General features: G+C 35.0%; 50 protein-coding genes, 1 other RNA gene, 1 pseudogene and 1 CRISPR repeat array (2 of these 53 running past the window's edge). Of the genes and pseudogenes, 10 read left to right on the top strand and 42 right to left on the bottom strand.

Annotated elements, in window-relative coordinates; all coding sequences use genetic code 11:
* On the bottom strand, nt 1-396 hold the 5' end (the start) of the coding sequence (gene gyrA / locus QOR44_RS04475) for a DNA gyrase subunit A (RefSeq protein ID WP_001152981.1). Its footprint begins 2,064 nt before the window's first position; the window shows 396 of its 2,460 coding nt (coding positions 1-396); the start codon lies at nt 394-396; the stop codon falls past the left edge of the window.
* Nucleotides 397-634: 238 nt separating this feature from the next.
* Between gyrA and QOR44_RS04470 the strand changes: the two genes are divergently transcribed.
* Nucleotides 635-1,624, top strand: a complete 990-nt coding sequence (locus tag QOR44_RS04470; protein WP_000127487.1) for an L-lactate dehydrogenase — start codon at nt 635-637, stop codon at nt 1,622-1,624.
* 120 nt (nt 1,625-1,744) lie between these two features.
* On the opposite strand, the gene nox is transcribed toward QOR44_RS04470, so the two are convergent.
* The 7 genes from nox to QOR44_RS04435 all read right to left on the bottom strand — a co-directional run bounded on the left by nox (nt 1,745) and on the right by QOR44_RS04435 (nt 9,431).
* The gene (gene nox, locus QOR44_RS04465; RefSeq protein ID WP_000036813.1) at nt 1,745-3,115 is read right to left on the bottom strand and encodes a H2O-forming NADH oxidase; all 1,371 of its coding nucleotides are present in this window, start codon (nt 3,113-3,115) and stop codon (nt 1,745-1,747) included.
* A 204-nt stretch (nt 3,116-3,319) separates the two neighbouring features.
* Complete coding sequence (locus QOR44_RS04460) at nt 3,320-4,276, bottom strand: ABC transporter permease (protein ID WP_000060304.1); 957 nt, start codon at nt 4,274-4,276, stop codon at nt 3,320-3,322.
* A 1-nt stretch (nt 4,277) separates the two neighbouring features.
* Nucleotides 4,278-5,339 carry an ABC transporter permease gene (locus QOR44_RS04455; RefSeq protein ID WP_000036988.1) on the bottom strand — a complete coding sequence of 354 codons (1,062 nt, stop codon included), beginning with the start codon at nt 5,337-5,339 and terminating at the stop codon, nt 4,278-4,280.
* On the bottom strand, nt 5,332-6,867 hold the full coding sequence (locus QOR44_RS04450; protein WP_000193235.1) for an ABC transporter ATP-binding protein: 1,536 nt from the start codon (nt 6,865-6,867) through the stop codon (nt 5,332-5,334). Before QOR44_RS04450 ends, QOR44_RS04455 begins: the two co-directional genes overlap by 8 nt.
* Before the next feature lie 144 nt (nt 6,868-7,011).
* Entirely contained in the window at nt 7,012-8,061 is a 1,050-nt protein-coding gene (locus tag QOR44_RS04445) for a BMP family lipoprotein (RefSeq protein ID WP_001034779.1), read from the bottom strand.
* Nucleotides 8,062-8,125: 64 nt separating this feature from the next.
* The gene (locus tag QOR44_RS04440; protein WP_001883519.1) at nt 8,126-8,515 is read right to left on the bottom strand and encodes a cytidine deaminase; all 390 of its coding nucleotides are present in this window, start codon (nt 8,513-8,515) and stop codon (nt 8,126-8,128) included.
* Between the two features lie 325 nt (nt 8,516-8,840).
* Complete coding sequence (locus QOR44_RS04435; RefSeq protein ID WP_000002665.1) at nt 8,841-9,431, bottom strand: class I SAM-dependent methyltransferase; 591 nt, start codon at nt 9,429-9,431, stop codon at nt 8,841-8,843.
* A 105-nt stretch (nt 9,432-9,536) separates the two neighbouring features.
* Here QOR44_RS04435 and coaA point away from each other — a divergent pair, with 105 nt between their 5' ends.
* Together coaA and rpsT are read left to right on the top strand one after the other, a co-directional pair.
* On the top strand, nt 9,537-10,457 hold the full coding sequence (coaA, locus tag QOR44_RS04430; protein ID WP_001058331.1) for a type I pantothenate kinase: 921 nt from the start codon (nt 9,537-9,539) through the stop codon (nt 10,455-10,457).
* A gap of 53 nt (nt 10,458-10,510) precedes the next feature.
* A complete protein-coding gene (rpsT, locus tag QOR44_RS04425) occupies nt 10,511-10,759 on the top strand; it encodes a 30S ribosomal protein S20 (RefSeq protein WP_001872296.1) in 249 nt (82 codons plus the stop codon).
* Between the two features lie 84 nt (nt 10,760-10,843).
* Here the strand turns inward: rpsT and QOR44_RS04420 are convergent, their stop codons facing one another.
* The 9 genes from QOR44_RS04420 to QOR44_RS04380 form a co-directional block, all read right to left on the bottom strand.
* On the bottom strand, nt 10,844-11,677 hold the full coding sequence (locus QOR44_RS04420) for an amino acid ABC transporter substrate-binding protein (RefSeq protein ID WP_000955379.1): 834 nt from the start codon (nt 11,675-11,677) through the stop codon (nt 10,844-10,846).
* A 13-nt stretch (nt 11,678-11,690) separates the two neighbouring features.
* Nucleotides 11,691-12,320 carry an amino acid ABC transporter ATP-binding protein gene (locus QOR44_RS04415; protein ID WP_000891276.1) on the bottom strand — a complete coding sequence of 210 codons (630 nt, stop codon included), beginning with the start codon at nt 12,318-12,320 and terminating at the stop codon, nt 11,691-11,693.
* Nucleotides 12,321-12,329: 9 nt separating this feature from the next.
* On the bottom strand, nt 12,330-12,971 hold the full coding sequence (locus QOR44_RS04410; protein ID WP_000120401.1) for an amino acid ABC transporter permease: 642 nt from the start codon (nt 12,969-12,971) through the stop codon (nt 12,330-12,332).
* Nucleotides 12,972-13,105: 134 nt separating this feature from the next.
* A complete protein-coding gene (locus tag QOR44_RS04405) occupies nt 13,106-13,435 on the bottom strand; it encodes a zinc ribbon domain-containing protein YjdM (RefSeq protein WP_000056779.1) in 330 nt (109 codons plus the stop codon).
* Between the two features lie 161 nt (nt 13,436-13,596).
* The gene (gene glmS, locus QOR44_RS04400; protein ID WP_000334317.1) at nt 13,597-15,411 is read right to left on the bottom strand and encodes a glutamine--fructose-6-phosphate transaminase (isomerizing); all 1,815 of its coding nucleotides are present in this window, start codon (nt 15,409-15,411) and stop codon (nt 13,597-13,599) included.
* 268 nt (nt 15,412-15,679) lie between these two features.
* Nucleotides 15,680-16,237, bottom strand: a complete 558-nt coding sequence (gene lepB, locus QOR44_RS04395) for a signal peptidase I (protein ID WP_000240773.1) — start codon at nt 16,235-16,237, stop codon at nt 15,680-15,682.
* A gap of 170 nt (nt 16,238-16,407) precedes the next feature.
* Nucleotides 16,408-17,910, bottom strand: coding sequence for a pyruvate kinase (pyk, locus tag QOR44_RS04390; RefSeq protein ID WP_001042782.1), 1,503 nt, complete (start codon nt 17,908-17,910; stop codon nt 16,408-16,410).
* Between the two features lie 48 nt (nt 17,911-17,958).
* Nucleotides 17,959-18,981, bottom strand: a complete 1,023-nt coding sequence (gene pfkA / locus QOR44_RS04385) for a 6-phosphofructokinase (RefSeq protein ID WP_000820831.1) — start codon at nt 18,979-18,981, stop codon at nt 17,959-17,961.
* Between the two features lie 80 nt (nt 18,982-19,061).
* Complete coding sequence (locus tag QOR44_RS04380; RefSeq protein ID WP_000457945.1) at nt 19,062-22,166, bottom strand: DNA polymerase III subunit alpha; 3,105 nt, start codon at nt 22,164-22,166, stop codon at nt 19,062-19,064.
* Between the two features lie 144 nt (nt 22,167-22,310).
* Between QOR44_RS04380 and QOR44_RS04375 the strand changes: the two genes are divergently transcribed.
* From QOR44_RS04375 to QOR44_RS04365, 3 genes are read left to right on the top strand one after another with little or no spacing between them, the layout of a single operon-like run.
* Nucleotides 22,311-22,679, top strand: a complete 369-nt coding sequence (locus tag QOR44_RS04375; RefSeq protein WP_000312256.1) for a GntR family transcriptional regulator — start codon at nt 22,311-22,313, stop codon at nt 22,677-22,679.
* Nucleotides 22,680-23,378 carry an ABC transporter ATP-binding protein gene (locus QOR44_RS04370; RefSeq protein WP_283572667.1) on the top strand — a complete coding sequence of 233 codons (699 nt, stop codon included), beginning with the start codon at nt 22,680-22,682 and terminating at the stop codon, nt 23,376-23,378.
* Nucleotides 23,379-23,389: 11 nt separating this feature from the next.
* Nucleotides 23,390-24,172: a hypothetical protein gene (locus QOR44_RS04365; protein ID WP_000467141.1), complete on the top strand. Its 783-nt coding sequence runs from the start codon at nt 23,390-23,392 to the stop codon at nt 24,170-24,172.
* Nucleotides 24,173-24,208: 36 nt separating this feature from the next.
* Here QOR44_RS04365 and QOR44_RS04360 read toward each other — a convergent pair whose 3' ends face one another.
* Nucleotides 24,209-24,820 carry a TVP38/TMEM64 family protein gene (locus QOR44_RS04360; protein ID WP_001056394.1) on the bottom strand — a complete coding sequence of 204 codons (612 nt, stop codon included), beginning with the start codon at nt 24,818-24,820 and terminating at the stop codon, nt 24,209-24,211.
* A 92-nt stretch (nt 24,821-24,912) separates the two neighbouring features.
* On the opposite strand from QOR44_RS04360, the gene ssrA reads away from it, so the two are divergent.
* Both ssrA and QOR44_RS04350 read left to right on the top strand, forming a co-directional pair.
* Nucleotides 24,913-25,262, top strand: a transfer-messenger RNA (tmRNA) gene (gene ssrA / locus QOR44_RS04355).
* A gap of 243 nt (nt 25,263-25,505) precedes the next feature.
* Nucleotides 25,506-26,144, top strand: a complete 639-nt coding sequence (locus QOR44_RS04350) for a CatB-related O-acetyltransferase (RefSeq protein WP_141444580.1) — start codon at nt 25,506-25,508, stop codon at nt 26,142-26,144.
* A 118-nt stretch (nt 26,145-26,262) separates the two neighbouring features.
* On the opposite strand, the gene QOR44_RS04345 is transcribed toward QOR44_RS04350, so the two are convergent.
* From QOR44_RS04345 to cdaA, 22 genes and pseudogenes are all read right to left on the bottom strand, one after another.
* Entirely contained in the window at nt 26,263-27,366 is a 1,104-nt protein-coding gene (locus QOR44_RS04345; RefSeq protein ID WP_000065324.1) for a DUF2974 domain-containing protein, read from the bottom strand.
* Complete coding sequence (locus tag QOR44_RS04340) at nt 27,366-30,128, bottom strand: cation-translocating P-type ATPase (protein WP_000168909.1); 2,763 nt, start codon at nt 30,126-30,128, stop codon at nt 27,366-27,368. Before QOR44_RS04340 ends, QOR44_RS04345 begins: the two co-directional genes overlap by 1 nt.
* A gap of 152 nt (nt 30,129-30,280) precedes the next feature.
* Entirely contained in the window at nt 30,281-30,715 is a 435-nt protein-coding gene (gene msrB, locus QOR44_RS04335; protein WP_000665410.1) for a peptide-methionine (R)-S-oxide reductase MsrB, read from the bottom strand.
* Nucleotides 30,715-31,179, bottom strand: a complete 465-nt coding sequence (locus tag QOR44_RS04330) for a GNAT family N-acetyltransferase (protein ID WP_000621138.1) — start codon at nt 31,177-31,179, stop codon at nt 30,715-30,717. The genes msrB and QOR44_RS04330 overlap by 1 nt, the downstream gene beginning before the upstream one ends.
* An 8-nt stretch (nt 31,180-31,187) precedes the next feature.
* Nucleotides 31,188-31,847, bottom strand: coding sequence for an HD domain-containing protein (locus QOR44_RS04325; RefSeq protein ID WP_141444583.1), 660 nt, complete (start codon nt 31,845-31,847; stop codon nt 31,188-31,190).
* Nucleotides 31,848-31,946: 99 nt separating this feature from the next.
* Nucleotides 31,947-34,580 (bottom strand): pneumococcal-type histidine triad protein, encoded by a 2,634-nt coding sequence (locus QOR44_RS04320; RefSeq protein ID WP_000678290.1) that lies wholly within the window; start codon nt 34,578-34,580, stop codon nt 31,947-31,949.
* Nucleotides 34,581-34,825: 245 nt separating this feature from the next.
* Complete coding sequence (gene lepA, locus QOR44_RS04315) at nt 34,826-36,658, bottom strand: translation elongation factor 4 (protein WP_001019133.1); 1,833 nt, start codon at nt 36,656-36,658, stop codon at nt 34,826-34,828.
* A 135-nt stretch (nt 36,659-36,793) separates the two neighbouring features.
* Complete coding sequence (gene ndk, locus QOR44_RS04310) at nt 36,794-37,210, bottom strand: nucleoside-diphosphate kinase (RefSeq protein WP_000438313.1); 417 nt, start codon at nt 37,208-37,210, stop codon at nt 36,794-36,796.
* 289 nt (nt 37,211-37,499) lie between these two features.
* Nucleotides 37,500-37,759: pseudogene (locus QOR44_RS10300) on the bottom strand (hypothetical protein).
* A gap of 57 nt (nt 37,760-37,816) precedes the next feature.
* A CRISPR array of direct repeats spans nt 37,817-38,975; the repeat unit is 36 nt; unit sequence GTTTTGGAACCATTCGAAACAGCACAGCTCTAAAAC.
* A gap of 100 nt (nt 38,976-39,075) precedes the next feature.
* Nucleotides 39,076-39,741, bottom strand: a complete 666-nt coding sequence (gene csn2 / locus QOR44_RS04305) for a type II-A CRISPR-associated protein Csn2 (protein WP_283572666.1) — start codon at nt 39,739-39,741, stop codon at nt 39,076-39,078.
* Nucleotides 39,728-40,069: a CRISPR-associated endonuclease Cas2 gene (gene cas2 / locus QOR44_RS04300; RefSeq protein ID WP_000122194.1), complete on the bottom strand. Its 342-nt coding sequence runs from the start codon at nt 40,067-40,069 to the stop codon at nt 39,728-39,730. The genes csn2 and cas2 overlap by 14 nt, the downstream gene beginning before the upstream one ends.
* Nucleotides 40,066-40,935: a type II CRISPR-associated endonuclease Cas1 gene (cas1, locus tag QOR44_RS04295; RefSeq protein WP_000929493.1), complete on the bottom strand. Its 870-nt coding sequence runs from the start codon at nt 40,933-40,935 to the stop codon at nt 40,066-40,068. Before cas1 ends, cas2 begins: the two co-directional genes overlap by 4 nt.
* Nucleotide 40,936: 1 nt before the next feature.
* Nucleotides 40,937-45,049 carry a type II CRISPR RNA-guided endonuclease Cas9 gene (cas9, locus tag QOR44_RS04290; RefSeq protein WP_017648376.1) on the bottom strand — a complete coding sequence of 1,371 codons (4,113 nt, stop codon included), beginning with the start codon at nt 45,047-45,049 and terminating at the stop codon, nt 40,937-40,939.
* Between the two features lie 279 nt (nt 45,050-45,328).
* Entirely contained in the window at nt 45,329-45,985 is a 657-nt protein-coding gene (locus QOR44_RS04285; protein WP_000653357.1) for a TIGR01906 family membrane protein, read from the bottom strand.
* On the bottom strand, nt 45,975-46,745 hold the full coding sequence (locus tag QOR44_RS04280; RefSeq protein ID WP_000323544.1) for a TIGR01457 family HAD-type hydrolase: 771 nt from the start codon (nt 46,743-46,745) through the stop codon (nt 45,975-45,977). Before QOR44_RS04280 ends, QOR44_RS04285 begins: the two co-directional genes overlap by 11 nt.
* Nucleotides 46,746-47,483, bottom strand: a complete 738-nt coding sequence (locus QOR44_RS04275) for an acyl-ACP thioesterase domain-containing protein (RefSeq protein WP_000523796.1) — start codon at nt 47,481-47,483, stop codon at nt 46,746-46,748.
* 3 nt (nt 47,484-47,486) lie between these two features.
* Entirely contained in the window at nt 47,487-48,617 is a 1,131-nt protein-coding gene (gene hemW / locus QOR44_RS04270) for a radical SAM family heme chaperone HemW (protein WP_000914667.1), read from the bottom strand.
* Between the two features lie 92 nt (nt 48,618-48,709).
* Complete coding sequence (locus QOR44_RS04265) at nt 48,710-49,090, bottom strand: TIGR02328 family protein (RefSeq protein WP_001241816.1); 381 nt, start codon at nt 49,088-49,090, stop codon at nt 48,710-48,712.
* Between the two features lie 24 nt (nt 49,091-49,114).
* On the bottom strand, nt 49,115-49,486 hold the full coding sequence (locus QOR44_RS04260) for a YbgA family protein (RefSeq protein WP_000159230.1): 372 nt from the start codon (nt 49,484-49,486) through the stop codon (nt 49,115-49,117).
* Nucleotides 49,487-49,608: 122 nt separating this feature from the next.
* Nucleotides 49,609-50,961 (bottom strand): phosphoglucosamine mutase, encoded by a 1,353-nt coding sequence (glmM, locus tag QOR44_RS04255; protein WP_000521427.1) that lies wholly within the window; start codon nt 50,959-50,961, stop codon nt 49,609-49,611.
* Nucleotides 50,962-51,014: 53 nt separating this feature from the next.
* Nucleotides 51,015-51,974 (bottom strand): CdaR family protein, encoded by a 960-nt coding sequence (locus QOR44_RS04250; RefSeq protein ID WP_000713234.1) that lies wholly within the window; start codon nt 51,972-51,974, stop codon nt 51,015-51,017.
* Nucleotides 51,975-51,976: 2 nt separating this feature from the next.
* Nucleotides 51,977-52,828, bottom strand: coding sequence for a diadenylate cyclase CdaA (cdaA, locus tag QOR44_RS04245; protein WP_000350949.1), 852 nt, complete (start codon nt 52,826-52,828; stop codon nt 51,977-51,979).
* Between the two features lie 139 nt (nt 52,829-52,967).
* On the opposite strand from cdaA, the gene murT reads away from it, so the two are divergent.
* Both murT and gatD read left to right on the top strand, forming a co-directional pair.
* On the top strand, nt 52,968-54,311 hold the full coding sequence (gene murT / locus QOR44_RS04240; protein WP_000700878.1) for a lipid II isoglutaminyl synthase subunit MurT: 1,344 nt from the start codon (nt 52,968-52,970) through the stop codon (nt 54,309-54,311).
* Nucleotides 54,311-55,096 carry a lipid II isoglutaminyl synthase subunit GatD gene (gatD, locus tag QOR44_RS04235; protein WP_000222744.1) on the top strand — a complete coding sequence of 262 codons (786 nt, stop codon included), beginning with the start codon at nt 54,311-54,313 and terminating at the stop codon, nt 55,094-55,096. The genes murT and gatD overlap by 1 nt, the downstream gene beginning before the upstream one ends.
* 107 nt (nt 55,097-55,203) lie before the next feature.
* On the opposite strand, the gene lplA is transcribed toward gatD, so the two are convergent.
* Entirely contained in the window at nt 55,204-56,193 is a 990-nt protein-coding gene (gene lplA / locus QOR44_RS04230) for a lipoate--protein ligase (protein ID WP_000875296.1), read from the bottom strand.
* Between the two features lie 97 nt (nt 56,194-56,290).
* Nucleotides 56,291-57,671, bottom strand: partial view of a dihydrolipoyl dehydrogenase gene (gene lpdA, locus QOR44_RS04225; RefSeq protein ID WP_000863368.1) — the 3' portion only. It continues 377 nt past the right edge of the window; only the last 1,381 of its 1,758 coding nucleotides appear in the window; its start codon lies beyond the right edge, outside the window; its stop codon occupies nt 56,291-56,293.

Genomic DNA, 57,671 nt, shown 5'->3' with positions numbered 1-57,671 from the left:
CATCTCAAGAGCAATTTTACTCATACGTGCTTCTGTATAACGCTGTGCGGCAGCACCATCCCCATCCATTGAACCAAAGTTTCCATGACCATCAACGAGCATATGACGATATGACCACCATTGTGCCATACGCACCATTGCTTCGTAAATAGATGAATCACCATGTGGATGGTATTTACCCATAACATCACCAGTAATACGTGCTGATTTCTTATGAGGTTTATCAGGTGTCACACCTAGTTCATTCATACCATATAAAATACGACGATGAACAGGTTTTAAACCATCTCTAACATCTGGAAGTGCACGAGCAACAATGACACTCATGGCGTAATCGATAAAACTCGTTTTCATTTCACTAGTTAGATTAACATCTACTAAATTTTTATCTTGCATTAAAAAATGCCCCTTTTCTTCACTGTAAGTCTCTTACATTGTACCATAATTTAGGTAAAATTGCGATGATAAATCGGTATCAAAAATATCAAGACACTCAGCGTTTTCAATAGTTTTCTATGATATTTCAATTTGTTTGCAAATTTTTTCACATTTTATTAGTGACTTCTTTCATTGAAAATGATAGAATATAGGTGTATGGGAAACTTCCCAAAAATATTTAAGGAGATGTTTAGAAATGACTGCAACTAAACAACATAAAAAAGTTATTCTCGTTGGTGATGGTGCCGTAGGTTCTTCTTACGCTTTTGCACTTGTTAACCAAGGTATTGCGCAAGAGTTAGGTATCATTGAAATCCCAGCTTTATTTGATAAAGCTGTTGGTGATGCTGAAGATCTTTCACATGCCCTTGCATTTACATCACCTAAAAAAATCTACGCAGCTACTTATGCAGACTGCGCAGATGCTGACCTTGTTGTCATTACTGCTGGCGCACCTCAAAAACCAGGTGAAACTCGACTTGACCTTGTTGGTAAAAACTTAGCAATTAACAAATCAATCGTAACTCAAGTTGTTGAATCAGGTTTCAACGGTATCTTCTTAGTAGCGGCTAACCCTGTAGATGTACTTACATATTCAACTTGGAAATTCTCAGGTTTCCCTAAGGAACGCGTTATTGGTTCAGGTACTTCACTTGACTCTGCACGTTTCCGTCAAGCTTTAGCAGATAAAATTGGTGTTGATGCTCGTTCAGTTCACGCATACATCATGGGTGAACACGGTGACTCAGAATTTGCCGTTTGGTCACATGCTAACGTTGCTGGTGTCCAACTTGAACAATGGTTACAAGAAAATCGCGATATTGATGAACAAGGACTTGTTGATTTGTTTATTTCAGTTCGTGACGCTGCATACTCAATCATCAACAAAAAAGGCGCTACATATTACGGTATTGCTGTCGCACTTGCTCGTATTACTAAAGCTATCCTTGATGATGAAAATGCAGTTCTTCCATTATCTGTATATCAAGAAGGCCAATACGGTGATGTTAAAGATGTCTTTATCGGTCAGCCTGCAATCGTAGGTGCACATGGTATCGTTCGTCCAGTTAATATCCCATTAAATGATGCTGAACTTCAAAAAATGCAAGCCTCAGCTGAACAATTAAAAGATATTATTGACGAAGCTTGGAAAAACCCAGAATTCCAAGAAGCATCAAAAAACTAACATAGTTGAAAAAAAGCTAGGATAGGAATATCTTAGCTTTTTCTTTGCCGTTACATTTTTGACCTTGTTAAAGGATGAAATAAAAGGCTAAGCATTTCGCTTAACCTTTTTAATTTTAAATTAATCTTTAGCGCCTAATGCAGCCATTGTAATATAGTTATATGGCTTATTAAAATGTGGTAAGAAGAAGATATCGGTCAAAGCAAGCTTTTCAATAGTAACTTTTTCTTGAATAGCAAGTGAGAACATATGAATTCCCATAGATACATCTTCGTGTGAGACCATTTGGCAACCAAGGATAACTCGGCTATCTTTATCATAGACAATCTTAATAGCTACTTCATGATTATTGTGTTTGATAAATTCTGGTTTTTGAAGGTCATTAAAGCCTGTTTCAACTGCATTGTACCCAGCTTGTTTTGCTTTTTCTAAAGTCAAACCAGTTGACACCATGTTAAGGCCATAGATTGAGATACCATTTGACCCTTGGACACCAGCACCTTCAAGCTCTGTACCACATGCATTGTGAGCTGCTACAATACCAGTACGAACGGCGTTTGAAGCAAGAGCAATATAATTGATATCATCACGAGAATTATCCCAAATTGTCGCACAATCACCTATAGCATAAACATCTTTCACGCTTGTTTCTTGCTTCTTATCAACTACCCAAGCGCCATTACGGAATGTATCTAATTTACCTGCACCGAGTTCTGTATTTGGACGGAATCCAACAGCTAAGATCACCATATCAACATCAAATGTTTCTTTATCAGTAACAAGACGTTCTACTTTACCATCACCTTCAACTGCTTGAACAGCTTGTCCGAAAGCAAGACGAATACCATGGTCTTCAAGGTTTTTACTCATCATATCAGTAAAGTCACGATCATAGTAACCACCCATACAAGTATCAGCAACATCAACAAGTGTTACTTCTTTTCCAATACGTTGGAAAGCTTCTGCTAATTCTACACCAATATACCCAGCCCCAACAACAGCAACACGATTGATACCAGGTTTAGCTAACTTCTCAATAACTTCTTCTGAATTTTGATAAAGTTTCACAAATTGAAGGTTTTCAAGAGTAGCTTTAAATTCACGAGATCCTTCTTGAATTTCAACACCTTTAATTGGTGGAATGATAGGTTGTGAACCAGTTGCTAAAATAAGTTTTTCATAACTTTCAACATGTTCTTTTCCATCTACTAAAGCTGTAACTTCTTTTTTATCGTAGTCAATATTAAGTACTGGAGAGTTCATGTAAACCTTAGCTCCCATACTTTCCAACTGCTCTTTATCAGAGTAGAACAATCCTTCTGGACCATCAATCTGTTCACCAATCCAAAGAGCCATACCACATCCTAAGAAAGAGATATTGGAATTTTGATCAAATGTTACAATTTCATTGGCTTCACCATAATTACTAAGCATTGTTTTAATTGCTGCTGTACCAGCGTGGTTTGTCCCTACGACAACGATTTTACTCATATTAAGAGTTCTCCTTTATAAATAATTAATCACAAAACACATTATAACATTATTCACAAACTCTTACTAGAATAATGACTCAATTTTCTATTTTTTTATATTTTATTGTTATTGTATTATAATTTATGTGAAATTTTCACAAAGTGTTTTTTTCACAAATTCACAAACAAAAAAAGAAACTAGCTTATACTAGTTTCTTTTTATTTATTTCGTTTTAATATAATTAATACCATCCGCCTTAGGAGCTACTGCTTGTCCAAAGAAAGCTGCTAATACAATGATAGTGAGAACATATGGAGCAATTTGTAGATAAACTGTTGGAATATTGCTCAAAAGTGGTAAATGGCTACCGATAACTGCTAAACTTTGCGATAAACCAAAGAATAGACTAGCAAGCATTGCACCAATTGGATTCCACTTACCAAAAATCATCGCCGCTAAGGAGATAAAGCCCGGTCCTAATATAGTTGTCGCTGCAAAGTTAACAGAAATAGATTGAGCATATACAGCTCCTCCTATTCCACCAAGGAAACCTGAAATCAAGACACCAGAGTAACGCATAAGATAAACATTAATACCTAAGGTATCTGCTGCTTGAGGATGTTCTCCAACTGAGCGTAATCTTAATCCAAAGCGAGTTTTATATAGAATAAACCAAGCAAGGAATGAGAAAAGAATAGCAATATAACCGACTAAGCTTGTTCCTTTAAAGAAGATATCACCAATAAAAGGAATATCTGATAGTATAGGGAAATTAAATTTTCCAAATGATTCTTGAATATTATCAGTTTGACCTTTATTATAAAGAACCTTAATCAAGAAAACAGCTAATGAAGGTGCCATTAAATTAAGAACGGTTCCGCTGATAATATGATCTGCACGGAAATTAACTGTCGCAACTGCATGGATAACAGAAAAAATTAAACCAACTAAACCACCAACTAGTACAGAAATCCATGGAGTCGCATCACCAAAAACAGAAGCAAACTCTAAATTAAATACAACGCCTGAGAAAGCTCCAATTACCATAATTCCTTCTAAACCAACGTTGACGATACCACCACGTTCAGAGAAGGTTCCCCCAATACTTGTAAAGATAAGAGGTGTTGCGTAAATTAGCATTGATGAAAATAGCAATGCAAAAATCGTTGTTAAACTCAATTTACTTACCACCTTTCATTTGTTTTTTAGGTTTAATAACATACTCAATAATGTAATGGACACCTACGAAGAAGATGATTGAAGCTGTTACAACTTTAATTAACTCAGGTGGAATACCTGCAATGTTCATACCAGGCGCACCAACACTTAGAACACCAAATAGAAATGCTGCAAATAAAATACCTATTGGACTATTCGCTGCGAGTAGGCTTACTGCCATACCGTCAAAGCCAATAGCTAACGAGGATGGCTGTACAAATACATTCTCAAATGTACCTAATCCTTCAACAACACCACCAAGTCCTGCAAAAGCTCCAGAAATAATCATTGATAGAATAATTGTACGCTTTGCAGACATACCAGCGTACTCACTAGCATTTGGATTTAAGCCAACTGAACGAATTTCAAATCCAAGCGTTGTTTTATTTAATAGGAACCAAACTAACACAACTGCAATAATAGCAATGAAGATACCAATATTGATACGTGAATTATTCGTTAAACTAGATAACCAATCTGTCTGGTATGATGCATTGGCAGAAACATATACACTCGAGTCACTTGTACGCATAATGCTTTTTGGGAAAACACGTTGTACAATAGCATTTCCTGAATAAAGAACAATATAGTTCATCATAATAGTTACAATAACTTCACTTGTTCCAAGATATGCTCTGAGAATACCTGGAATAGCTCCAGTGATTCCCCCAGCAACGATACCAATAATAATAGTACAAAGAATCATTGCTGGACGTGGCATATCTGGGTGTGAAAGAGCGAACCAACCTGCGGCAATCCATCCTGATAAAGCTTGCCCTGGAAGTCCAATATTAAAGAAACCTGCACGACTGGCAACTGAGAAACCTAGAGCAATTAAAATTAATGGTCCCATTGCACGGAAAATTTCACCAATATTTTTTATACTACCGAATGCTGTTTGGAACAATCCCTCATAACCCCAAAGTGGATCATAACCAAATATCAGCATAATAATAGCTCCTAGAATGATTCCTAGTACAACTGAAATCAGAGGAACTGCAATTTTTTGCGCCTTCTTAGACATCTCTCTCCTCCTTTTCAATTTTTCCACCAGCCATCAAAATACCCAATTCTTGCTTGTTGGTTTGGTCGGGTTTAACAATTCCTTGAATTTTACCATCATGAATAACTGCAATACGATCTGATAAGTTTAAGATTTCATCTAACTCAAAGCTAACTACTAAGACCGCTTTCCCTTTATCGCGCTCTTCAATCAAACGTTTATGAATATACTCGATAGCACCAACATCTAGACCACGAGTCGGTTGGCTAACAATGAGTAGGTCTGGATCGCGATCCACTTCACGAGCAATAATAGCTTTTTGTTGGTTACCACCAGAAAATCCTCTTGCTAAAACATGTTCACCAGCACCACGCACATCAAATTCTGTCATTAATTGACGAGCATACTCTTTAATTTTAGCAAAATTAAGAATACCTTTATGACTCAATGGCTCTTTATAATAAGTTTGTAAAGCTAAATTTTCTGCCATCGTCATATCTAAAACCAAACCATCTCTATGACGGTCTTCTGGGACATGACCTACACTTAATTCTGTAATTTGTCGACTTGAAAATTTTGTGACATCTTTACCTTTAATTACAATTTGACCAGAAGTTACCTTTCTTAAGCCTGTAATAGCTTGAATTAATTCACTTTGTCCATTACCATCAATACCAGCTATACCTACAATTTCACCTGCCCGAACATCTAACGACAGATTTTTAACAGCTAGAACGCCGCCTCTATTTTCTTCTACAACTAAATCCTTTACAGAAAGGATTATGTCAGTCGGATTAGCTTCCTTTTTTTCAGTTCTGAAGGAAACAGATCGTCCAACCATCATTTCCGCCAGTTGTTGAGAACTTGCGCCTGCAACGGGGACTGTTTCAATACTTTTACCACGGCGAATCACAGTAACTTTATCAGCAACTGCCCGAATTTCATCCAATTTATGGGTAATTAATATAATGGATTTGCCTTCTTTAACAAGGCTCTTCATAATTGTCATCAATTCTTTTATTTCTGATGGTGTAAGCACCGCCGTCGGCTCATCAAAAATTAAAATATCTGCACCGCGATAAAGTGTCTTCAAAATTTCAACACGCTGCTGTGCTCCTACAGAAATATCAGATATTTTAGCATTTGGATTTACTGACAAACCATATTTCTCTGATAGTTCCTTTATTTCTTTAGCTGCTGTCTTAATGTCTAAAACACCATTTTGGGTGGTTTCATTTCCTAGAACAATATTTTCAGCTACAGTAAATGCTTCAACAAGCATGAAATGCTGATGTACCATACCAATCCCCAATTGTGACGATTTGGAAGGTGAATCAATAGTTACAGGCTGACCATTAATAAAAATTTGACCGTCTGTTGGTTCTAGTAAACCTGCTAACATGTTCATTAAAGTTGATTTTCCTGCACCGTTTTCGCCAAGCAGAGCATGTATCTCACCTTTTTCAACCGTCAAATTGATATGATCATTTGCCACAAAATCACCGAATTTCTTAGTGATTTCTTTCATTTCAATGACATTCTGTGTCATGTGGTTCTCCCTTTCAGAAAAATTCATTTATAGTTCAGTAAAATCCACCAACCTTTAACGATTGATGGATTTTACTGAGATATAAGTTTATCTCAGCTTCAAAAAAGCGATTTCTAATCGCTTTTTTGAAAGTTCTTAAAGATATTATTTGCTAGGAACTTTGATATCTCCTGAAATAATTTTAGCTTTAGCCTCTTTAATCGCTTTAACGGCGTCATCTGAAAGGTTTGTAGTTGCTATATCAACTCCACCATCCTTCAAACCATAAGTTGTTACATTACCACCTGGGAATTTACCTTTACTTGTTTTAGTAGCAATCAATTCAACTGATTTTCCAACTTCTTTAATTGATGAAGCCAAAACAAAGTTAGAAGCCTTACCATCTTTAGAAGTATACTTACCTTCTGCTGCTTGGTCACGGTCTACACCTAATACCCAAACTTTGTCAGCTTCTTTTAAAGATTCATTGCGTGATTTTGCTTCACTGAATACACCTGCACCAGTTCCACCAGCTACTTGATAAACAATATCTGCGCCAGAAGCATATTGTGCGGCTGCAATTGTCTTACCCTTAGCAGCATCACCGAATGAACCAGCATAGTCAACTTTAATTTTAATTGATTTATCAACTGATTTGACACCTGCTTCAAAACCTTTTTCAAAACGGGTAATAACCTCAGATTCCATACCACCTACAAAGCCAACTGTTTTTGTTTTGGTAGTTTTAGCGGCTGCAATACCTGCTAAGTAAGCTGATTCATTATCCGCAAAGACAACACTTGCAACATTATCTTTCCCTTTAATAACATCATCAACGATGACGTAATTAACATCTTTGTTATTGTCTGCTGCTTTATCAATAGCATCATGAAGAGAAAATCCAATACCGAAAATCAATTTATAACCACTAGACACAGCTGTATCTAAGTTAGTTGCATAATCAGATTCACTTGCCGATTGGAAATAGTCAAAACCAGCTCCTTTTTTAAGGCCATTCTTCTTGCCCCAAGCTTGCATACCTTCCCAACCAGATTGGTTAAATGATTTATCATCAACACCACCGGTATCTGTTACCATTGCAACCTTCAAGCTATCTGATTTACCACCAGATTTAGAAGCACCACGATGTCCACATGCAGCTAAACTAAGTACTGCAATCGAAGCCAAGCCGATCCCGGCAATTTTTTTGTTCATGAAATGAACCCTCCTAAAAAACTTAATATTTAAGCTAAATGCTTAAAAGAGCAACTGATTTAAATTATTTTAAATCAACAAACGAGTATGGTAACAACTCACCGACCGTCGTCTCGACCGTCTTACCATTTTTAGCAATCAATGTAACTTTAGCATTCTTATTAAAAAATTCCACCATCACTTGACGGCATGCACCGCAAGGAGAAATTGGCTCTTCAGTATTTCCATAAATAGCAATTTCCGAAAAATCTTTATAACCTTCTGAAACAGCTTTAAAAATTGCAGTACGCTCAGCACAGTTTGCTAATCCATAACTGATATTTTCAACGTTACATCCTGTAAATATTTTTCCTTCTGCTGTACGCAATGCTGCGCCTACTGGAAATTTCGAGTAAGGAACGTATGCATTTTCACTCGCTTTTATAGCCAATTTTTTCAACTCTATATTTTCCATTTTTAGTAGCTGCACCTTTCGCTTCATAATGTTTACTGGCAAAATTTTTAGAACACGTTTATTATCTTCTTATCAAACACAGAAGTATTTATTATTGAGTAACCAAGTCTTGTGGTTTCATTAGTCTTGGTATTTTAGCTGAATCTATTTTACCATTTTTTTTAGATAATGTAAGTAGTTTTTTATAATTTTCAGAATAAAAAGCAGAATTCTTTTTATCTTATACGGAATTTAAAGAAAACATTTTTAGAGAAAACCTTTCCAAAAAATAATACGATAGTTATTATCCGAACTATTTATTGTTTTTACGCTTTAGGGATATCATTTAGACTTTTTCACTTCTCAATATATAATATCCCTTATCTTTTTTTAAAATATCGCAATTACCAAAAGTATCTAGCATTTTAGCTTTTGCACTTGGAGCGCCTTGTTTCTTTTGAATGACAATGGTAAGGCTACCGCCTGTATTAAGGTAACAGATACTTTCTTCGATAATAGAATGAACAACTTGCTTTCCAGCACGAATAGGTGGGTTGCTTATAATATAGTCGAAAGTTTTAGAAATATTTTCATAAATGTTTGACTGAAAGACTTCAACTACTACTCCATTGCGTGTTGCATTTTTCTTAGCTAATTCCAATGCTCTCGTATTAATGTCAACCATAGTCGCTTTAACTCCTTGCACTTTGGCTAGGGAAATTCCCAGCGGACCGTATCCACACCCAAGATCTAACAAGGATTTATTTTTTTCAAAATGTAAACTACTTAGAAGGACTTGACTACCATAATCTATCATTCTTTTAGAGAAAACTCCTGCATCAGTTAAAAAACTGAATGATTCTCCTAATAATTTGACATTTAGCTCATGAATATCATGTTCAACATTAGGATTCTCTGTATAATACATATTAGCCATAAATAATTCTAACCCTCCAATTTCGCCATATTATTTTACCATATTTTGAAACGGTTTTCAATCACTCAATAAAATGTTATAATAGCTTTCATATAGGAGTTTGACATGAATAATGAATTTATTAATTTCGACCGTATTTCCAGAGAAAATTGGAAGGACTTACATCAGCAATCCCAAGCTTTACTAACTGAAAAAGAGCTTGAATCTATCAAAAGCTTAAACGATAATATTAATATTCAAGATGTTATTGACATCTACCTTCCTTTAATTAACCTTATTCAAATCTATAAACGTAGTCAAGAAAATTTATCTTTTTCTAAAGCAATATTTCTTAAAAAGGAAAATTATCAACGTCCTTTTATTATCGGCATATCAGGGTCAGTTGCTGTTGGAAAATCAACTACCAGTCGCTTACTACAATTACTAATTTCACGAACTTTTAAAGATAGTCACGTCGAATTAGTCACTACTGATGGCTTTTTATATCCTAACGAGAAACTCATACAAAATGGAATTTTAAACCGTAAAGGTTTCCCGGAATCCTATGATATGGAGTCACTTCTAAATTTCTTAGATACTATAAAGAACGGTATAACCGCGAAAATCCCAATTTATTCTCATGAAATCTACGATATCGTTCCAAATCAATTGCAAACAATTGAAACACCAGATTTTTTAATTTTAGAAGGAATAAATGTCTTTCAAAACCAACAAAACCATCGACTTTACATGAATGATTATTTTGATTTTTCAATATACATTGATGCTGAAAATAAACAAATTGAAGAATGGTATTTACAACGATTTAACAGTCTTCTACAATTAGCCGAAGCAGACCCTAGTAATTACTATCATAAATTCACACAAATACCGCCACATAAAGCTATGGAACTAGCTAAAGATATTTGGAAAACTATTAATTTAGTCAACCTTGAAAAATATATAGAACCAACCAGAAATAGGGCTGATTTTATTATTCATAAAGGGAAACATCATAAAATTGATGAAATTTATCTCAAAAAGTGATAAAGGGTTGCCAAAAATCACTTAATTAGATATACTTATATAGTTAGATTAATATGGAGGTGAAAACATTGGCAAATATTAAATCAGCTATCAAACGCGCTGAACTTAACGTTAAACAAAACGAAAAAAACTCAGCACAAAAATCAGCTATGCGTACTGCTATTAAAGCATTTGAAGCTAACCCATCAGAAGAACTTTACCGCGCTGCTTCTTCAAGCATCGACAAAGCTGCTTCTAAAGGTTTAATTCACACAAACAAAGCAAGCCGCGATAAAGCACGTCTTGCAACTAAACTTGGTTAATTAACCTAGAAAACATCGGATATATCGATGTTTTTTTATTTAATTTTTTCGTAGAATAAAAGACTAGGAGAAATTCCTAGTCTTTTATTCTTTACTATAAACATCTTCACCAAACCATTTGTAAGAGATTTTTTGAAATTTCCCCTTATTATGAAGCTGTTTGAAAGCTTTGTTAATCTTTTCAATTAGTCTACGATCAACTTTGCGAGCTCCTACTACAAAATTTTCTCCTTGATAAGCAGTTTTAACAAAATAATAAGCTTTTATATTTCCTTCTTGCTTTAAATAATAGTTAGCATAAACTTCATCAATCAAAAGACCATCAATACGGTTATTTTTTAAATCAATCAAAGCCTGAGTGAAAGTATCGTATTGAACTGCTTCTTTTCCTTTTACAAACTTTTTTAAAATGTCAGGTTTAGCATTAAAAGCATCAAAACCAGATGAACCCGACTGGGCTCCTAGTTTTTTCCCCTTCATATCCTTAATACTATTAATATGTGATGAAGTTTTAGTAACAATTACTTGATGATTATTCATATATGGGTTTGTAAAAGCGACTTTTTTAGCACGTTCTGCCGTTTTTGAATAACCATTCCAAATAAGGTCTATATTACCATTATTGAGTTCAGTTTCCTTCATATCCCAGTTAATAGGCTGCCATTTCACTGAAATACCGTATTCTTTAAAAACAGCATTAGCTAAATCAATATCAAAGCCGGTATAGTCACCAGAACGACTTTCAAATCCCATAGGAACAAAAGTATTATCAAATCCAATAGTAATTTTCTTTTCCTTTTGATAATGTTCCCAATTATCAATACCAGCCATTTCCTTATTAGACATACCACATGCTGATAATATAATCATAAATAATCCAAATATAATGGTTAATAATATATTTTTGTGAGTCAACAATCTACCCCCAAGTCTACTTAGGATTAATTTTGAGAATCGTATCAGATATACTTTCAGCAAATTGAAGATCATGTGTTACTACAATTTGTGTCATACCTGTTTCTCTATTTTGTAAAATTAGTTTTTCTACTTCTTGACGCAACTCTGGATCAAGAGCGCTAGTTGGCTCATCATAACCAATAATCTGTGGATCAATCATCATCGCACGAGCTAGTGCGACACGTTGCTTTTGCCCCCCAGATAATGAAAATGGATAGACTAAAGCATGGTCTTTAAGTCCCAAGCGTTCAAGTAATACTAAGGCTTTTTCTTTAGCAAGTTCTTTTGATAATCCCATCGTTTTAACTGGAGAGAGAATCAAATTATCTAATACTGTTAAATGTGGGAATAATTGAAAGTCTTGGAAGACGAATCCTAAAAGATTTAGTGTTTCCAAATGATCAACAGATACTTCTTTACCATCGTGAACAATAGTCCCTGAATCAATCTTTTCCAGTCCAGCTAACATACGTAATAGTGTTGTTTTTCCACCTCCAGAAGGTCCTACTAAAGAGAGAATTTTACCTTCTTCTACAGTCAGATTGAAATCTTTGAAGATTTCTTTTTGCCCATAGCATTTAGAAATATTTTTTAATTCTAACATCGTCCCTCCTTATTTATAGTAGTTAAAACGCTTTTCAACTTGTTTAGATAAAATAGTTAAAAGACCAATTAATAATAGATAAATACCACCTGCTATAAACATTGGTGCAAGTGTTGCATCCCTATTTGCTGCTGTCTTACTTTCTAGAAGTAAGTCGCCCACACCAAGTATGTAAACCAATGAGGAATCTTTCACTAAAGTAATCGTTTCATTGAAAACACTCGGTAAGACTATTTTGAAGACTTGAGGTAATACTATGTACCAAACCGTTTGAAACTTAGAAAACTTTAATACCTTTGCAGCTTCATATTGCCCTTTAGGAATAGACTCAATACCTCCTCGAAAAATCTCTGCAAAATAAGCTGCATAATTCATCGTAAAAGCAATAATCGCAGCTGGCATACGATCAAAAGAAATCCCTACACTTGGTAAAAAGTAATAAAAAAAGATAAGCTGTAATAACAGAGGCGTGCCTCGCATAATCCAAATATAAGTTGTCAGTAGCCATTGAAGCGGCTTAAAATGAACTTTCATTAGGAAGGCTACAACAATACCAAGTGGAATTGATAAACAAATAACAATAAAGAAAACTTGCAATGTTACTTGCGCACCTACTAATAAGCTAGGTAAGATTTCTAAAATATAAGACATGGTCCCCCCTAAATAAAAAATAGATGTTCTCATTATATCAAAATTCAAACCAATGTCATAGAGCTTTTTTAATAAAAATGCATGAAATCAAGTCATATTCAAAAAGCAATTGACTGTTGCCAATTGCCTGAAAGCTATTTTTTTACAAACTCAGATTTTAGTTTCATAGCTCCAAAACCATCAATTTTACAATCGATATTATGATCGCCATCAACTAAACGAATATTTTTAACACGAGTGCCTTGCTTAATATCCTTAGGCGCTCCTTTTACTTTTAAATCCTTAATAACTGTCACAGTATCTCCATCTGATAAGCGAGTTCCATTGCTATCCAATACAATTAAACCTATTTCTTCTTCGACTTCTTCTGGATTCCACTCGTAAGCACATTCTGGACAAACCAGTAAAATACCGTCTTCATAGACATATTCAGAGTTACACTTAGGGCAATTTGGTAATGACATTTTTCTCTCCTTAAATTAATTAATAAAATAGTCAGCAAGTAACATTCTAACTGATTATAGGCTTCTTGACAATAGGAAAAAGCCTATTTCCTTCAAAAATAGGCTTTTTTACAATTTTTAATATTTTGTAGTTAATATTAGCGTATTTTAGTATAACGAGTCTATTCAACAGTTACAGCTTTTGCCAAATTACGTGGTTTGTCAACATCTAAACCACGTTGTAATGAAGCATAGTAAGCAATTAATTGAGTCGGAATAACCATTGAAATGGCTGATAAGAATGGGTGAACTTTATTAACAATAATATCATCACCTTCACGTTCCAACCCTTCTTCTACAATAATCAAAGCATTTGCTCCGCGAGAAACAACTTCTTGGATATTTCCACGAGTATGCGCTGCAATAGTTGAATCAGCAGATATTAAAGCAATAACAGGAGTATTGTCTTCAATCAACGAAATTGTACCATGTTTTAATTCACCTGCAGCAAAACCTTCTGTCTGAATATAAGAAATCTCTTTTAGCTTCAGTGCAGCCTCCATTGTAACATAATAGTCGTTACCACGACCAATGTAGAAGGCATTACGTGTCGAGATTAACAACTGCTCTACCTTCTCAGAGATAACATCTTTTTCTGATAAGGTCGCTTCAATTGATTGTGCTACAATTGACAATTCATGAACCAAATCAAAATCTTTTGCTTCTGCCTTACCATTTGCTTCTCCTACCGCTTTTGCTAAGAAAGCTAACGTTGCAACTTGAGCAGTATATGCTTTTGTAGAAGCAACAGCGATTTCAGGTCCTGCATGAATGAGCATCGTATAGGTTGCTTCACGAGAAAGTGTTGAGCCAGGCACATTTGTTATAGTTAAACTAGGGATTCCCATTTCGTTTGCTTTAACTAAAACTTGTCTACTATCTGCTGTTTCTCCCGATTGACTAAGTAAAATAAACATTGGCTTCTTACTCAAAAGTGGCATGTTGTAACCCCATTCTGAAGAAACTCCAAGTTCAACAGGTGTATCAGTTAATTTTTCGATCATGGTCTTAGCAGCAAAACCAGCATGATATGACGTTCCTGCAGCCAATATGTAAAGACGATCTGCTTCTTGGACTGATTTTATAATATCAGAATCCACATTCATATCTCCAGATTCGTTCGCATAAGTTGAAATCAACTTACGCATCACAGTTGGTTGCTCATCAATTTCTTTAAGCATGTAGAATGGATAAGTCCCCTTACCAATATCTGATAAGTCAAGCTCTGCTGTGTAGCTACCACGTTCAATGACATTACCATCATAATCTTGAACTTCAACGCTATCTTTTTTAACAATAACGAGTTCTTTATCGTGGATTTCCATATATTCACTTGTCTCACGTATCATAGCCATGGCATCTGAACACACCATATTATAACCATTTCCCAAACCTATTAGAAGAGGTGATTTATTCTTAGCTACGTAAATCGTATCAGCGTCTTGAGAATCAATAAGAGCAAATGCGTATGATCCTTCTATAATATGTAAGGCTTTTTTAAAGGCTTCAAGCACTGATAAGTTATCTTCTTCAACAAAGTGTTCAACTAAATGAATAGCTATTTCTGTATCAGTTTCACCCTTGAGGTTATGTTTTGTTAAGTAAGTTTCTTTAATTTGAAGGTAATTTTCAATAACACCATTGTGTACCAATACAAAACGACCAGATCCTGAAGTGTGAGGATGTGCATTTCCTTCAGTAGGTTTACCATGGGTTGCCCAACGTGTATGACCGATACCTGTCGTACCACTAACAGAATCTCCTACTTTTGCCTGAAGCTCCGCGATTCGACCGACTGACTTCACAAGTTGACTTTTGTTATCACCCACTACAAAAATACCTGCTGAGTCATATCCTCGGTATTCTAGCTTCTCTAAGCCTTGAATTAAAATATCCGTTGCATTTGTATTTCCAACTACACCTACGATACCACACATATTATTGTTACCAATAAGAGCTTTCTCTTATACTTTCTATCTAAACTTTCTTTTTAAATTGGTATATATTAATATATACCGTTAAAAAGTAACAAAAACAGTATATAATTAATGTTTTTGTTTGTCAATAAAAAAATTGGTATAGTCTTTTTGGTTTTCTGTGATAACGAGATAAACGCTATCAAAAATTCTGTCTATCTTAAAAAAATATATTTCTTAGCCATTTTATTACATAAAAAGAATGGTATCAAATAATACCATTCTTTTACTACTCTGATGCTGTAAAACCAAATTCACTTAGAGGGTATACTTTAAAGGTAATAACACCACGAATATCTTTCTCTTTGATTAATCCAAATTTTCGACTATCATTTTTATTTTGTCGATTATCATTTAACACAAGATAAGAACCCTTAGGAACTCTGCTTTCTTTATTTCGTGTTAATGTTTCAACTGAGAAGTCGGAAGTAAAGGGCATTTGACCATCTTTCTTTTCAGAATAAGCATTTTTCATTTTTTCAATGTAAGGCTCATCCTTGAAAACATCATTCAAATATAAAATATCATCCATTACCCTCACTTTTTGATTTGGCTCACCAATAACACGACTAATATAGAAAATCTTTCCAACCTTATAGACAATAAAGTCTTTGTACTTAGGCGTCCTATTACGATTAACAACAACAACATCTCCGTTGCTAAAATAAGAATTTGTAGCATCCTTATGTACTTTAAAGGTTGCAAAAACAAAATATCTCAAGAGAATCAAAATCAATACAGCAATCAATGCTAAAATAATATTTCTAATAAAATCGCGTTTAACCATAACTACTCCTAATCTTTTTTCCATTATATCATGTTTTCATAGATAAAAAAAGGAGGGTAATTATTAATATCATATCCTATTCTAGTCACAATAATCGAATAATAAAAAGCAAAACATATAAAAAACCCATTATTTAAGGTATTCTTAAATAATAGGTTTGAATTCAAAAATTATTTAACAGTACGAACACGCATTGTGTTAGTTCCACCTGTACCTACAGGAACACCTGCAACGATAACGATATTATCGCCTGATTCAACAAGTCCTGCTTCAAGTGCTACACGTTCTGCAACCTCAAACATATCATCTGTAGATGCTGGTTTGTCTGCAAGGACAGGGATAACACCCCAGTTAATCATCAATGAACGTTGTACTTTTTCATCAAATGTAACAGCCAAAATGTCTGCATCTGGACGGAATTTAGAAATGGCACGAGCTGTATTACCTGTTTCAGTAATAGTTACAACAAGTTTGATATCCATTGAGTGTGTTGCATCTTTAACCGCAGATGCAATAACATCAGTTTTGTTATTACGTGGGAATGCAGATGAGTCTAAGCGACCATACTCATTGAGCAATGTTTGAGCATTTTTATCAATAGTAGCCATTGTACGAACTGACTCAACTGGGTATTTACCATTAGCTGACTCACCTGAAAGCATTGTAGCATCAGTACCATCAATAACAGCATTGAAGACATCAGATACTTCTGAACGAGTCGCACGTGGTTTATCAGTCATTGTTTCAAGCATATTTGTTGCTGTAATAACTGCTTTACCAGCTGCATTAACTTTAGTAATGATCATTTTTTGGTAAACTGGAACCATTTCAAATGGAACTTCGATACCCATATCACCACGAGCAATCATAATACCATCTGCTGCTTCGATAATCTCATCAATATTATCGATACCTTGTTGATTTTCAATTTTAGCAAACAACTTAACGTGTCCATTGCCAGTTTCTTCACAAATAGCACGAACTTCATTAACATCTTTAGCAGTACGTACAAATGAGATAGCAATAAAGTTAAGTCCTTGCTCAAGTCCAAAACGGATATCAGCATTATCGCGTTCTGCAAGTGCTGGGAAAGGAATTTTAGTATAAGGGATGTTTACACCTTTTTGTTTACCAATAAGGCCATCATTCTCAACAACTACTTCAAATTCACGAGTGTCTTTATCTTTTGCAAACACAGTAAGACCTAGTTTACCATCATCAACAAGGATTTGCTTACCAACTTCAACGTCATCAAAGATGTCAAGTCCACCAGCAACATTCAATGCAATCACTTCTGGAGTTGATTTGATACCTTGCTTAGTAGCAACACGTAATTTTGTACCTGTTGTATATGAATGGAAATCTGCACCATCTTCAAAAAGTTCTGTACGAATTTCAGGTCCTTTAGTATCAAGGAGGAAGCCAACTTTTTGTCCTGCAATCTCTTCTGCTTTACGAACAGTAGCCATACGAGCTCCTTGCTCAGCATGATCTCCATGTGAGAAGTTGAAACGGAAAACGTTAGCACCTTCTTTAATCAATTGAGCAATTTTTTCTGCTGAAGCTTCTACGTCAAGGCTTTCACCCCAGTATCCAGACTCACCAAACTTCTTACCACCACGGAATTCTACCGCAGGACCAAGTGTTGCAACGATTTTTACGCGTTTATTCATAATAATTTATGAGCTCCTTTTTATTTAAAGTGTCAAATTGACAAATTCTTATTTACTACTTTGGTTGGCAAGGTCACGATTAAGTGCTGCCAAGCGAAGGTCCGCTTTATGCGGATTATTAACAACGATTTTTCCTTCATCAGTCAAGCTGAACAAAGCACCTTCTTCTGCTAAACCTAAAATTGGACTTTCAACCATTTCTTCGTTGTGGACACCAACGGCCAAACCGCCACGACCTTCTTTCAACAATTGAACAGCGTACGCTCCCATACGAGATGCTAAGACACGATCACGAGCAGTCGGACTACCACCACGGAGCAGATGTCCTAAATTCGTCACACGAAGATCGCTATCGTCTCCTGCTGCTTTCATTGTTTTTGCAAACTCATCACCACTCATAACACCTTCTGCAAGGACGATGATTTGGTGATGTTTACCAGCTGCATAGCCAGCTCTAACATTTGAGACAACTTCATCAATATTGAACTCTTCTTCAGGAACAATAATTTGATCTGCACCTGCAGCGATACCTGACCAAAGAGCGATATCTCCTGCATTTCTTCCCATAACCTCAACAACAAAAGTACGGTTATGACTTGCTGATGTATCACGAAGACGGTCAAGATTCTCAACTGCTGTCGCAACTGCTGTGTCAAAACCAATAGTATAGTCAGTGCCAACGATATCGTTATCAATTGTACCCGGCAAACCAACAGCTGGGAAACCGTGCTCAGTTAGACGCATAGCACCATGATAAGAACCATCACCACCGATAACTACTACACCTTCAATACCGTGTTTTTTAAGCTGTTCAATCCCTTTAAGCTGACCTTCAAGTTCAGCAAATTCAGGATAACGTGCTGAACGTAAAAACGTTCCTCCACGGTTGATAGTATCCCCAACAGAATTAGCATCCAAAGGGAAAATATCCCCTGTCACCATACCATAGTAACCTTGGTTGATGCCGTAAACTTCCATACCTTCAGAAATTGCTTTACGAACAACTGCACGGATAGCAGCGTTCATACCAGGGGCGTCACCACCACTAGTTAAAACAGCAATACGTTTCATTTAATTGGTACTCCTTTTATTAATTTAACGATTTAATTATAGCATATTAATTTGTAAATTTCTGCACTTTATATGCAATTTTATTGATAAACCGTTTTCACAACAAATTCAGATAAATCAAGGGCTAAGGCACTATCTTTTCTAACCAAATGTACTTTGCTTTGGATAGTTTCTTTAGTTGTTTCATAATGCAAATAGACAGGAATATGCCCTTTATATTTGGACAATATTTCCGATATTTTTTTGTCGTTATCATGATTTTTTAGAAGTATCCAAAAACGTTCCTCCGTTGCTTCTTGAACACCGTTTAAAACCATCTGTAATCGCTCATCTCGCTTCTGAATTTTTCCATGCAAGTAATAATATTTCCCTTCTTGTAAATCATCTCTTACAATATTGAAAGTTTCAGGAAAAACAGTAATATCCATTTTTGAATTAATATCCATAACAGTCAAGAAAGCCATTTGTTGCCCAGAACTTTTTGTCCTAATAACTTTGACCTGCTTTAGCTGAACTAAAATAGTAGCTTCGCTATTTTCTTGAACTTGACTAATTGGTATAAACGGACGGCTAGCTTTTTGTGAAATCCCCACTAAAGGGTGCGGGCTGATTCCTACTCCTAAGATATCTTGTTCCATTTCATATTTCTCAGAATTAGAGAAATCTTCTACTTCTAGCCAATGATATGAGGTATCTGCAAATAAACTACCTAGTTCATTTACAAATGTAAATAAAGAATCAAGATTAGAGGTGATTTTCCGTCTATTGTTATCAAATTCGTCAAATGCTCCAATAGCAATTAGCGGAGAAATAAAACCACTTTTTTGAAACTGCTGTGGCAGCCTCATTAGAAAATCTTCAATACTCTGAAACGGTTGATTTTTAGAAATCCAATAAGCCAAATCGTTAGGAACACCCTTAATATTTTTTAAACCTAAATAAATTTTCTTTTTATAGATGCGGTCTCTGTATGAAATAGTATTAATTGAAGGTTTTTCAATAACAAAACCAAAATCAATAGCATCGATTAGATAATCACTATTTGAATAATTTATCATGATGTCATAAAAGACATCGGAATAATGGGCTTTGAAATAGGCTAATTGAAAAGCTAAAGCCGAATAAGCAAACGCATGGCTGCGATTAAACCCATAACCTGCAAATTTAGCCATGCGTTCAAATATAAGTCGAGCATCTTCCTGACGATGTCCCTTAGATACTGCACCTTCTAAGAAGGATTGAGACATCTTTTGCATCTCCTTAGAATTTTTCTTAGACATAGCACGTCTGAGCAAATCAGACTTGCCTAGTGTAAAACCTGCGTAGGTCTGGGCAATCTGCATAACCTGTTCTTGATAGAGCATTATGCCATAGGTAGGTTGTAAAATTGGAGCTATGACAGGATCTACTAAATCGATTTTTTCTTTACCAAAACGACGGTTTATAAAATTCTCAGTATAATCACTTGCACCAGGCCTATTCAAGCTGGTGGTAGCTACCACATCTTCAAAACACTCTGGCCTAATACGTCGCAACAAATTAATAGCTCCACTTTGCTCAAATTGAAAAATCCCCTTTGTTTGACCAGCCGCAAATAGTTTTAGAGTCTCTTTATCTTCTAAATCAATAGCTTCTAATTGTATAGAGATACCGTAGTCCTTATCGACTTTCTCCTTCATTTTCTGAACAAATGTCAAATTTCGAAGACCTAGAAAGTCCATTTTTAGAAGACCATTAGCCTCAACAGAACTAGCATCATATTGCGTTATCATCATATCCTCACCGTTTTTTAAAGGAATATGATCTGTTAACAAATCGTCACTCATTACTACCCCAGCGGCATGAATAGAAGTCTGTCTAGGATTTCCTTCAATACGCTTAGCAATATCATAGGCTTTTTGGTATTCAATTTTACTATCTATTATTTGTCTGAAAGCTAAGTTGCGGTTATAAACACTGGTCAAATTATCTCTGAAATGAATTTTTTTAGTTATGTTTGTTAACTCATATTCTGATGCACCAAAGCGTTTAAAAACATCTCGAATAGCCTGTTTCGCACCAAAAGTTGAGAAGGTTACAATCTGTGCAGAATGCATTGAACCATATCGATTACGTACATAGCGCAAGAATTCTCCACGATAAATATCCGGAAGATCAATATCAATATCTGGCATCGAATAACGCTCTTCATTTAAAAAACGTTCAAAAATTAAATTATGTTTGACAGGATCGATACCGGTAATATTTAAAGCATATGAGACTAAACTTCCCGCTGCTGAACCACGTCCCATTCCCATATAGTAGCCCTTACTACGACCAAATCTTAATAAATCCCACACAATAAGGAAATAGTCATCAAAGCCCATTTTGTGAATGATTGTTAATTCTTTTTCGAGACGCTCTTGATAAGCATCGCTCCATAAACCTTTACTTTTTAAGTTATTTTGAGTTAAGGTTCTTAATTCTTCTCCAGCAGGAATTTCTCTATTAAAAATAGGTAACTTAAAGTCAGAATCAAAGTGATAAGCAACATTCTCTACCAAAGATTCTAAGTTAGCTAAAGCTTCAGGAAAACGTTCCTTGAATGCTAGAGTCATTTCTTGACAAGGTTTTAATTCTTGATTTTTGCTCGCATATTGTGCGTCTTTTAACAGGACATTATCTCTTATAGCATGAAGCATCTGTAATGTCTCAATATCATTTTTTTGAAAATATCGAACAGTATCTATGGCTATAATAGGTTTGGTATATGGAATCTGCGGAGAGGTCAAATTAACACCAATAACATAATCAAAGGGTAAATTGAGCTGATCAAGAGCATCTTGATAGGGAAGAATCAATTGCACCCCTTCAAGATGTTCTGTCAATAAATTTAGAGACATCTTCTCAGACATTTGAGCCGTTGACAACTTCAAGAGATTCTTATAACCAACTGTATTTATCGCAATACAGTAAATTTCTATTGATCTATTTTCAACCACTATATCAAAGCTAAATCCAACTATTGGTCTTAGGTTTGCCTTTTGCGCCTCTTGAATAAAATGATACGCTGCATAAAGATTACTGTGGTCCAAGATACCAATAGTTTGATATCCTAATGATTTCGATTTAGAGACATATGTCTTTAAATCAACCAAGCTATCCATAAAAGAATAGACGGTTCTTGTATCAAGTTGTGCAAACATAGTAGCCCCTTTTTACGATTTTTTACTATTATACTATGAAACAATAAACGATTAAAGTCTCAATGATAATTCCTTGACATTTCAAATATTTTTTTGTACTATTTTTATAGTACAAAAAGTACAAGATTATGAAAGGAGTTATCTATGGCTTGGGAATTCAATGAAAAATCACCTATTTATTCACAAATTGCTGAACATATAAAGATGCAAATTGTTAGTCAAGAAATAAAAAGTGGTGACCAATTGCCTACCGTGAGAGAGTTAGCTCAAGAAGCTGGTGTTAACCCAAATACCATGCAACGTGCCTTCACTGAATTGGAACGTGAAGGAATGGTATTCTCACAACGTACTTCCGGACGCTTTGTTACAGAAGACAACTTACTAATTGGTAAAATTCGTCAACAAGTTGCAAAAGCAGAGTTAGCAACTTTTGTCAACAACATGAAAAAAATAGGATATAAATTAGATGAAATTACGGTTGCTCTCGATCATTTTATAAAGGAGATTAATTAAATGACACAGTTATTACAACTTCATCATGTTACAAAGAAATATCACAAACATACTGCTGTTAATGATGTGACTGTAAGTATTCCAACAGGAAAGATTATAGGTTTATTAGGTCCAAATGGTAGCGGAAAAACAACAATCATCAAAATGATAAATGGATTACTTCAGCCAGATAAGGGAGATATCGTTATTGATGGTTACAGACCGTCTGTTGAAACCAAAAAAATTATTTCATATCTCCCTGATACTTCATATTTACAAGAAAATATGAAAATCAAAGACGTCGTTACATTATTTGAAGATTTCTATAACGATTTTGATTCAAAGGTAGCTTATCAACTATTTGAGAATCTTAACCTAAATCCTAAGGAACGTCTAAAAAACCTATCGAAAGGGAACAAGGAGAAAGTTCAATTAATACTTGTTATGAGTCGTAAAGCTAGACTCTACATTCTTGATGAACCTATTGGTGGTGTAGACCCTGCAGCGCGTGACTACATTTTAAAAACAATCATTAGCAACTACTCTAATGATGCTTCTGTTTTAATTTCGACTCACTTAATTTCTGACATTGAACCTATCCTTGATGAAGTTATCTTCCTTAAAGAAGGAGAAATTGACCTACAAGGCAATGCTGATGACTTAAGAGAAGAGCACAACTGTTCGATTGATGCTCTCTTTCGTGAAAGATTCAAGAAATAAAGGAGATTGATATGTTTGGAAAATTATTAAAATATGAATTAAAATCAGTTGGTAAGTGGTATCTAACACTCAACGCTGCGGTTTTATTAGTATCTATTATTTTAGGACTGGTATTAAAGGCACTTGGCGGCAATTTTTCTACTGATACTAATAGTACTAGCGCCCAAATATTCACTATAATACTCGTTTTATTGCTAGCGATGGTTATTTCAGGATCTCTGTTATCCACCCTTGCTATTATTATCAAACGTTTTTATAGTAATATCTTCGGCCGTCAAGGATATCTAACCTTAACGCTCCCAGTAACTACGAATCAGATTATTTGTTCAAAGCTACTAGCTTCTCTTCTTTGGAGCATTTTTAATATTTTTATTGTCATTATTGGAATCATATTGGTCATATTACCTTTAGTAGGTATTGGTCGGTTCGTTGTCGCTTTTCCAGAAATCTATAAAATTATTTCATCTTCGAACGCTCCACTTTTTATCGCCTATTTCTTTCTATCGTACGTTGCAGGGACATTACTGATTTATCTCTCTATCGCTGTAGGGCAATTATTTACAAACAAACGTGTATTGATGGGAATTGTTTCTTATTTTGGAATATCACTCTTAATTACTTTCTTAACATTAATAATAGATAGTATTTTTCATATTGATTTATTCAACTCTCATGCAAATGCAACATTCTCTCAACCTGTATTGCTCTACAATATACTTGTTAGCATTGTTGAAATTGCTATATTCTATATGTTGACACACTCTATTATTAAGTACAAACTTAATATACAATAAAAAGATTGGAGATATATCTCCAACCTTTTTTTATTTTTAATTCAAAAAATTTTTCAAAATATCACCGCCATAAATCCACAAATAGCTATATCCGATGATAGAAATAGGTTTCGTTATCATAATGATTGTCACAAAGCGCTTAATAGACATATTAGATAGACCGGTAATCATCACCATGATGTCCGCTGGTGAAATGGGAGATGCCATACAAAAGATAAAAAACTTTTCATATCCGGATGTTTCTAGCTTAGACTCATATTTATCAAATGTCTTCTGATCCATAAATAGCAAAACGAATTTTCGTCCATAAAATTTGACTAACCAAAAAAGGATGACACTTCCGATGATAATCCCAATATAGTTATAAATAAAGCCTAAGGTAGGACCAAAAATTAAGAAACCTGCTACTGTTGTAACACCTCCAGGAATTACTGGAAAAACAATCTGTACAATTTGAGCCACAATAAAAATCATTGGACCCCAAAATTCATACTTGTGTACTAGGTCTTTTAATTCATTACTATCATTCAAAATACCAAGTTTGTACAAATAAACAACTAAGACAAGGGTCGCTATTAACGCTAAGACACCCAAAGCCTTAATGACCTTCTGCCAAAAGCGGTAACGTTTTGATAATTTCATATTCATGCTTTAATCATAACACAACTGTTAAATTTTTGCTATTTTAAATAGTATTTGTTATACTATATTGGTAAGTTTTTATGCTTTATTCTACTTTTGGGGTCGTTACGGATTCGACAGGCATTATGAGGTATATTTTGCGACTCATCGGCAGATGTAAAATGCCAGTTAAATATAACTGCAAAAAATACAAATTCTTACGCATTAGCTGCCTAAAAAACAGCCTGCGTGATCTTCACAAGATTGTTTGCGTTTTGCTAGAAGGTCTTATTTATCAGCAAACTACGTTTGGCTACTGTCTAGTTAGTTAAAAAGAGATTTATAGACTCGCTATGTGAGGGCTTGAGTTATGTGTCATCACCTAGTTAAATCAATACATAACCTATAGTTGTAGACAAATATATTAGCAGATGTTTGGACGTGGGTTCGACTCCCACCGGCTCCATATCATTTTATCATAACTTACTATACAAAATAAAAACCTTGTTATTACAAGGTTTTTATTTTGTTTCTTTGTTCATACATTGCCCCTATCTTAGGAAAAAAATACTGGGAACAGACTCTAACATTGAATTAGGCCACCTCATTAGCTCACTCTTTGTCATTCTAATTTATAGAATTTATTAAAAAAGGTAAGGTTTTTAGAGGAAAAAATGTTATAATCTATTTAGTCTACGATTGGAGGCTAGTTATGGCTAGTATTTTAAAAAAACATTTAGAGAAACGTTTAGAGCTTAAAAATGATCCTATGAGGACAGATATGAGTACTGGTGCCAGTTACCCTAAATATGGATTCTCGGTAGGAAAGTACACATATGGATATCAACAATTCTTTTACGAAGGCGTTAACTTAAAAGAAATTGGAGCATTTTGCTCAATAGCCCAGAACGTTACTATTACTGGTATGAATCATCCAACCGATCACATTACCACTAACCCTTTTATTTACTATAAGTCAAGGGGATTTATAAATGAGGATAGGGCGGACTTAATAGATGAAAAGAAAAATGGAAAAGTTATTATTGGCAACGATGTCTGGATAGGAACTAATGTCACTATACTTCCATCTGTTACAATAGGTAATGGAGCAATTATTGGAGCAGGTTCAGTTATTACCAAAGACATCCCTGACTATGCTGTTGTTGCTGGAACACCTTCTAAAATTATCAAATATCGCTTTTCAGAGGAAGAAATAACATTATTAAATGCATCTCAGTGGTGGAATTGGTCAGATGAAGCTATTAAGGAACATATTAGCGAATTTTCAGATAAGAAGGAATTCTTCAATACTTTAAAAAGTATTTCCGAAAACAAAAATCATAAACTCTAGAATAACTTCATCAAATAGCATACTAAAATACTACTCATATTATGCTGAGTAGTATTTTAGTATGCTATTTTGCTAGTTTATTTAGCACCATGTTTAGACTAATGCAATTCTAGGAAAACTACTTAGTCTTTCTGCTATTATCATGATAAGCTCCCCAAAATATGGTTACTAATAATTTTAAAGATTTGTTAAATAACCTTTTTTTATCATCATCTAGTTCTCTAAAGCTATGAAAAGCTTTCATCATTTTTGCTCTGGAAGCCAAGTTGAAGTCATCCAAACTAGATACGCCACTTGATAGGAAGCTATCAAATAATAAATCAAAAAATAATTTTCTTTCTTGACTTTTTAATTCAGCCATCCACTGTTGAAATGTCTTTTCAAAACAAATACTCTTTAGCGATAATCCCGCTCCAGTCTTTAAAATAGCTGGTTCTTGAATTTCCCAAGTTGTAACATCGTGTTGCAGAATTCCACGCGCATTGCTACTAATAATTAGCGGCTCTATATCACTATAAAGCATCATACCAACAATAGATTCTTCTGGTAGTAAGCGAATGCACTTTTGTTTAGTAGTTTTATACTCTGTAGTAGGTAACAAAGTTTTTTGTAGTCCTGGGGAGTCAATAAGCCAAATCAAATCAATTTTTGCTTTTAAATCTGGCTTTGTAAACATTGCAGCGTACAAGGCTAAATTACCACCCTTAGAATGACCTGAGAGAACTACTTTATCAAAATAAGGCAGTATTGTATTTAAGTATTTAATCGCTGAACGATGAGCCGATATTTCTCTCATATACGTCAATTTAAAATCTTCTTTCCAACCAATAAGGTTGGCATCAGTACCACGAAATACAACCTGATGATAATCAATGTTAGGAATAGTAAAAACCATAGCTGCAAATTGTTTTTCAAATTCTAAACTAACCTCAGCTCGATAATAAGATAAAGTTAAGTTTTTAAAACGTTTCGAGGTCATCATTAACTGACATAAATCATGTCGTTGTGATGTGAACATAAAGCTATATGATTTAGCCATAGTTTGAAGGTACTCATGATATAACTCACAGACTAAAACTGACTTCATTTCTGTAGTGTTTATAAGTTTTTCAAAAGAAATATAGCCAAATTCATTTAAACAAAGAATGTCAACATCGTTTAATGCTAATTCATCAAAAGTTAAGTTTGAATTATTTTTTAAATAAGTTATTATATTTGACATCACCGTTTATTCTTTCTACTGCTGAATAATTTCCGAACTTCATCTAAACCTATCATGATAAACGGGCAGCTTATTAAATAGAGCCAATGTGATAAACCTAGGCTTGCTGTGTTGAATAAGTTATGGAATGGTGGCACGTATACTAAGACTAAAAATGCTAAAATCTCCATTATTATACCAAAATTAATTAATTTATTACCAAAAATAGATAGTGCTCTAATAGATTGATAGCTCGTTCTGCTATTCATAACCATACCTATCTGGCTAAAGATAATAGCTCCAAGTGTCATAGTTGTCGCTTCTCTGTACGGTATGCCGTTTGCGACGAAAAAAGTAAAATTACCATAACGTAAATAATGAGCCCAGAAAAAACCACCCATAGCTAATACGGATTCAATAGTGCCGTACCAAAGGAAAGATTTTATAAGTAGCCCTTTGTCCAATAAGCGATCTGTTAGCCGTCTTGGAGGACGATTCATAACATCTGTTTCTGGTGGTTCCACGCCTAGACCTAAAGCGGGAAGCATATCGGTTCCCAAATCAACAGCAAGTATTTGCATTACAGTCAATGGTAAAGGAATAAAACCTTTAGAAAAAAGGAAGAATGCCGACGGAACCGCCTCAGGAGTATTACTATTAAAAATATACGTCAAGAATTTCTTAATGTTTTGATAAACAGCCCGCCCTTCTTCCACGGCATGTACAATAGAAGCAAAATGATCATCTGTCAGAATCATATCAGCTGATTCTTTAGCAACATCAGTACCGGTAACACCCATGGCTACACCAATATCGGATTTTTTTAGCGCCGGCGCATCATTGACCCCGTCTCCTGTAACTGCTACTACTTCACCCATCTCCTGTAATATCGTTACTACTCGATATTTTTGTTCTGGTGCTACACGAGCAAAAACGACTTCACCTGACAATTCTTTTTTCAATTGGCTATCCGTCATTTCTGATAACTCTAAACCTGAAATTACTTTAGCATTATCGTTACGAATAATACCAATATTTTTAGCGATACTCAGTGCCGTTAATCCGTAATCTCCAGTCACCATAATAATACGAATGCTTGCTGCATGACATTTATCAATAGCTTCGCGAACGCCTTCACGAGGTGGATCACTCATTGCTATCAACCCTATGAACACCATGTGTTGTTCCAAATTTTCTTGCGTCCATTGTTCTTTTGAAAAGCCTTCAATATCGCAGTATGAAACAGCTAAGACGCGAAGTCCATCTTTAGCAAATGTATCGTTAGCCAACTGTATTTTATTACGTTCTTCCTTGTTTAAGGGGATAACTTTGTCATCAGATAAGACATAATCTGATAAATTAAGTATTTCTTTCGGCGCACCTTTTGTAATTGAAATTTTTTTATCCTTTTCATCGCCTCCTAAGCTATGAATAGTTGTCATGCGTTTTCTAACCGAGTCAAAAGGTAATTCTTTCAAACGTGGTGCAAACTTACGATTTTCTTGTCTGTTTATCCCTGATTTTTCCAATAAAACATTCAAACAAGCTTCTGTCGGATCTCCAAGTACAGTATAAGTTGAACGATCATCATTTGGTGGTAATACTTGAGCGTTGCTGCAAAGATGAGCAAAACGAATAAGTTTTTCCAAGTCTCCTCTATCACTATTACCAAAGCAAATATTGTCACCTTCAAAAAGAATCTGTCCTTCTGGAGCATAACCCAGTCCTGTCACTTGGTAACTCTTTCCATTTTGCGTTAATGTACCAGTCTTATCAGAACAGATAACTGAGGTTGCTCCAAGAGTTTCAACTGAAGAAAGTTTTTTGACAAGTGCGTGTTCTTTAGCCATTCGTTGGACTGCCATAGCTAGAGAAAGTGTAACGGTAGGTAGTAAACCTTCTGGGATAAATGCAACGATCATCCCCAAGGCAAAGATAAATGATTTTGACACTGGCTCCTTAACAAAAAAAGTCGCTGCTAAGAAAAAGATAATTCCTACCGTAATTGAAATGATAGAAATCTGTTTGGTCAACCGATCAAGTTCTCTTTGAAGAGGGCTTTTTTCTGATTTCATCCCTTGTGTTAAATCAGCGATTTGACCAAATTGAGTTTGCATTCCAATTGCCGTAACAACCATTGTTGCGCTACCACTGGAGACCGTCGTTCCTGCGAAAACCATATTATCACATTCAATCAATGTTTTAGACTGGTCGTTTTCAACATTGCTATCTTTATAAATAGGATTTGATTCCCCTGTCAAAGCTGATTGGTTTACTTGCAAATCTGTTGTTTTAATCAAGCGACCATCTGCTGAAATACGATCTCCTTCTTCAATAAGAACAATATCGCCTGGGACTAATTGCTCTGATAATATCTTCTCTTCTGAGCTTTTTCTAAGAACACGTGAATAAGATGGTAACATTTTCTTGAGAGCTTGTGTTGCTTGGCTTGCACGGTATTCCTGAATGAAACTAAAAATACCATTAATCACATTAACCATCCAAATGGCAAGACCTAGCTCTAAGCTATTAGAAACAATAGCCACAAATCCTCCAACCCATAATAGTATTGCCATAAGACTAGTAAAATTTTTCAGAAACAATAAAATAATTGATTCTTGCTTTACTTCAGATAACAGGTTTAAACCATATTTTTTCTGACGTACAGCAACCTCTTCATCTGATAAACCACCTTGAGTTGTCCCTAATTCTTCGAAAACCTCTTCTAACTCCTCTTTAGCAAAACGTGTGTTTGTATCTGAAACATTATTTGTAGAAGCCATACTCTAGTCTCCTTCTCTAAAACGTTTTCATTTTTGATACCTATATTATACTCTTTTTTTCAGAAAATAAACTGATGAAGAATACACCTGCCACCAATTCTTTTTACCATACATAAAAAACGACTTAAGATATACCCTTAAGTCGTCTCTTATTAATCAAAAAGTGATAAGTAGTCCCCATAGCCTCTCTTTGCCATCTGGTCATAAGGAATAAAATCTAAGGCAGCTGAATTGATACAATAGCGTAAACCACCTGCATCAACCGGTCCATCATTAAATACATGCCCTAAATGAGAGTCAGCTTGACGACTCCTAACCTCAATACGATGCATTCCATGAGAGTGATCTTGATGATTTGTCACCATTCGATTCTCAATTGGTTTTGAAAATGCTGGCCAACCACAACCAGATTGAAATTTATCTAAAGAAGAGAATAAAACCTCTCCACTGACGATATCTACATATATACCCTCTTCAAAAAAATCATCATACTTCCCAGTAAAAGCATGTTCCGTAGCTGAATTTTGGGTTACTTGATAAGCTGTATGTCCAATACGCTGACGCAATTCTTCTTGTGTTTCTTTCATTATAGTATCTCCTCCATTTGAGTTTGTTGAGGTTTAAAACCTAATTTTTCATAAAAAGAGACCGCTCTCTGATTATCATTCCAAACATTTAAAGTTATATTATAACACCCATGTTTCTTAGCATATTGTCTTGCAAAATCCATCAACTTTTGTCCAATTTGCTGACCTCTTACTTCCTCATCAATGCACAAATCATCTATATAGAGAGTTTTAAATGACTTTCGAGGTAAGTCACGTTTTTCTTGTAATTGAAGAAACAAGTGGGCAACAACTTTACCCTCGTCTGATTCATAAACAAAGATAGGCTTTGATTCGTCTATCAGCATTTCTTTCAATTGTTCTTTAGAAAACTTACTTCCTCTTGTATGAAAAATATCTGGGCGAACCCCATGATGTAACACTAAAATTTGTTTCAATAGCTCTGCAATAGCAGGCAAATCTTTTTCTTTCGCTCTACGAATCATATCTACTCCTAACGTTTACCATTCCATTCAGCATAAAATTCGGCTAAATATAGTTCTAAAAAATCATGACGTTTTTGAGCAAGCATTTTCCCTTGTTTTGTATTCATAAGGTCTTTTAACTTTAATAATTTTTCGTAAAAATGCATGATAGCTGTATCCTGACCATTACGATACTCTTCTAAAGTGAGGTTTTCTCGTGGCTTTAAGTTAGGGTCATGAATTAAACGTCCTTTACTCCCTGAATAAGCCATCGTTCTTGCAATACCAATAGCCCCCATAGCATCTAGGCGATCTGCATCTTGAACAATTTTACCTTCCAATGTTTTCATAGTCAATCCAGTTCCTGCTTTGAATGAAATATTTTGAAGAATATCAAGGATATGTTCTACTTCTGCTATGGCAAGATCTTGACTATATAACCATTGAGTCAATTCATACGACGCTTGCTTACTATCTTGGCAGATTTTGTCATCAATAATATCATGCAAAAGTGCAGCCATTTGACAAATAAAGATATTAGCACCTTCTTTGTGTGCTAATTCTACTGCAAGATTTCTTACTCTAACGATATGAAACCAGTCATGGCCACTTGGATCATTTTTTAATTTATAGTGAACCATATTTTCAGTTGCATTTAAAATCACATCTTCTCTTTTAACCATAGTCATATTATAGCTAATTTTCTGAAAAAATAAATGATTTAGCATATAAATGCAAAATCCTCCAAGAAATTCTTGAAGGATTTTATATATTAGCTCCGTAAAAGATTAATGGTGATGATGACCTACATGTGCATGATCTGTTTCTTCATGGTCATGATGTTCATCATGTGTTTTAGGGTTTTCTTTTTTACTATCAGCATTCTCTTGAGCAGATTTTTCAGTGTTTTTTTGGTGATTAGTATTATCTGAAACTTGTTTGTCCTCTTTAGAAGCCATAGCTGCTTTTTCAGCAAGACTACCATTTCCAACCATTGAACCTTCTACAACTGCTGGAAAATTCTTAGCTACTGCTTCAGGAATATTTTTTTCATTCAATTTCAATTGTGATGTTGGAACATTGTTATGGCTAAAATCAAGATTTGTAACTGTTTTGTTAGGTGTTTTAATATCTAAAGATTCAAGTTTATTTTTAGAAACACTTAAGGTCTCAAGTGAAGTATAATTATTAACACCTTCAAGTGATGTTAACTGATTATTAGTCACATTCAAGAATTTTAACGAACCTTGTTTATTTTTCAATACTAGTGACTTAATTTGGTTTCCTTCAGCTTCTACTTTAACAATTTCATCGCTCTCTTCAATACCATCCAATGATGCTAATTTCGCATTATTAATTGTTAAATTAGATACCTTAGGATTTTGCTTTAAGAAACTTAAATTGCTTGTATTCGTCTCATTTAAAAGAAGCGTCTCAAGACTAGTTGTTTTTAGAGTCGATAAGTCTGCGGATTTATTGTTTGATAAATCTAGAACTTTCAAATCTTTTTTACCAGAAAGTGCACTTAAATTCTTCACATTATTATGATCAAGGTGCAATTCTTGGAGTTTTGTCAAGTTTGATAACGGTGTCAAGTCAGAGATATTGTTATGACTCAAAACTAAGAATTGAAGGTTTGGTAATTCAGCCAATGGTTTTAGCGAAGTAATGCCATTATTAGCTGCAGCAATAAGACTTAATTGTTTATATTTTGTAAGGAAAGATAAATCCTTAATACCGTTTTGTGAAATATCCAATCCTTCTAATAGTGGCATCTTATCAAGGAAAGAATAATCTGTAATACCAGTATTTGTCATCCAAAGCTGTTTAAGTTTTTTGAATTGCAAAACTGGCGTCATATCATTAATCGGAGTAAACCCAATTCCTAGAACTTCAATATTAGGCATCAATGATAGACCAAAACGCTGGAATGGATTGGTTCTTTGTCCAATGTTAATCTTAGTAACAGTTGCAAGCCACTGACGCATTTTTTCGGGATTAGTTTCATTTGATGGGAATGGTGTTGGAGCATCTGCATGCAAAATATCCTGAATAATCTCATCATCAAAACCAATTTGTTTTAGAGTTGCCATACCAACTTTATCTTTTGCATGAGAGTGATCGTGGTGTCCATCTGGGATAGGCTTCCCAATTTCGATATCCTTACTTGCTATAGTGTGTGAGTGGTCATCATGTGGATACTTAAAGATGATACTTCCATCCTCTGACGTTAATACTTCAATTTGATTAGGATTTAAACCAAGCTTCTCTGCTAAATAAATTAATTTCTTTTGATCTTCATCAGATAATTTATTTGATTTAGTGTGCTCGTGTTCTTCATGCTTATGGTCGGACTCATCATGGTGATGACCTTTGTGATGATCTTCATCATCATGATGTGGATTTGGAATTGGCTTACTTAGATCAATATCTTTGGCCATAATAACATGTGTATGATCATCATGTGGGTATTCAAATCCAATTTCACCATTTAGTGTTTTAAGGACTCTGATACGTGAAATATCTAAATGTAATTCACGAGCAAGGTAAGCTAGCTTATCTTTGATGTCCTTAGGTAAAGTATTTTCAGTTCTTGGCTTTTTACTGGATGGTGACTGTTTTTTAGAATCAGCTTTCTTTTGTGGTTGGTAACGGTCAGCAATTGATCCCCACCCCCCTTTTCTTAAATCAGCAAAACTAATAAAATGCAGATGATTATGATGTTCTACTAAAATACCTGTTGGGGTAGTGCCTTTTATTCCTCGTCCATTAAATAAGAAACCATCACTTGTTGGGTGGTGAAGCCCTGCAATTTTAGAACTATTAACCCTGTAATGGCTATTACTTTGATTTCCTAAACGTGAAACAGCTCTACTTGCTTGTACTTGCTTTTGCTGAGATAAACTTGCTTTTGGAATATAGTGGAAATGGTCACCATGTCTGACCACGTAGCCATTAGCATCTTCTGAAACAATATCTGCGGGATTAAAAACATAGCCATCATTTAATGTATTAACAGCTACCGCCCCTGCTTTAAAGTTTCTTACCGCTTGATTTTTATTAGTTTTTGCATTAGCATTAGGGATTAAATAGCTAAATTTTGAACCTTTTAAATCAGAGTAAAAAATAAAATGAGAATGATTTCCATGTGCTACAACGATTCCAGAATCGGTATGAGATAAAATCTTTGAATCTTTAGTCAGTAAAAAGCCATCATCAGTTGGAAAGTCAACCCCTGCAACACCCTTGCGTTTTTTATGACTTTCCTTAACAGAGACTTTCTTTTTATTAGCTTTTTTCTTAGCAACCTGCTTTGTTTTAATATGATGAGAATTTTTGTGTTCTTGAGTATGACATGCCGTAAGAGCAAAATGGCATGACAGGACAAGACCAGCTAGAGCAATAATTTTTTGACCTTTCATGAGTCCTCCATAAATGTTTTTTCGTTTTAGTTAACTAGTTAATTATATCAGATGTTTTTCTTTTTGCAATACTATTTGCCATCTTTTTATTATTTAGTTACTAACAAAAACTCATTTATAGCTCATTTATATTTAAATAAAGATATTATAAAGCCATATTATTTGATAATTGCAGACAAAGAAAAAGTAACTTAAGCACGAAGCTAAGTTACTTTAAAATAGATAAATGATATCATCTTTCTGAATTATTTTTTGTCATCATCGTCCATTGATAAAACACTTAAGAAAGCTTCCTGAGGAACTTCGACGGAACCAATTGCTTTCATGCGCTTTTTACCAGCTTTTTGTTTTTCAAGCAACTTACGTTTACGTGAAACGTCGCCACCATAACATTTTGCTAAGACATTTTTGCGTAGTGCTTTTATATCAGAACGGGCCACAATTTTTTGTCCAATAGCTGCTTGGATAGGAACTTCAAACTGCTGACGAGGAATGATTTTTTTCAACTTATCAACGATCAATTTACCACGTTCATAGGCAAATTCTTTGTGAACAATAAAGCTTAAAGCATCAACTTTATCACCATTTAAAAGAATATCCATTTTAACTAACTGTGAGCGACGATATTCGGAAATTTCATAATCAAAACTAGCATAGCCTCGTGTTGATGATTTAAGCTTATCAAAGAAGTCAAACACAATTTCAGCTAAAGGAATTTGGTAAATAACATTAACACGATTATCATCAATATAATCCATTGTTACAAAGTCACCACGTTTACGTTGTGCTAACTCCATTACAGCACCGACAAATTCTTGAGGAACCATAATTTGCGCCTTAACATATGGTTCTTCAATGCTGTCAACACGAGTAGGATCAGGAAATTCAGATGGATTCGAAACTTCAAGCATTTCACCGTCAGTTGTATTAACATGATAAACTACTGATGGTGCAGTCATAATAAGATCAATATTGAACTCTCGTTCCAAGCGCTCTTGGATAACGTCCATATGTAAAAGTCCTAAGAAACCACAACGGAAACCAAACCCTAATGCTTGTGATGTTTCCGGTTCAAACTGTAGACTAGCATCATTCAATTGTAATTTTTCAAGGGCTTCACGCAGATCGTTATACTTATTTGATTCAATTGGATAAAGACCGGCAAAAACCATCGGGTTCATTTGCTTATAGCCATGCAAAGGTTCTATTGCTGGGTTATTAGCAAGGGTAATGGTATCACCAACACGTGTATCAGCAACCGTTTTAATTGAGGCAGCAATATACCCTACATCTCCAGTTGCTAAAAAATCACGTCCAACTGCTTTGGGAGTGAAAATACCAACCTCAGTAACGTCGAAGGTTTTACCATTAGACATCATTTGAATTTTATCTCCTGGCTTAACCATACCATTTACAATCCTTACTTGCAGAATTACCCCACGATAAGCATCGTAAACAGAATCAAAAATTAAAGCTTGCAGAGGAGCATCTACTTCCCCAGTCGGAGCAGGAACTTTTTCAACGATCTGCTCTAAAATTTCTTCAATACCAATCCCTGCCTTAGCTGAGGCAAGCACAGCTTCTGAAGCATCTAGACCAATAACATCCTCTACTTCTGCACGTACACGTTCTGGATCTGCTGCTGGTAAATCAATTTTATTAATAACTGGTAGTATCTCTAAATCATTGTCTAGAGCCAAATAAACATTTGCCAGAGTTTGAGCTTCAATTCCTTGAGCTGCGTCAACAACCAGTATAGCACCCTCACAAGCTGCTAATGAACGTGATACTTCATATGTGAAGTCAACATGCCCTGGCGTGTCAATCAAGTGAAAAATGTAAGTTTCACCATCTTTAGCAGTATAATTAAGCTCAATAGCATTTAACTTTATAGTAATCCCACGCTCACGTTCTAGATCCATAGAGTCCAACAGCTGCGCCTGCATTTCACGACTAGAAACCGTTTCTGTTTTCTCTAAAATACGGTCTGCTAAGGTTGATTTTCCATGGTCAATATGAGCGATAATCGAAAAGTTTCTAATCTTTTCTTGACGTTTCTTCAAATCTTCAATATTCATTCTATTTCCTATACAATTTGATATGTTTAACTTCTAAAATATTAAAACAGTCCTATAGACTCTAGAATATTATATCAAAAAGAAGACCGATGTAAAAGAGAATTAACACTTGAACATCAATCTTCATTAAGTCTATTAGTTATTGAACCAAATGGCTATCTCGCGAGTTGCAGATTCAGGTGAGTCTGACCCATGAACAATATTACATGTCGCTTGATTTGGAGAGGGAGCTTGTGCAAAATCTCCTCGAATAGTTCCTGGAAGGGCATCTTTGGGGTTAGTACTCCCCATCATGGTGCGCCAAGTTGAAATGACCTCTTCTCCCGAAATAACTCCAATGATTACTGGACCACTAGTCATATAATCTACTAACGTTGGAAAGAATGGTCTATCCGTCAGTTCTGCATAATGTCTTTTCAAAATATCTGCATCTGCATGTCTAACCTCTAAGCGATCAATAGAGAAGCCTCGACGCTCAATACGACTAATAACTTCTCCAATAAAACCACGTTTTACACCATCAGGTTTTATCATAAAAAAGGTTTGTTCCATAATATTAGCACCTCATTTCTTTCTCCACTATTATAACATGAAAATATGTTTTCTGTAACTTCCAACTGTATTTCAAAAAAGGAGTATCGGACACTCCTTAACTATATTAATAGGTGAGATCCATCATAGCTGTTAGTTGATTATGGATAGGTTCTCCACTACTTTCCTTGTAAGCTTGCAACCAGCAATCACTAAAAGAACCAACGCTGTCAAACTAATAATTAAGTAAAGCGTAGAACAACCTAGCCCTTTAACAATAAGGTTGGAATTATAGTCTTTCATATCTCTTCTATCGACACATTCTCTTTGAATCCGAAAAATAATTCGAATTTTCTACTAATAGACACAACTCTATATGACGTTCATATTTTTTAGTCGCCAATATATAAGTTTCCCAATCAAACTGATAAACTGGGATGATTTCGTTAGCTTGCTAACTAAGTTCTGAATTACGTCTTGAATTAATCTAATTACCGCCTTCCCCCACATTCTCTGAAAATTTATTTCAGTATAACAAAAAACTAGAACACCACAATGATGTCCTAGCATAGCATAATAACCGCGCAGCTCTAAAACCGTCCAGGAATCTATATAGACGATATTAAAGTTTTGGAACCATTCGAAACAGCACAGCTCTAAAACAACGTAGTCATCCCAGAACAGCCAACACCAGTTTTGGAACCATTCGAAACAGCACAGCTCTAAAACTTTCTTCTGATTGAGTTTCTGGCTCTTTTTGTTTTGGAACCATTCGAAACAGCACAGCTCTAAAACAAAAGCAACTTTAGCTACTGTTGAGAATAAGTTTTGGAACCATTCGAAACAGCACAGCTCTAAAACTTTTTAGGTATAAACTATCTGTATCACAATGTTTTGGAACCATTCGAAACAGCACAGCTCTAAAACTTTTATGAGAGATACAGCATCAAGTGGTTTGTTTTGGAACCATTCGAAACAGCACAGCTCTAAAACACTATCACTTTTGATAGTTGGTATTTTTTAGTTTTGGAACCATTCGAAACAGCACAGCTCTAAAACTTTGACAAAAAATAGCACATTCTCTATCGAGTTTTGGAACCATTCGAAACAGCACAGCTCTAAAACAAAAAACAAGCTGAATTTGACAAGCGTGTAGTTTTGGAACCATTCGAAACAGCACAGCTCTAAAACAAGTGGGAGTGGAAAGGAGAGGGGTCAGAAGTTTTGGAACCATTCGAAACAGCACAGCTCTAAAACAACCCTTTGATACAAGATCAATGGTTGTATGTTTTGGAACCATTCGAAACAGCACAGCTCTAAAACAAGCCAGCACCTAAGTAACCACCTGTAGCAGTTTTGGAACCATTCGAAACAGCACAGCTCTAAAACTCTATGGCTATAATCATTGTTAGGGTCAAGGTTTTGGAACCATTCGAAACAGCACAGCTCTAAAACTACATTTCAACAAACATTTGTAAGTATGATGTTTTGGAACCATTCGAAACAGCACAGCTCTAAAACTCTTCATTTTTAATGGAGGAGGTTTTCTTTGTTTTGGAACCATTCGAAACAGCACAGCTCTAAAACTTTCAGGATCTACAGGAGTTGTTTGGTTAAGTTTTGGAACCATTCGAAACAGCACAGCTCTAAAACATCAGTTATCAAGGCAATTGGTGACACGGTGTTTTGGAACCATTCGAAACAGCACAGCTCTAAAACGTTAGAAAGTGTCTCGTTAGTATTTTTTACAGTTTTGGAACCATTCGAAACAGCACAGCTCTAAAACCTCGTAGAAAATTTTCTTTTGAGCTTTCGTAATCGCGCCATTCGTCTCAGCAGGACTTCAGTTTCGATGATTCCTTGTTATTACTGTGCTTTTACTAATATTATACCATATTTTCGCCTATCAAGAAATAATCCTTATCAATAACATATTGCGGTAAATCATAGAGTCTTCTAGGTTCTAGAAAGAGTACTGACTTTTGCATTAAATTGATGTATTCACATAATTTTATAACTTCATCTTTGGTAAGATAAGCTCCGCTATTAACAAAAACCAAGAGATTCTTTTTCGTTAAATAATGGTAAACTTGTATAATTTCAAAACATTTTTCAAAGATAGTGTCGCTCTGTGTCTCAATTTTGACTCCCAGTGCCTTAATGAGTTCTAAAATCGTAATTTCATCGTATTCTAAATCAAGCTCATTCTCTAGACACTCAAATGCGATAAGTTCTGTAATAGTAGCTGCTAATTTTTCTACCATTGATTTCACTTCTGGCTTTTCGTTGAATTGATTTTCTAAGTCACCATGTATCAACTTTAGAATAGGTGCTGAGTTGACATCGTATCCTAAGATATCTGTAACCAGCATTAACTCTGTTGCCTTCAGACTTTTCTGCTTATCATCAAATAATTTCAAATGTTCATCTACGTCATATTGATAAAAATGTTTCACCAATGAAAAATAAACTGAAACATCTTCTATCGTTAAAATCGTAGCATTACTTAACACTAATGGTTCATCTAAAATTGGAAAATTAATCTTGATCATAAGAATCTCCTAGGAAAACCAAGCGACTATCAGAGTTGGCAACACTTGTGTTGCGTTCTCCATGGAGGTAAACCATTCTCGCAAATTGTTTTTCCGTAACTGTTAAGAGTGTGATATTACCCTTTTTAGGATTATTCACTTTAAGCCGACCTATCATAGCATTATTAGCTGTATTATTGAGTAATAATTTACTATAAACAGAAAACTGATGCATGATAAAGCCTTCGCTCAAGAGAAACTTTCTAAACTTACGATACGCCTTCCGTTCTTCTGCTGTTTCAGTAGGCATATCAAACATTAAAATCATTCGCATATACCGATAACTCATATCCTAAACTCCGGAATTCCATTCCCATCACTATTTAGCGACTTAATAACTTTTTTGGTATAGTCGCTGACAATATTTGAGAGATACATTTCTTTACCATTGTAGCTGTATGTCTCTGAAAACATAGAAAAGAGTTCTCTTTTCATTTTGACAAAATCACTCTGCCTATTTTCATAAATAATCCTATCAACGATTGGGCGAAATGGTTCCATAATATCGCTTGCTAGGTTGAACTGATTAAATTGATTAGCATGCTTTAACCCAAATTGTGTCATGCAACCACACTTAACGACTTCACGCGCAAACATACTCAAAAGCAATGAATATCCGTAGTCTAAACCAGCATTTATTGGATTATCCTGCTCTCTTGAAAAATCATTTCCAAAAAGTGTATTAAAGTAAATCCTAGCAGCATGCCCCTCACGATTAGAAGGATCAAAAGGTTCTAAGTCATGGTAGAGATTCATAATAGACTGTGATTTTTCAAAGAAAGAGCACTCACCGAGATAAAACGACTGATTCAAAATTTTTTGTGCAATAATTGATGTCCAAACATCTGCTTTGACATCTTCAATCCATGACATCTGCCTAGATAATTGTAAACTCGAATCATGTCTGGCATAGTACGGCATTAACATAGCTGTTGGCAAGCGTTTGTCATTACAAAATATGACTAAAATATTTTCATCAACCAAACGTTTAATCAGCATAGTCGACAAAACAATATCTGTCGTTTCCATGATTAGAATATCAATCTCTGAAAGATGAATCATTTCCGTCTGATAAGAATCTTTAAAAATCAGATGATTATTTTTATAAGAGAGCTTAGAATGTGTATTTACAACAACGGTTCGCCAACCTGCCATATCAATCTTCTCCTAACTTACCCAAATCAATACGTGTTTCATAAAGTCCAGTAATAGATTGATGAATTAGGGTAGAATTAAGTACTTCTTTAGTTGATGTATAGCGTTTTCTATCAACTATTTTATCAAAAAATTTAAAAGCTGCTGGAGCTCCTAGACTGGTAAAAGTAAATAGATTGATAATATTATTAGCAAGTTCATCTACTGATATATTTTCCTTATTATCTTGGTAAAGCTTATTGATTTTCTCTAAATTAGCATCTGCTAGAATAACTCGATTTGAAAAATCGTTGATTATTTGAAGAATATCGTCGAAATAAGAAACATGTTGAACTACAAATTCCTGTTTTTGTTCAATTTCTTCTGGTTTTCCTTTTAGCTCATTGTAACGACTTGCAAGGTATAAGAACTTCATAAATTGTGTTGGTAAGGCTAGCTCGTTACCTTTTTGTAATTCACCAGCACTAGCAAGTAATCGACGACGCCCATTTTCTAATTCGAACAGACTATACTTGGGCAAAATCATTAATTTATCGTCCCTAATATTTAAATAACCTTTTGATTCAAGGAAAGCTGATGGATTTTTCTCAAATCTGGACCTCTCCATGATGGTAATTCCTAAAAGTTCCGTAACTGTTTTTAGTTTTTGTGCTTTACCCTTTTTGATATCAGCTACAACTAAAACAGAGTAAGCTACTATCGGACTATCAAAACCTCCATATTTCTTAGGATCTAAATAAATATCCTTCGTTTTTCTTGGAATCAACTTATCTGAGTTACCATGCGCCAAGATTGATTCCTTAGAGAAACCACCTGTCTGAATCTCTGTCTTCTTCACGATATTGACCTGAGGGTATGACAAGACTTTTCTAACTGTCGCAAAGTGTTTCTTTTTATCCCAAACAATTTCACCCGTATCATTATTAACTTCAATATCATCTTTTACAACAACGGTTCCATCCGCTAAAGTTACCTTAGTTTTAAAGAAGTTCATAATATTTGAATAGAAAAATAGCTTTTCTGTAGCGGATTTACGCGTTTTGTAACTATTATATTTTGGATAGTCGCCGTAGACAAATTCTGGCTCTAACTGAGGATATTTGGTTAGAATAGCTTTAGCAACTACTGCATTAAGATAGGCATCATGTGCATGGTGATAATTGTTAACTTCACGAATTTTATAGAATCCAAATTCTTTTCGGAAATTTGAAACCAAATTTGACTTCAAGGTTACAATTTTAACTTTGCGGATCCTTCTACCTTTACTATCAAGCTCATTATTAAAGCGTTCATCCAAGATACGGGCAACATGCTTGGTAATTTGTCGTGTCTCAACCAACTGACGTTGGATAAATCTTGCCTTATCATCGGAAGTTAGGCCTCCGCGCTCTGCCTTAGTCAAATTATCATACTTACGCTGACTCATTAACTTAGCATCAAGTAATTTTTTCCAGAAAACTTTACAATCTTTTACAATTTCAAGGCTAGGAACATCATCTGACTTTCCACGATTTTTAGCAGATGATACCAAAACACGATTATCAATAGAATCATCTTTTATGAAAGCTTGAGGAATAATGTGGTCAATATCATATTGACTTAAATTATCAATATCCAGAGCCTTTCCTGTATACATATCTCTTCCGTTTTGTAAGTAGTAAAGGAAAAGTCTTTCATTTTGCAACGCTTGATTATCCGTAGGATATTCTTTCAAAATATTGCCATTCAAGTCACTAGCTAGATTCTTAACGCCATCATCAAGAAGTTTATAGCGTTGTCGAGAGTTACGACGACCTTGATTTGTTGTTTGATTCTCACGCGCCATCTCAACCACAATTTGTTCAGGTTCGTATCCCATGACTTTAACAAGCTCATCAACAATTTTCAAACTTTGTAGAATTCCCTTTTTAATAGCAGGGCTACCTGCAAGCTCACCTACAACTTCTTTTAGATTATCTGAATGACTACCAGCCTGTGCCTTACTGATAATTGATTTGAAAGATAGACCATCATCATGTATCAACTGCATAAAGTTGCGATTAGATTTACCATCATCAATAAGATAGTCCAAGATTGTTTTTTGACTCTCTTTATCTCGAATACCATTGATTAACTTAGCAGACAATCGTCCCCAGCCAGTATAGTGACGACGATAGAGTTTTTTTAGTTGTGACTCTGTAAAAAGATCTTTATAGTTTTCAAGACGCTTCTTGATCATTTCTCTGTCTTCGAATAAGGTTAGAGTTTGGACGATATCTTCCAGAATAGACTCATTATCTGGATTATCAAGAAAATCTTTGTCTAGTATTTTTTTGAGATCGTGGTAAGTTCCCAATGAGGCGTTGAAAGCTTTATTTTCTTTATCTAGACCAATAACATCTACTATCCTAAACTCCTCATATTCTTTAGCCAGAAAATCTAGCAACTTCTTCTTGGATACCTTACGATGTTCCTTGAATACTCCATCAAAGATTTCTTGTTTAATATTGCTATCAAAAAAATAAGTCTCACCTTGCTCATTTTTATATCTAACCTTAGTCAACTCATTATAGACCGTAAATTTTTCATAAATAAGACTATGTTTTGGTAGGACTTTTTCTTCAGGAAGATAGAGGTCATTGTTGGTCATACGATGGATAAAAGCTTCCGCAGATGCTTCCTTATCAACCAATTCTTCAAAATTCCAAGGTCGAATACTGTCATCTGTTTTGCGAGTCATCCATGCAAAATCACTCTTCTCACGTGCTAGTGGCCCGACATAATAAGGAATTCTAAAGGTAAGGATTTTTTCAATCCTATCTAGATTCTCTTTCAAGAATGGATAGTATTCTGATTGACGTCGAATAATAGCCTTCAATTCTGTCAAATGGACTTGGTGTGGAATTGAGCCATTATCAAAGGTCCTTTGTTTTCTCAAAAAATCTTCATTCTTGATTTTTTCAAGAAAATACTCGCTACCTTCTTGCTTGGTCAACAATTTTGACAAGTATTTATAAAATGCTCCTTGATTAGTTTTGCCTTCAATATAACCAGCGTAGCCATCTTTTGATGAATCAGTAAATATTTCTTGATATTTCTCAGGCAATGAAGCTTTTACGAATTGTTTTAACTGTTTCAAGTCCTCTCTATGTTCATCGTAACGCTGAATCATAGAGGCAGAAAGTGGCGCCTTGGTACTGAGATCAGTTACTGTAAGAATGCCAGATAAAAGAACACTATCATATAGCTTTTTCGCTACTGAGAATAAGTCAGCAAATTCATCACCAATCTGCCCAAGAAGATTTTCTAAATCTTCATCGTAGCTATCCTTAGCAAATTGAAGCGGCGTTTTATCTTCCAAATTGAAATGTTTCTTGAAGTCAGCTTGATTTCCGACAATCAATTTCAAAAATTCTGCAAAAATGCCAGTAGATTTTTGGTTAGGATACTGCGCTAAAATGCGATCTTTCTTCGCAGACTTGCTAATCTTATCTGTTAGAATTCCCTCTACATCTATGTTTTGAGATAACAAATGGTTATTTTCGAAGGTAGTATCAAAGATTTCTAAAAAAGCTTGATATTGTCTTTGAATATCAGTATTCCTCACATCAAAGCTATCATCCTCAATTAGGAAATGTCCTCTGAATTTAATGATATGAGCTAGAGCCAGATAAAAAAGACGAAGGTCTGCTTTTTCTTTCTTGTCAGCTAATTCTTTTCTCAAGTGATAAATCGTTGGGAACTTTTCATGATAATCTTTCTCCTCCTGCATTGTTGCAAAGATAGGATACTTGCTCCCTCTCTTGTCGTCCTCAACTAGAAAAGAATCCTCTAATCGATGAAAGAAACTATCATCAACTTTACTCATTTCCTCTGCAAAAATTTCTTGTAAATATAGAATACGATTTCTACGACGTGTATAACGACGGCGAGCAGTTCGCTTCAAGCGTCTATCTGAAGCAGTATTTCCACCATCAAAAAGCAGAGCACCTATAAGATTCTTCTTTATGTATTCTTTATCTGTATTCCCTAAGACCCTCATCTTCTTAGCAGGTACCTTATAATCATCTGTAATAATGCTCCATCCGACGGAATTAGTACCGATGTCAAGGCCTATTGAATATGGCTTATTCATAACTTTTCTCCTTTTATTTAAAATATCACTTTAAAAACGCAAACTTTAAAGTTTTGCTAATTTTTACTTGATTATTACATTAAAATAACATATAATAATTTTGTTGGAATTATTCGAAACAGCACAGCACGTTAAAATAAGGCAGTGATTTTTTAATCCAGTCCGTATTCAGCTTGAAAAAGTGAGCACCGATTCGGTGCTTTTTTTATGTCATTGTTATAATTCCGACATTTCTCATATTTGTATTATAAAAAAATCGCAAACAAAATGCAAGCGCTATTATAAGGCTTGCATTTTGTTTTTATATTTTCTTAATTTTAAATGTTTTCTACCTATTATCAAAAGAATTATAGTTATTGTTTCATAGATTAACAAAAAAATGATGAAACAATGGAGGAAAAAAGTTTCAGGAAGTATCCAAATTACTGGATCCGTTAGAGGATTAAATTGCCAAGTAGAATCTCCTGGAAAAAGCACCTCATGAAATAGAGTGAAAAACTGGTCAAAACCCAACAGAAAGGCACATACTACAATAAAAATAGGCAACATAATAGCTATCTTGAAAAAGCCTTCATATAGAAAGATACTTTTTTGCTTCCATCCACGTCTTAAAAAATAAATAACTGGAAAAGTTAGTATAACAAAAAGCCCATGCGCTAGAGTAAAAAGATATTTTACATCCGCAAAATGCTTTAAACCATCCTCTGAAGAAGGAAAGCTAGGCATATTTAAATCAGAGATAAAAGGATGAGTCAGATATATCATCAACTTATTAAAATTATAATAAATTGTTTCAGCCTTTAAATACACAACCTTTTCTAATTTTAAAAACTGAATTTCTATAGGATAGATCAACCAAGCAATATAAATTGTAGCTAGAGTTGCTAACGATATAATCCAAATCCAAGTTAAAACTACTAATAACTTATCCTTCATTAAATGTCCATTCATCTAAACTTGCTAAAACATAACTTGGTTGAATTGGTAAATCTGGTACTTCTTCAACTGTTGTAAAACCCGTTGTTACTAACAAAGTATCAATATCATTATTAATACCAGCCATGATATCTGTCAAATAATTATCACCGACCATGACTGCTTGATTTCTAGGAATATTTAAAATTTCAAGTGCCTTATTCATAATGATGGCATTTGGCTTTCCAATAAAGACTGGTTTTATACGCGTTGCGGCTTCTAATAAAGCATTTAAGGAGCCAGCACCGGGTAACAAACCACGTTCAGTAGGAATATTCAAATCTGGATTGGTTCCAATAAATAAAGCACCATTTTGAATTGCTAACGTAGCAGTTGCCAATTTATCATAAGTAACATTCCAATCTAAACCAACAACCACATAGGCTGGATTTTTTGTATCCTCCACATAACCTGCATCTGCAATAGCTTTTTTAAGCCCTTCTTCACCAATAACGTAAGCTGTTTTTCCACGGTTCATATCATTCATATAGTCAACCGTAGCCATAGTTGCGGTATAGATTGTTTCAAGTGGTGTTTCAACATTGAAGCCTCGAAGCATTTCCTGAACGCTTTCTGGTGTACGAGTCGTATTATTAGTTACTAACATATAAGGAATGCCTTTTTCTTGCAAGCGTTCGATAAAACGCTCTCCCGCTGGGATACGACTTTTCCCTTTGTAAATAGTACCATCTAAATCAATAAGATATCCTTTATAAGCCATTTAATCCTCCTTTTTCTCCTGCCATTCAATCCTAGCTTGAGCATGAATAGAATCGCCACCAATAATATCATGACGTGTCACAAGACCATCTTGATACCAATGAGACTTAATATCCGTACCATATTGGATTTCCTTAATATATTTTAAATCAATTTTTTTAGGAATGTGGCTACTTAGAAAATCTAAGTCCAACACATCATACATCCATTCTAGGTACTTACTATTATTAACATGTCCATTCATATCTAAATCAAAATAACGAACATGGTATTGTTTAACCTTACTATCTCCAATGGGATGATATTTCGGCCCTCGAATAACTTTTTTGATTCTTTGGGATTGGTAAATTGAAGTAATATCATCAAGAACAGGATGAATCTTCCGTGTTTTAAAATCCATTAAGACAAAAGCAGATGAAATCGTTATTATTTTTTGCCCGTCTTCACCATAAATATAAAAATAGCGGTAACACAATAATTTATTATGAGCTTTGGCTTCAGTCTCAATGACTATCTTTTCAGCATGCTTGGGTAAACGCTCAATATCAATAATATAATCTGTAACGACCCAAACCAATCCGTATCTTTTAAAAACGATGTCATCGCCTATTCCTAATTTTAAAGATTGTTTGGCTGAAATTTGTAACGCTAAAGCCAACAACTGCGGTAATTTCATATAATGATTAGTGTCTGATTCATAAAAAGGCACTTCGTAAGTTTCTCGATATAATAAACCCATTTTTTACTCCACAATAAATTTCTCGGCAACCGTATCTCCTAAGAAGAGACCTTTTTTAGTCATCTGGATAAAACCATTATTTTCTTTCAAAAGCCCATCACTTTGGAGTTCTTGAACAATCTGACCGTAACGTTTCTCAAAGGACGTTCCAAATTTTTGTTCAAATTTTCCGATGGAAACACCCTCTTTTTTACGAAGACCGAGGAAAAGCTCCTCTTCCATCATTTCATTTTTTGATAATACTTCTTCAGATAACCTTGCATTACCTTCTGAAACACCCTTTAGATAATGTTGTATTGGCCCTCTATTACGATAACGAATACCATCAAGATAACCAGAAGCACCTGCACCAACACCATAATATTCTACATTATCCCAGTACATCAAATTATGACGACTTTCAAAACCCGGCTTTGTAAAATTAGAAATTTCATAATGCTCAAAACCATTTCTTTCCATTTCAGAAATGATATATTCAAACATCTCGGCTTCTAAATCTTCTGTTGGCAAATGTAATTTCCCACGACGCATTTTATTCATAAATACAGTATGGTGTTCTAAAATTAAACTATATAAACTCAAATGAGGAATATTTAGAGAGAGAGCTTTGGCTACATTACTTCTAACATCATCCATCGTTTGTCCAGGTAAGGCATAAATTAGGTCAATAGAGATATTTTGAAAACCAGCTGTTTTAAGATCATCAATTGTAGAATAAATTTGTGCCTCATTGTGACTGCGTCCAATACGCTTTAAATGTTTATCATTAAAGGTCTGAACTCCTAGAGAAACTCTATTGACAGCTGACTTTTGAAGCACCTCTATTTTATCAACGGTTAAATCTCCTGGATTAGCTTCGATAGTGAACTCCTCTAAAGTATTTAGGTTTAAATCTCTAGTTAACTCCGTCAATAAATAGTCCAGTTGCACAGCGCTTATAGATGTAGGTGTCCCTCCTCCAATATATAAGGTGCGCAATTCTGTAATATCATAAGACCGAAATTCACGGATAAGAGCCTGAAGATAAGCGTCTACAGGCTGATTTTTAATAAAAACTTTTGAAAAATCACAATAATAACATATTTGGGTACAAAATGGAATGTGTACATATGCTGAGGTTGGTTTCTTTAACATGTTTCTATTTTACCACTTTGCCCTTAAAAAAACACTCCTCTAAAACTTGATAATATAGCTTTTTATTCCAAAATAAAAATAGAGATAAATCTCTATTTTATCTTATTTATAGGAAGGTCAATTCCTTTTGCTTTTAAATTCCATAGACATTCTTGTAGATAGTCTTGATTGTGCTCAGGATAGATAGGTGTCTCCAAGTCAACAGGATTAAGTGTATCATATCTTGGGCACTTCATTCCCCTATATTCTGCAATTAGCCATTCCTTAGATACACGATACCCACGCTCCATCATTTCTTCCATAACTAATTGATGATATGCAAATAACCTATAAGGTGAATATCGAAAAACATAATCAACAGTCTCATGTTTTCTCCCCCACCCATTCCCTCTCAATGCACAACACTCTCTATGCTGTCCTAAAAGTTGCTGCCTAGGCAATAACTCAATAATATCTTGATGCCATAATCTCATTTATATACCTCAACTATCAATCTTTTACTCTTCTTCGAAAATAGAAGAGTTTTGTAAATAAGAATTTGGGTATTTAGCTAATAGCTGTTTTAGAAAAGCTAACAGTTTTCTTCGTTGATAACCTGTTTTCCTGTATTTTTCCAGCAAGGTTAAAAATTCTTCTTTTTCTTGACGCTCTGCCTTATTTTTAAAATAGCCCCATATATGCATATAAGCATTAGTCACTTGTGATGGTGATTCTTCTAAAAGCACTGCTTGGTCAATGAGTGACTGAACGTCTAAAACGTTACAATTTGGTGATTTCAAAGTTTGTCTAATATCCAAATAAATTTTCTGAGATTTACTTAAGACTAAATACTTGTGTTTAGCCCATAATAATTCTGCTTCTTTAGTCATTTTCTCTAAACTCCCTTCTCAAATCAAAAAGAGAGAGAAAGGCGTATGCTTGATGCTCCACTCCAATTCCCTCTCTTTATTATTTTATAACATTGACGACTTTATAGCAGAATAACGCCGTTTTAATCTAAACCAATTTCTGTACGAACGACATCTGCGATAGTATCAACATAATAATCAACCGCTTCATTTGTTGGCGCTTCTGCCATAACTCTAAGAAGAGGCTCAGTACCACTAGGACGTACTAGAATACGACCATTGCCATCCATCTCTTCTTCCATTTTAGCAATAATTTCCGCAATTGCAGGAACTTCCATCGCTTTATCTTTCATGTTATTTTCAACACGAATATTTACTAATTTTTGAGGATAAATCGTCACTTCACTAGCTAACTCTGATAATTTCTTACCAGTTTCTTTCATGACCTTAGTCAATTGGATGGCTGTTAATTGTCCATCCCCTGTAGTATTGTAATCCATGATAATAACGTGGCCTGATTGCTCTCCGCCAAGATTATATCCTGATTTTCGCATTTCTTCAACCACGTAGCGGTCTCCTACAGCGGTAATCGCTTTATGAATTCCTTCACGGTCGAGCGCTTTATGAAAGCCGAGATTTGACATAACCGTTGTTACGATTGTATTCTGAGCAAGCTGCCCTTTATCAGAGAGATATTTCCCAATGATAAACATAATTTTATCACCATCTACAATCTCTCCATTTTCATCAACAGCGATCAAACGGTCACTATCACCATCAAAAGCTAGACCGATGTCGGAACCATTTTCTCTAACTAAACTTTGTAATTGCTCAGGATGTGTCGAACCAACACCATCATTGATATTCAAACCATCTGGTTGATCACCAATAACACTTATATCAGCATTCAAGTCTAAAAAGATATTCCGAGCTGAGGCTGTTGCTGCTCCATTTGCTGTATCCAACGCAACCTTCATACCTTCTAAATCAATACCAGTTGATTCCATAAACTTCTCATATTTCCGAAGTCCTTCAGGATAATCTACTAAAGTACCTAAACCTTGTGCTGATGGACGTGGTAAAGTGTCTTCCTTCGCATCAAGTAAAGCTTCAATTTCTAATTCACGATCATCATCAAGTTTAAAACCATCACTACCAAAGAACTTAATACCATTATCAAGTGCTGGATTGTGGCTTGCTGAAATCATAACCCCTGCACTAGCTTTTTCTGTACGGACAAGGTAAGACACTCCAGGAGTGGCTAAAACACCAAGTTTATAAACCTCAATACCTACTGAAAGTAGACCAGCAATCAAAGCAGATTCCAGCATTTCACCAGAAATACGAGTATCACGAGCTACAAAAACTCTCGGACGATCAGTTTCGTGTTGACTTAGAACATATCCTCCAAAACGTCCTAATTTAAAAGCCAATTCTGGCGTCAGTTCAACATTAGCTTCACCGCGAACACCATCTGTACCAAAATATTTTCCCATAATTTTTTTCTAGCGAAAAACGCTACCTCCATTTTTTTCGTTTTTATTATCTATTATTTTTTAGTAGTTGTCAATTGAACTGTTACTTGAGCAGGATCAACTGAAACATTGTTTGCAGAAAGATTAATTTTCTTTTCTGTATTTTTAGTTACGTCTGAAATATCTACCTCAGCATTAATAACAGAAATAGCTTCTAATGCCTCTTTTGTTCCTGAAATCACTGCTTTTTCTTGACTCAACTTGTAGTTAATTTTTGAAATACTATCGCTGAATTGTCCTACTGGTATCAAATTAATCGGTACTGTCTTGGTCAATTTTTTTACTTTGACAGATAAAGTTGCTTTAGAAGGGTGAATAATACTTGCTAATACTGTACCATCTGCTGTTACAGCTTGTAAAGTAACTGTCTTGTTAAAATCATCATCAAGAACTTTATCATCAAGGATATTGGCAGCGACATGGTCAATACGATCTATAATAGATTCATCACTAGTAACTTTAACTTTTGACACATCAACTGACATCTTATCGACTGCATAACCAGCTTTAATTTGCTTATCATTAACATGTCCATAAACCGGAAACTCTTTTGTTTTCTTTTTACCCATAGTTACTGTAATTGTTGTTGGAGAAACCGTAGCATTTACACCAGATGGCAAATTTACTACCTTTAGTGGGACTTTGTGAGTCCCTGGTTTCATATTTGTCAAATCGGCGACTACTTTAAATTTTCGTGTATCCTCATTTATTTCAGAATCTAGCTTAACACGATTAACCGATGACATATAGACATCTGCCCCATAAGAATAGCCACTAATAAAGTAATCATCACTATCGTATTTGATGTCTATTGGCACATCTGTTAGGGTATGTGTATATGTCTCAGACGCTCCTGCAATCTTACTATTGTCTTGATGGTTCATACTTGTTGCAGTTGCCGTTAAAAATAATAAAATAGCCAGAAAGAGCGAGACAACGCCTAACCAAAATTTATTTGTAAAAAATTTTTTCATGTCTACTTCCTCCTCAATAGTTGATTATACCAAGCTAATTTTGAGTTTTCCTCTTGATTTTGAATCAACTGAGTTCTCAGAATTGCTTCAAAGCTATCTTTAGAAAGATCATGTAAAAATTCACCTTTCAAAGCAACAGAAATACCACCAGTCTCTTCAGAAACAATAACTGTTAGTGCATCTGAATTCTCTGATAGACCAATCGCTGCTCTGTGGCGTGTTCCAAATTCTTTTGAAATCGAAGATGATTCTGATAGAGGTAAGTACGAACATGCTGTAGCAATTTTTTTATCTTTTACAATAACAGCACCATCATGCAGTGGTGTATTAGGAATGAAAATATTAATTAACAATTCACTGGAAATATCTGCATCTAATGGGATACCTGTAGCTATATACTCTTGCAAAGTTTGGGTACGTTCAATTGAAATCAAGGCTCCTATTTTACGCGGACTCATATAAGCAACTGCCTTAACAAGGGCATCTACTAGCTTTTCATCACTGCTTAATTGAGAACGTTGCGTAAATAGTTGTGGTGTTCGCCCAAATTTTTCGAGACCTGTTCTAATCTCTGGAGCAAAGATGACAACACCTGCAATTACACCATAAGTAACAATCTGATTCATCAAAAATGTAATCGTTGTTAGCCCTATCCATTCTGACACAAATCTAATGATGATAAACAAAATAACGCCCTGAATTAAGGACATAATTTTTGTGCCTGCTAGCGCTTTGATAAATTTATAAATCAGAACAGCTACTATGATAATATCCATGAGATGAATAAGGATCATCCATGGATTTTCCATAATGCTCGCCCAAAACTTTGAATCAATAGCTGAAAAAATATCCATATCTTCCTCTCTACTGGTAGCCTGTCGAAGAGTTTCTTGCTTAACTCCTTGATTTCTTATTTTCCATCGTCTACATTATACCATGTTTTCATAATATTTTCTTTAGCAAGAAAGCATCTTTTTATGATAAAATATCTTTATGAAAATAAATACAGCACTAGGAGTGGCTGCCGGTAAGTCTGCGCATTACCTTTTAAGTAAAATGGGACGTGGCTCTACTTATCCGGGTAGTTTAGCACTCAAATTCGATAAAGATATACTAGATACAATTGCCAAAGATTATGAAATTGTAGTTGTGACTGGTACTAACGGTAAAACCTTAACAACAGCTTTAACAGTTGGTATTTTAAAGGAAGCCTTCGGTCAGGTGGTAACCAACCCAAGTGGAGCAAATATGATTACAGGTATTGTTTCAACCTTCCTAACAGCTAAGAAAAGTAAATCTGGTAAAAAAATAGCTGTCCTTGAAATAGACGAAGCGAGTTTACCCCGTATTACACAGTATATAAAGCCTAGTTTGTTCGTCTTTACCAATATTTTCCGTGATCAAATGGACCGTTATGGCGAAATCTACACAACTTATCAAATGATTTTAGATGGAGCTGCTAACGCTCCGCAAGCTACTATCTTAGCTAACGGTGACAGTCCACTTTTTAATTCTAAAAGCGTGACTAACCCTGTGCAATTCTATGGATTTGATACCGACAAACATGAGCCACGATTAGCACACTATAATACTGAGGGTATTCTCTGTCCAAAGTGTCAAGCAATTTTAACTTATCGATTGAACACATATGCCAACCTTGGTGACTACACTTGTCCTAATTGTGATTTTGAACGTCCAAACCTTGATTATGCCTTAACAAGGCTAACACATCTGACAAATACTTCATCAGGTTTCGTTATTGATGGCCAACAATATAATATCAACGTGGGTGGCCTTTATAATATTTACAATGCTTTGGCGGCAGTATCTGTTGCTGAATATTTTGGTGTAGAACCAAGTCAAATTAAGGATGGATTTGATAAAAGCCGTGCCGTTTTTGGTCGTCAAGAAACCTTTACAATTGGAAATAAAAAATGTACTTTAGTTCTGATTAAAAATCCAGTAGGAGCTAGTCAAGCTCTTGATATGATTAAACTTGCTCCATACCCGTTCTCTCTCTCAGTACTACTGAATGCCAATTATGCTGACGGTATTGATACTTCTTGGATTTGGGACGCTAATTTTGAAACTATTCTCACGATGAATATCCCAGAAATATTTGCTGGTGGTGTTCGCCACTCTGAAATTGCTCGTCGCTTACGTGTAACTGGTTATGATGAGAAACGCATAAAACAAGCTGATAAACTGCAAGATATTATGACAATGATTGAACAACAAGAGACTGAGCATGCTTATATTTTAGCAACATATACAGCTATGCTGGAGTTTCGTGAAATTCTTGCTAACCACAACGCTATCAGAAAGGAGATGAATTAATGACTTATACCTCACTAAAATCTCCTACTACCAAAGATTATAAATACACTCTTAATGTAGCTCATCTTTATGGTAACCTATTAAATACTTATGGCGATAACGGAAATATCTTAATGATGAAATATGTGGGAGAAAAACTAGGATGTCAAATGACATTTGATATCGTTTCATTAGAAGATAGATTTGATCCCAACTATTATCAGATGGCATTTTTTGGTGGTGGACAAGACTACGAACAAGCCATTGTTGCACGCGATCTTCCCAATAAGAAAGAAGACATTAACAAATTCATTCAAAATAATGGTGTAATACTTGCTATTTGTGGAGGTTTCCAACTTTTAGGACAATACTATATTCAAGCTAATGGAGAACGAATAGAGGGCATTGGCGTTATGGGACACTATACGCTAAACCAAAATAATAATCGCTATATTGGTGATATCAAGATTCACAACGATGAATTCAATGAAACATATTATGGCTTTGAGAATCATCAAGGACGTACCTTTTTATCAGAAGACGAAAAACCTTTAGGAACTGTCATTTATGGAAATGGGAATAACAAAGAAGATGGTACTGAAGGGGTTCATTTTAAGAATGTTTTTGGGTCATACTTTCACGGTCCAATCCTTTCTCGTAATGCTAATCTAGCTTACCGTCTTGTGGCAACTGCCCTCCGTAACAAATATGGTAAAGAGATTGTCCTCCCTAGTTATGAAGAAATTTTATCTTTAGAGATTCCTGAGGAATACGGAGATGTTAAATCAAAAGCAGATTTTGAATAATATAAAAACCAGCGTTATCAATAACGTTGGTTTTTTACTACTATAAGGCCACTTAACCATACAAAAAACCTAGCCAAAGGCAAAGACTTTAACTAGGTTTTTTGATTTTAGTCTACAATAGCTTTTGTAATCTCTTCGGGTGTCATACGTGAGAAGTATTGACTTGTATCAACTGTTTTAAGCGCTGCTAAAACATCTTTGTAATCGTAGCGGACACCTTCCAACATTTTTTCAATATCATCTACAGGTTTCACTCCAAAGAAGTCACCAAAGATTTTGACAGATTTTATCGTTGAATTTTCAACATTAGCATAAGTCGTAATTTTTCCAGCTGGATAGCGGACACCACGTTCAATGGTGTATTCAGGTGCTTTACCATACGTCCAATCCCATGTAGCAAATTGATTATCGCGCATAGCTTGGATTTCTGATAACTCGGCATCACTCAAAACATATTCATCCATCTCTGGATATTCTTCCTTCATTTGAGCTAAAATGGCATCGCTAAATTCTTGTACTGTAATTTTATCTGAAAGATGGTCAACAATATTTGTAACACGTGCGCGTACAGATTTGATCCCTTTAGATTCAATTTTGTCTTTAGATACTTTGAGTGCTTGCCCTAAGACTGACATATCAACATCAAATAAAAGACAACCATGATGCATCATACGACCTTTGTAATAAGCTTGAGCATTTCCTGCAAATTTTTGTCCATTGATTTCTAAATCATTACGACCAGTAAATTCTGCTTTAACACCTAATTTAGCAAGAGTATCAATAACTGGTTTTGAAAAAGTTTGGAAATCAAAGGCACCTTCTTGTGTATTATTAGAAATAATAGTGTAGTTTAAATTATTCAAGTCATGATAAACCGCTCCGCCTCCTGACAAACGACGGACAACATGGATGCCATTTTTATCAATGAACTCTTTGTTAATTTCTTGAATTGTATTTTGATGGCGTCCAATAATGATAGCCGGTTCATTAATCCAAAGAATAAAAATTTCATCGATATCTGTCAACTTTTGAAAGGCGTAAGCTTCTAAAGCAACATTGTAAGCCGGATCATTAGACGTGTTAACGATATATTTCATTTTAAATTCCTAACTAATATTTTATAATATTCAGACAATATATACGTGAAAAGAGATTGAAGCTATAAAAGCTCAATCTCAAATATATTAAACAAAATTATTTGCGTTTTGGAGGGTTGTGAATAGCTTCACCGAGAACATCTAAGAAAGCTTCGTACATAACTTCAGAGAATGTTGGGTGACCATGGATAGATTGTGCTACATCATAGACAGTCAACTCATTTTCCATAATCGTAGAAGCTTCATTAATCAATTCCGCTGCAGCTGGACCAATAATGTGAACACCAAGAATCTCTTTATACTTAGGTTCAGCAATTACTTTTACAAAACCATGTGCTTCGTTTGAAGCGATAGCACGACCATTGCCTGTAAAGCTATTTTTACCAACTAATATGTCACCATATTGTTCACGTGCTTGCTCTTCTGTCATCCCCACCATTGCTACTTCAGGATGAGTATAAACAGCTGCTGGAGTGAAATCTAGATGTGCTTTACGCTTATTACCGCCGAGTGCGTTTTCAGCAGCTACTTCACCCATACGGTATGCAGCATGAGCTAACATACGAGTTCCATTAACATCACCTGGTGCATAGATACCTGGAATTGAAGTTTCTTGATAAGCATTAACTTTAATACGTCCACGTTCCATCTCAAGTTCAGGCTCAAGATTTTCAAGACCATTCATTTGTGGAACACGTCCAATTGAAAGAAGAGCTTTATCAGCAACAACTTCTTCACCGTTGTTTAATTTAAGCGTTAATTGATTATTGGCTTCAACAATTTCAGAAACACCAACTGATGTTTTAATCTTCATTCCCTTTTTAGCAAGGATTTTTTGAAGTTCTAGCGATACTTCTTTATCCATTGCTGGAATGATGCGATCAGCCATTTCAATAACAGTTACGTCAACACCGTATGAAGCCCATACAAGACCAAGCTCAATACCTACGACACCACCACCCATAACAGCAAGTGACTTAGGAATTTCACGTAAATCAAGAATATCATCTGATGTTAATACTAATGGTGATTCAATACCTGGAATATTAATACGAGATACCTTAGAACCAGTCGCAAGGACGACGTTACGACCTTTGATAACTTTATCGCCAATAACAACAGACTTATCAGGGTTTACTTGTCCAAGTCCATTGAAAATTTCAACTTTATTCGCTTTCAAGAGACCACGTACACCACCAGTCAGTGTCTTAACTACAGAATTTTTAAAGGCAACAGTCTTATCCATATCAATTGCATAGTTAGTTGAAGCAAGGTTGATACCACGTCCAGCTGCTACTTTCAAACCATCTAGGATTTCAGCATTTTTAAGATATGTTTTTGTAGGGATACAACCAACATTCAAACACGTACCGCCAAATTCAGTTTTCTCAACAATGGCAATTTTTCCTCCAAGTTGAGCACCGCGGATTGCTGCGTAATAACCTGCAGGGCCACCACCTACGACTACGATATCGTAC

This window comes from Streptococcus agalactiae, assembly GCF_949788565.1.
GTDB lineage: Bacteria > Bacillota > Bacilli > Lactobacillales > Streptococcaceae > Streptococcus > Streptococcus agalactiae.
Note: the sequence above shows the minus strand (reverse complement) of the source record. Positions and strands in the feature narration are given on the sequence as shown.

Excerpts from the sequence above, each read along its gene's own strand:
- QOR44_RS04470 (WP_000127487.1), top strand. The coding sequence starts at position 635 with ATGACTGCAACTAAACAACATAAAAAAGTTATTCTCGTTGGTGATGGT.
- nox (WP_000036813.1), bottom strand. The coding sequence starts at position 3,115 with ATGAGTAAAATCGTTGTCGTAGGGACAAACCACGCTGGTACAGCAGCA.
- QOR44_RS04455 (WP_000036988.1), bottom strand. The coding sequence starts at position 5,339 with ATGTCTAAGAAGGCGCAAAAAATTGCAGTTCCTCTGATTTCAGTTGTA.
- QOR44_RS04450 (WP_000193235.1), bottom strand. The coding sequence starts at position 6,867 with ATGACACAGAATGTCATTGAAATGAAAGAAATCACTAAGAAATTCGGT.
- QOR44_RS04445 (WP_001034779.1), bottom strand. The coding sequence starts at position 8,061 with ATGAACAAAAAAATTGCCGGGATCGGCTTGGCTTCGATTGCAGTACTT.
- QOR44_RS04440 (WP_001883519.1), bottom strand. The coding sequence starts at position 8,515 with ATGGAAAATATAGAGTTGAAAAAATTGGCTATAAAAGCGAGTGAAAAT.
- QOR44_RS04435 (WP_000002665.1), bottom strand. The coding sequence starts at position 9,431 with ATGGCTAATATGTATTATACAGAGAATCCTAATGTTGAACATGATATT.
- coaA (WP_001058331.1), top strand. The coding sequence starts at position 9,537 with ATGAATAATGAATTTATTAATTTCGACCGTATTTCCAGAGAAAATTGG.
- rpsT (WP_001872296.1), top strand. The coding sequence starts at position 10,511 with ATGGAGGTGAAAACATTGGCAAATATTAAATCAGCTATCAAACGCGCT.
- QOR44_RS04415 (WP_000891276.1), bottom strand. The coding sequence starts at position 12,320 with ATGTTAGAATTAAAAAATATTTCTAAATGCTATGGGCAAAAAGAAATC.
- QOR44_RS04410 (WP_000120401.1), bottom strand. The coding sequence starts at position 12,971 with ATGTCTTATATTTTAGAAATCTTACCTAGCTTATTAGTAGGTGCGCAA.
- QOR44_RS04405 (WP_000056779.1), bottom strand. The coding sequence starts at position 13,435 with ATGTCATTACCAAATTGCCCTAAGTGTAACTCTGAATATGTCTATGAA.
- glmS (WP_000334317.1), bottom strand. The coding sequence starts at position 15,411 with ATGTGTGGTATCGTAGGTGTAGTTGGAAATACAAATGCAACGGATATT.
- lepB (WP_000240773.1), bottom strand. The coding sequence starts at position 16,237 with ATGGTTAAACGCGATTTTATTAGAAATATTATTTTAGCATTGATTGCT.
- pyk (WP_001042782.1), bottom strand. The coding sequence starts at position 17,910 with ATGAATAAACGCGTAAAAATCGTTGCAACACTTGGTCCTGCGGTAGAA.
- pfkA (WP_000820831.1), bottom strand. The coding sequence starts at position 18,981 with ATGAAACGTATTGCTGTTTTAACTAGTGGTGGTGACGCCCCTGGTATG.
- QOR44_RS04380 (WP_000457945.1), bottom strand. The coding sequence starts at position 22,166 with ATGTTTGCACAACTTGATACAAGAACCGTCTATTCTTTTATGGATAGC.
- QOR44_RS04375 (WP_000312256.1), top strand. The coding sequence starts at position 22,311 with ATGGCTTGGGAATTCAATGAAAAATCACCTATTTATTCACAAATTGCT.
- QOR44_RS04370 (WP_283572667.1), top strand. The coding sequence starts at position 22,680 with ATGACACAGTTATTACAACTTCATCATGTTACAAAGAAATATCACAAA.
- QOR44_RS04365 (WP_000467141.1), top strand. The coding sequence starts at position 23,390 with ATGTTTGGAAAATTATTAAAATATGAATTAAAATCAGTTGGTAAGTGG.
- QOR44_RS04360 (WP_001056394.1), bottom strand. The coding sequence starts at position 24,820 with ATGAATATGAAATTATCAAAACGTTACCGCTTTTGGCAGAAGGTCATT.
- QOR44_RS04350 (WP_141444580.1), top strand. The coding sequence starts at position 25,506 with ATGGCTAGTATTTTAAAAAAACATTTAGAGAAACGTTTAGAGCTTAAA.
- QOR44_RS04345 (WP_000065324.1), bottom strand. The coding sequence starts at position 27,366 with ATGTCAAATATAATAACTTATTTAAAAAATAATTCAAACTTAACTTTT.
- QOR44_RS04340 (WP_000168909.1), bottom strand. The coding sequence starts at position 30,128 with ATGGCTTCTACAAATAATGTTTCAGATACAAACACACGTTTTGCTAAA.
- msrB (WP_000665410.1), bottom strand. The coding sequence starts at position 30,715 with ATGAAAGAAACACAAGAAGAATTGCGTCAGCGTATTGGACATACAGCT.
- QOR44_RS04330 (WP_000621138.1), bottom strand. The coding sequence starts at position 31,179 with ATGATTCGTAGAGCGAAAGAAAAAGATTTGCCTGCTATTGCAGAGCTA.
- QOR44_RS04325 (WP_141444583.1), bottom strand. The coding sequence starts at position 31,847 with ATGACTATGGTTAAAAGAGAAGATGTGATTTTAAATGCAACTGAAAAT.
- QOR44_RS04320 (WP_000678290.1), bottom strand. The coding sequence starts at position 34,580 with ATGAAAGGTCAAAAAATTATTGCTCTAGCTGGTCTTGTCCTGTCATGC.
- lepA (WP_001019133.1), bottom strand. The coding sequence starts at position 36,658 with ATGAATATTGAAGATTTGAAGAAACGTCAAGAAAAGATTAGAAACTTT.
- ndk (WP_000438313.1), bottom strand. The coding sequence starts at position 37,210 with ATGGAACAAACCTTTTTTATGATAAAACCTGATGGTGTAAAACGTGGT.
- csn2 (WP_283572666.1), bottom strand. The coding sequence starts at position 39,741 with ATGATCAAGATTAATTTTCCAATTTTAGATGAACCATTAGTGTTAAGT.
- cas2 (WP_000122194.1), bottom strand. The coding sequence starts at position 40,069 with ATGAGTTATCGGTATATGCGAATGATTTTAATGTTTGATATGCCTACT.
- cas1 (WP_000929493.1), bottom strand. The coding sequence starts at position 40,935 with ATGGCAGGTTGGCGAACCGTTGTTGTAAATACACATTCTAAGCTCTCT.
- cas9 (WP_017648376.1), bottom strand. The coding sequence starts at position 45,049 with ATGAATAAGCCATATTCAATAGGCCTTGACATCGGTACTAATTCCGTC.
- QOR44_RS04285 (WP_000653357.1), bottom strand. The coding sequence starts at position 45,985 with ATGAAGGATAAGTTATTAGTAGTTTTAACTTGGATTTGGATTATATCG.
- QOR44_RS04280 (WP_000323544.1), bottom strand. The coding sequence starts at position 46,745 with ATGGCTTATAAAGGATATCTTATTGATTTAGATGGTACTATTTACAAA.
- QOR44_RS04275 (WP_000523796.1), bottom strand. The coding sequence starts at position 47,483 with ATGGGTTTATTATATCGAGAAACTTACGAAGTGCCTTTTTATGAATCA.
- hemW (WP_000914667.1), bottom strand. The coding sequence starts at position 48,617 with ATGTTAAAGAAACCAACCTCAGCATATGTACACATTCCATTTTGTACC.
- QOR44_RS04265 (WP_001241816.1), bottom strand. The coding sequence starts at position 49,090 with ATGAGATTATGGCATCAAGATATTATTGAGTTATTGCCTAGGCAGCAA.
- QOR44_RS04260 (WP_000159230.1), bottom strand. The coding sequence starts at position 49,486 with ATGACTAAAGAAGCAGAATTATTATGGGCTAAACACAAGTATTTAGTC.
- glmM (WP_000521427.1), bottom strand. The coding sequence starts at position 50,961 with ATGGGAAAATATTTTGGTACAGATGGTGTTCGCGGTGAAGCTAATGTT.
- QOR44_RS04250 (WP_000713234.1), bottom strand. The coding sequence starts at position 51,974 with ATGAAAAAATTTTTTACAAATAAATTTTGGTTAGGCGTTGTCTCGCTC.
- cdaA (WP_000350949.1), bottom strand. The coding sequence starts at position 52,828 with ATGGATATTTTTTCAGCTATTGATTCAAAGTTTTGGGCGAGCATTATG.
- murT (WP_000700878.1), top strand. The coding sequence starts at position 52,968 with ATGAAAATAAATACAGCACTAGGAGTGGCTGCCGGTAAGTCTGCGCAT.
- gatD (WP_000222744.1), top strand. The coding sequence starts at position 54,311 with ATGACTTATACCTCACTAAAATCTCCTACTACCAAAGATTATAAATAC.
- lplA (WP_000875296.1), bottom strand. The coding sequence starts at position 56,193 with ATGAAATATATCGTTAACACGTCTAATGATCCGGCTTACAATGTTGCT.